The sequence below is a fragment of the Mesorhizobium sp. WSM2561 genome, assembly GCF_000513915.1.
GTDB classification, from domain to species: domain Bacteria; phylum Pseudomonadota; class Alphaproteobacteria; order Rhizobiales; family Rhizobiaceae; genus Mesorhizobium; species Mesorhizobium muleiense.
On record NZ_AZUX01000006.1, the window covers coordinates 56,784 to 112,276 of the forward strand.

Genomic DNA, 55,493 nt, shown 5'->3' on the forward strand with positions numbered 1-55,493 from the left:
CCCGGCAAAGACGCCATGTGGCGTGTCGATCGTGGCGCGGCTGTCGGGGGCAAGCGGCTTCAGGTGGATGTGCAGCAAGCCGTCGCTGGTCTGGCGTTCCACCGGCGTCTCCGGCCCGGCTTGCTCGGCCAGTGTCTCCCCGAGCAGGCCCAGGAACAGACCGAAGGCGTGCATGTCGAGTTCCCCAAGATCCGAAAGCCGCGCCGGGCGGCTAGTGGCGAGACGCTTGCGCGCCGCTTCGACCTGCTGTGATTCCTCCGCGAGCCGAAGCGCCAGGAACGCGCGCTCTTCGGCGCGGTCGCGCACGCGCGGCAGCGGTCCGCGCGGGGCCGCTTCGCCATATTCGCGCAAACGCGGGTGAATCTTGAGCGGCGGGGCGTCGGCCCAGGAGGTGCTGGCCGGCAGTTCGGCGTCGGCGTTGCCGTTGAGCGAGAAATGCCGCGCCGGATTGAGAGCGAAGGCAGCCCGCGCAAGCCGGTGCGCCTCGCCGTCGTCTGCGCAAGCGGCAAACCAGCCGGCGAGCAGGCGGAAGTCGGCAGAGCGATCGCTGCGGCCGCTGCGCCGCTCATTCAGCGCGGCGATAGCGGCCAGAAGCTGCGGGATGGCCGACCGTGCCCGCGCCCGCAACAGTTCGGCTTGCGGCGGCTCATGGCCGGTGCTGAGGAACCAGCCGCGCAGACCCTTCCAGCGTTCCCGCCATGCTTGCAGGTAGCCTTTCCGCGCCTCGGCCTGATCGTGCGCGCCGCCTGGAGCCGTGTCCCGCGATTCGCGCTCGGCCACCTGTCCAAGCAGGGCCTCGACCTCAGGCTCCAGCGCCAGGATGAGGCGTGCGATGGTGTCGGAACGGCGTACCAGATCGCCCATGAAGCGTTCGAGATAGTCGATCAGCCGCTTCTTGTAGTTTGCGACCGCCCCTGCTTCGGCTTGCTGCAGCTCGATGCTGCGAGCGACGCCGGCCATGAACGCCTGCGCGTTCTCGGCTAAACCTTCGAAGACACGCACAAGATCCCGCAGTGTTTCGTGGATCTTGGCCACGTCGGGTTGGGTTGCTTGCGCCAGCGCCTGCAGTGCCTGCAGTCGGCTCGCTATGTCCTCAAGCGCCACGGTTTGCAGCTCGGCGCGGCGCTGCAAGGTTTGCGCGAATGTCGCCAACGCCGATTCCACGGCCTCGCCGCCCTGCGATAGCCGGTAGAGGAAGCGTGCACGGTAGAAGTCGCTAAGGCTTGAAACGCGGGCGGTGTCGGGGTGCGATTCGAGATTGCCCCATTCCGTGAGTTGGGTGAGCGCCGTATTCACGTCCTCAATGCGCGGCGGCTTGTGCAGCCATCGGGCTTCGGCAAGCACTTCGTCGGGCCGCAACTGCAAACGGTATTGCCGCTTCGCCGCCGCGAAGACGTCCATGATGCAGCGGTAGAACACGGCCTTCTCGGCACTCACGTGACGGAATAGGTCCGCCGGGTCATTCGCAATGTGCATGGGCAATCGCCGCCTCCCGGACTCACTTCGAGCGTTTTCGCTTTGTTCTCGCGCCCCGTCAAGACGGCGAGTTGACCATTAAGCACATGCGCCGGTGCGCTTCTGTGCACTCAGCCTGAAAACGAAGAGCCTATGAGAGTAGCCGCATAGGCTCGTTTGCCAGTGCGGCTGTCTGGGGATGCCAAGAAATCAGCCGCCTTTGGCTTTACGACCGCGCGTGCTCGGCTTGGCCGGGACGCTCTTTCCATACTCGTCCCACCAGGCGGTGAGCGCTTCCATCGTGGGGCCAAGCCCACGCGCCTTTGGCGTGATCTCATACTCGACGCGGGGTGGCACTTCCGCGAACACGGTGCGCGAGACCAGCCCATCCCCTTCGAGCTCGCGCAGTTGAGCCGTCAGCATGTGCTGGGTGATGCCGGGGATCGCTTTTCGCAGCTCTCCGAAGCGGTACACCCGCTGATTGAGCAGCCACATGATTTCCAGCTTCCACTTGCCCGAGAGCAGCGCGAATGCGCGCCGCATCTCCTCGTGCATGTTGATCTCTTTATCGGCCATAGTCTGCTCTTCCATACTAACAGAAAGTTATTCATCCTACTTGCGAATATCAATCTTAGACGACATTTTCAATCCGTGCTGCAGGCGCGCAGGTAAGAAGTTGCGACCCGGAAGCGCGAAAGTCGATGAAAGAGATGTCGCTGCTGGCGGCAAACAGGAAGATGACATGGCCGCAACGTATACATATTGGATCAGCACCGCACTTCTGAGCCTGCTGTATCTGACTTCCGCAATTGCCTACGTGAGTAAGGGCGCCTGGGTTCGTCAGGCGCTCGCCGACCTCGGCTATCCAGCCTACCTTGTGCCGGTCATGATCGCCGTGAAGGTTCTGGGCGCGGCGGCCATCTTGTCACGCTTCAGCGTTCACCTCAGCGATCTCGCCTACGCCGGGATGTTCTATCACCTGCTACTGTCCGGCTTGGCCCACGTCGGGGTCCGCAAGCCCGGCGGTGCCCTCCCGGCGGCCGCAGGCCTTGCGCTGTTGGCAGCCTCCTTCCTCACGCAAAACGCAGCTCGCGAAGTGCCGTCGCCTACGTGCTGACGGCGCTGCTTTGACGCGGCGAAACTTCCAACAACCCCTATTGAATGGAGATGAACATGGGTCGACTTGACGGAAAAGTGCCATCGTCACAGGCGCCGGTCGCGGCATCGGCCGCGCCACGGCGAAGCTGTTCGCGGCGGAAGGCGCGAAGGTGGCGGTTCTTTCGCTCACGCCCGCCAATGTGGACGCTGTCATCGCCGACATCGAGGCCGCCGGGGGCACCGCGCTCGGTGTCGTCTGCGACATCAGCAATGCCGATCAGATCAAGGCGGCGGTGGACAAGGCGGTCGCCGCCTATGGCGGGGTCGACATTCTTGTAAACAACGCATTTGATCCGTCCGCGCCTTTCTCGTTCATCATCGAACTGTCGGTGGATCAGGTGCAGCGCAATTTCGATGTCGGCCCGATCGCCTACCTGAGAACGATGCAGGCTTGCTATCCCCACCTCAAGGCCAGCGGAGAGGGTCGCGTCATCAACTTCGGCTCGATGGCCGGTGTCATGGGCTTGGTGGGTTATGGCCCCTACAACATGGCCAAGGAGGCAGTGCGCGCCCTGACGCGGACCGCCGCGCGCGAGTGGGGCGCCGACAACTTCACCGTGAACAATCTCCCGCCGCTGGCAGAGACATGGGGCCAAGAGGCTGACGTGCCCCCGCCGACCAACGCGCTCGCCCGCTTCGGAACGCCGGAGGAAGACATCGCGCCGGTCATCCTGTTCCTCGCGAGCAAGGATGCACAGTTCCTGACGGGCTATACCCTCACCCCGGATGGCGGCTCGATCATCGACAGTGCGCGCTGAGCAACGACGGAGCGCCTAGCTGCGTCCATGCGTTCAGCGACCTTCGCGAGCGATCGCCCTGGGGAAACGGCCCACTCGGCGAAAAGTCAAATCATTGCAGCCGGCTGTTGTGGCGCAGCACCAGGCCGACTGCGCCGAGCAATGCATCGTTCTGCGTGTGCTTGCCAACGATTATCCGCGTGCGCACGGCGGGTGCGATATCGCGGGACTTGATGAGCGTGTGGCGTTCATATGACGCGATCAGCGGTTCCAGGAGAATGTCGCCTGCCAAAGCCATGCGGCCACCGATGATGATGAGCGGCGGATTGATCACCGAGCCGATCAGACCAAGACCACGGCCGGCGAAGTCGGCGGTGTCCTCGATCATTCGCAGCGCGCCGACGTCGCCCTGTTCAGCCATCATGATCACCTCGTCCATCGTGACCGGCCGCCGCACGATGCGCGAAATCTGCTCGAGCGGCCGGGCAAAACTCGCATAAAGCTCCAGGCATCCGCGATTGCCGCACCGGCAAAGATCGCCGCCTGGATCGATGCTGATATGCCCGAATTCGCCGGCGCCGCCGGCGATGCCGGTCACCAGCCGGCCATGCTGGACAATGGCCCCGCCGACACCGAGATCGATCTTGAACAGCACGAAATCGTCTTGGCCGACGGCCGCGCCCCACATCAGCTCGGCAATGGCCGAGCAGTTGCTCTCGTTATCGGCGAAAATCGGCTGTTCGAGCACCGGCCCGAACACATCGCGGATGTTGACCCCAGCCCAGGTCGGAACAATACTCGCACGCTGCACCACGCCTTCGCGGCTGACAGGGCCCGAGACGGAAACCCCAACCCCCAGGAGCCCCGCCATCGGCAGACCGTTCTCTTCGTAGCATTGGGCAATTGCTGACTTGGCGAGCTCGGCCGCCTGTTGTGGCTGGTAGTCCAGGCCCATGGAGATAGTTTGTTCGGCGATGACAGAATGCGACACGTCGGCGACGAGGCACCGCATCTCATCGAGGCCTAGGTGGATTCCGACACAGGTGCCCGCAGCGGGATTGAGCGTCAAGGTCGCGGCAGGCCTGCCAATGCCCCGGGCGCCGTCATGGTGGGCCGAGGATTCGATCACCATTCCGGACGTTCTCAAGCCATTGAGCGCGGTTGAAACTGTCGACCGCGCCAAACCGGTGATGTGCGCGATTTGCGAGGCAGAAAGCACGCCGCGCTCCCGCAGGCATCGCACGATCAGGCTCTCCGGTGATGCGGAGGGCTTGTCGATCAGCCAATTTCTAAGCGAAGGTTTGTTCATGATGAGCACAAAGGACGTTGACTGATAGCTCAAATATGTCATCTTGGAAAGAACGGAGATATTGCATCTCCCTCTGCGACGATCTCCACTTGCGTCCACAAGCGGTCGATACGAACCGTACATCACATATGGGAGTGAAACGATGGAATACCTGAGGACGGCCGTTGCGGCCGCTACGGCGTACAGCCTTGTTGCGGGAGCTGCGCTCGCAGAGCCCAAGACCAACCTGTTGCATCAATGGGCGACCGGATCGGACGCCCAGGCCATTGCCAAGCTCGGCGAGATGTTCACCGCCAAGGGTGGCACCTGGCAGCAGACCTCCATCGCAGGCCACACGGCCAACACGCTGGCGAAACTGCGCGCCGACGTGATCGCCGGCAACGCACCGCCAGCGGTGCAGCTCAAGGGACCCGAGATCGCCGAATGGAACGAGACCGGCATGACAGCCAATCTCGACGAACTGGCGACAGCGGAAAGTTGGGAGAAGGTCGTCGCACCCGAATTGCTGCCGGTGATGAAGCCGACCGGCAGCTGGGTGGCGGCGCCGATGAATATCCATCGCATCAACTGGTTGTGGGCATCGCCGAAGGTCATGCAGGAAGCAGGCGTCGTCGAGGTGCCGAAGACCTGGGCGGACTTCAACGCCACCTGCGACAAGGTCGTGGCATCAGGCAAAATCTGCATCTCGCACTCGACCGCCGACTGGACCGATTCGACGGTGTTCGAGGTGGTGGTCTACGGCATGGATCTCGATCTCTTCAAGAAGGCCTTCGTCGAGGGTGACGTCGAGGCGATGCGCAGCGACGGCATGGTCAAGGCCTTCGAACAGTTCCGCACCATGACGACGAAATATATGGACCCCGGCATGAACGGGCGCGACTGGGATAGCATGTCGCATCTGGTCGGCCGCGGCGAGGCCGCCTTCCACATCATGGGCGACTGGACGCTCGGCCTGCTCACGGCCGGCGGCTTCAAGCAGGGCACCGACTTTGTGTGCGCCCAGGCGCCGACTGACTGGGGCAATCCGGGCTTCATCCTGAATTCCGACTCGGTCGTGTTCTTCCAGCAGAAGGATCCGGACTACGTCGAGGGCCAGAAACTGCTCGCCAGCACCATCCTGTCGCCCGAGTTCCAGACGATTTTCAATCAGACCAAGGGCTCGATCCCGGCCCGTCTCGACGTCGATCTTTCGAACGGCTTCAATCCCTGCCAGCAGCTTTCCCAGAAGGACCTGCAGGCGTCGATCGATGGCGGCACGCTTGTCCGTTCGATGGCGCACAACATGACGATCCCGCAGAAGGTGCGCGGCGCGATCATGGATACCGTCACCGAATTTGTGGCGACGCCGGACATGACCGCGCAGGACGCAGCCAGCGCGATGGCCGATGCGGCCGAAGCGCAGATGTGAAGACGCTGCCGATGATGGCTTGTCGCGCGTCGCGCGGCCCCGACTTCGCCGGAGCAGAAGATGTCAACGCGTGACCTGACCGTACCGGTTGCGGCTACCGCAACCCCGTGGCGGCAGCGCCTGGGCACGATGGTGCCCATTCTGGTGCTGGTGCCGTCGCTTGCGGCGAGTTTCATCTACGTCTTCGTCTTCACGCTCTGGACGCTCTATCTCTCGCTCTCCAGTTCGTCGCTGATGCCGACCTATGGCTTCGTCGGTCTGGACAATTACGCTTCGCTCTGGGCGAACCGGCGCTGGAACATCGCCTACACCAACCTCTTTCTGTTCAGCGGCTTCTATATCGTCGGCTCGATGGCCATCGGACTGCTTCTGGCGATCCTGATCGACCAGCGCGTTCGCGGCGAGGCGGCCTGGCGCACGATCTTCCTCTATCCGCTGGCAGTCTCCTTCATCGTCACCGGCACAGTGTGGAGTTGGCTCTATAATCCCGTCGACGGCATCCAGGCTTTCGTGCGGGGGCTCGGCTGGACCGACTTCAGCTTCGCGCTGACGGCCAACCGCAACACCGCAATCTATGCGGTGATCATAACCGGTATCTGGCAGTCGTCCGGCTTCGCCATGGCGCTTTTCCTGGCTGGCCTGCGGTCGGTTGATCCGGATCTCATCAAAGCAGCGCAGATCGACGGTGCGTCGGTTTCCCGCACCTATCGGAAGGTCATCCTGCCGACGATCGCCCCGATTTTTCTGGCGGTGGCGGTCATTCAGATCCAGTTCGCCATCAAGACGTTCGACCTGGTGGCGGCGTTGACGCGGGGTGGGCCAGGTGTGTCGACCACCTTCCCGGCGATCTATGTCTATGACCTGATGTTCCAGCGCGGGCAGATCGGCGAGGGTGCCGCCGCGGCGATGATGATGCTCGCGGCCCTCGCGGTCGTGCTGGTGCCCTATTCCTTGTGGATCGTTTGGCGCAGGCGGGCGGAGGGCCGCAATGGCTGAAATTGCCGCCAACGCCCGGCATGATCCCGAAGCGGCCGCGGCTACGCGGCGATATTTCTGGGGTCGCTTCCTTGTCTATGCGGTGCTGATGCTTTTCGCCGTCATCTACCTTGCACCGCTGCTGGTCGTCGTCTTCAACTCGTTGCGGGAGCAGTCCGACATTGCCCGCAACGGCCTCATCTCGCTGCCGCGCAGCTTCCGCCTCGACGCGTGGGCACAGGCTTGGGGCACTTATTGCGTCAGCGGCACCTGCGAAGGCATGAAGCGCAATTTCTTCAATTCGCTCTGGATGACGATCCCCGCAACGCTCATTTCCACGCTCCTCGGCGCCATGAACGGCTATGTGCTGTCGAAATGGCGTTTCAAGGGCTCGGAAATTCTGTTCAATCTGATGCTGCTCGGCGTCTTCATGCCCGGCCAGATCTCGCTGATGCCGTGGGCGTTCCTGCTCGGCAAACTCGGCCTGACCAATTCGACCTACGGGCTGGTGTTGATTCATGTCGTCCAGGGCATCTCGTTCACCACCCTGTTCTGCCGCAACTTCTACGTCAGCATACCCGACGATCTTATCAAGGCGGCACGCATCGACGGCGCCGGCTTCTGGCGGATTTTTCGCAAGATCATCCTGCCGCTGTCGCCGCCGATTTTGATCGTCACCGTCATCTGGCAATTCACCGGTATCTGGAACGAGTATCTGTTCGGCGTCGTCTTCACTTCCGGCCAGCAGCAGCCGATTACGGCGGCATTGGTCGCGCTCACTGCCGGCGGCACGACCGCCCGTGCTTACGATGTGATGAGCGCAGCCGTGCTGATCGGCGCGCTGCCGCCGCTGCTGATCTACCTGTTCGGTGGAAAATACTTCGTCCGCGGCCTGACACAGGGCGCCATCAAATGAGGCATCGTCCATGTCCGCGCTGATGATCCGCGACCTTCACAAGAGCTATGGCGGGCTCGAGATTCTGGCCGGCATCAATCTCGAGGCGCGAACCGGTGAGTTCGTCGCCCTTGTCGGCCCCTCCGGATGCGGCAAATCAACCTTGCTCGCCATGATCGCCGGCCTGGAGACCGTCACCTCGGGCGAGATCTGGATCGGCGACCGGCTGGTCAACTCCGTGCAGCCCAAGGACCGCGACATAGCGATGGTGTTCCAGTCATACGCCCTTTATCCGACCATGACGGTGCGCCAGAACATCACCTTCGGCATGGAAAGCCGGGGCGTGCCGAAAGCGGAGCAGGCGGAAGCCGTAAAGCGGGTTGCCGCACTCCTGCAGATCGAGCGGCTGCTCAACCGCAAGCCTGGGCAATTGTCGGGTGGGCAGCGGCAGCGCGTTGCGATGGGACGCGCCCTGGTACGCGATCCAAAACTGTTTTTGTTCGACGAGCCGCTGTCCAATCTCGACGCCAAGCTGCGCGTCGACATGCGCACCGAAATCAAGAAGCTTCACCATCGCGTCGGCAAGACGACGGTGTACGTCACTCACGATCAGGTCGAGGCGATGACGCTCGCGTCCCGCATTGCGGTGATGAACCAGGGCTCGGTGCAGCAGTTCGACACGCCGAAGCGGATCTATGACGGGCCGACCAACATGTTCGTGGCCGGTTTCATGGGATCGCCGGCGATGAATTTCATCCCCGCCCGGCTTGCGGGATCGACTAGCATCTCGGTACGCGCCGCTGACGGCAGCGACGCCACTCTTGCCCTTGCCATGCCGCTGTCCGCCGGTGCGCCAAAGGACGTGGTGCTCGGTGTTCGGCCCGAACACATCTACCGCTTCACGACGGACCTGAAGTCGCGCAAACCTGCTGTGCAGCCCTTGCAGGCGCCGGTAGAACTGGTCGAACCGACCGGCGCCGAGACGCTTGCCGTCCTCAGGCTAGGCGACCTGGAGATCACCGGCCGTTTCGAGCCGGATGACGCTCCCGTCATGGGCGAGACGATAACGCTCGGCATCGACATGTCGCGCGCCTGTCTGTTCGATCCAGCAACCAAGGCGCTTCTGTGATCTGATGTCCGTGCAATTCGCGACTTACCCGAGCTTGACCGATCGCGTCGTGCTGATCTCCGGCGGCGCCTCCGGGATCGGCGCCGATATGGTCCGCGCCTTTGCTTCGAATGGCGCCCGCGTATGCTTTCTTGATGTGCAGGATGGGTCCGCGGAAGCGCTGGTGCGCGAGCTTGGTGGCGTCGCCAGGCAGGCCCCGGTGTACCTCCATTGCGATGTGACCGACGTTGATGCGCTGCAGGCATCGGTAGAAGACGTGCGCGCTAAGCTCGGTCCGGTCGCCGTACTGGTAAACAACGCTGCCGATGATCAGCGCCATCCCGTTGACGCGGTGACGGTCGAATATTGGGACCGCAGCTTCGACGTCAATCTCCGGCATCACTTCTTCGCTGCGCAGGCGGTGCATCCGCATATGAAGGAACTCGGCTTCGGCTCGATCATAAACTTCTCTTCCATCGCCTGGCGTTTCGGCGCGGACCAGATGGTGGCCTATGCCACCGCCAAGGGTGCCGTTGTGGCGCTGACGCGCGCACTGGCGCGGTCGTTTGGATCCGACAACATCCGCGTCAATGCAGTCGAACCCGGCGCCGTCATCACCGAGCGGCAGCGCCAGCTGTGGTTCAAGACCCAGGACGCAATCGACCAGACGGTGCAGCGGCAACTCATCCGCCGCGTCCTGCTGGGCGAGGAGATCGCGCGGACCGTGCTCTTCCTTGCCGCCGATGACAGCCGCATGATCACCAAGCAGTCCATCGCCGTCGATGCCGGTCTGCGCTGATGCGATCGCTTCCAAATCCTTCAACGGAACTGCCAAGCTGATGTTTCGTCTCGGCCTCAACCCATACGGACTGACCTACACTCTCGGCCTGCAGGGACGCGGTACGCCGCGGCACAATCCGGACGGGACCGGGCTGGAAGGCTTCATGGCGCTTGCGCAGGAACTGGGCGCACGCACGCTCGAGATCTACGAACCGTGGTTGACCGACTTGCCGGACCCCGAAATCGTCGACCTACGCAAGCGTCTGATCGCGCTCGACATCGTCCCGGTGGTCAGTGGCGGCCTTCTGGTGGCCGGTCCGTTGGACAGTGCATTTCGGGCGGCGCGCCTGCTCGAGGCGACAACGATCCGTATCGCACTGACCCCCGTCCTGTGCGGCGACCGCAACCTGTGGGGCCCGAAATGGAGCGAGTTCGACGCGACGATCCGCGCTGCCTTGACGGAATGGGGGCCGCGTGCGGCGGCTGAGGGCCGGGTGCTCGGCATCGAGAACCATCAGGACTTCGGCAGCGACGAACTGGTCGCGTTCTGCGAACTCGGTGGGCCGGGCGTCGGCATCACCTACGACACCGGCAACACCTTCCCTGTCGGCGAGGCGCCGCTTGCCTTCACGCGGCGCATCGCACCGCACGTCCGCCATGTCCACCTCAAGGACTATCGCGTGCAGTTCACCGATGAGGGCTATCGTCTGGTCCGCTGCGCGATCGGCGACGGCGCCGTGCCTTTCGCCGAACTGGCAGCCATCCTCGCCAAGCACCACGACACGCTGACGGCCGTGCTTGAGCCAGGCGCGCTGGAAGCCCGTCACGTTCGCTGTCTCACCGAGGACTGGTGGAACGGATATGCGCCGAAGACCGGGCGCGAGTTCGCCGCCTGCCTGAGTGCTGCGCGCGTAAACCGCCTTGCTGACGACGCCGACTACCGGACGCCGTGGGAGCGCGACGATGACGGCGCGCTGGTTTCGTATGAGCTCGACATGATCCGGCGCAGCGCCGCCAACATGAAGAAGTTCGATTTCATTGCAATGGAGAAATCAGCATGACTGCCCGAGAACTCAGCGGCCTGACCGCCTTCGTGACCGGCTCGGGACGCGGCCTTGGTCGCGTCATGGCCGAACGCCTGGCCGAACTTGGCGCAAACGTCGCGATCCACGATCTCGATTGGACCCGGCCATCGCAGTATGGCGAATTCGCGGACCTCGGCGAATCCACCAGGGGTTTGGAAAAGCATGGGACACGGGTAACCGCGGTTACGGGCAACATCGGTGACAGGCAAGCCGTTGCCGAAATGAAGAGGAAGATCGAAGCGGAGCTCGGCGATGTGCACGTTCTGGTCAACTGCGCCGGCGGCGATATCGGCGCCAAGGGGGTAAAGCCCAGTCCCAACAACGCGCTCGACATCGACTATGAAGACATCAAGGTGCTGACCGAGAACAATCTCATCGGCACGATGCTGGTCTGCCAGGCGTTCATCCCGCCCATGGTCAAACGCGGCTCAGGCTCGGTGATCAACATTGCCTCAGCGGCAGCGCATATCGGATGCTCGCCGGAGGTGGTCTACTCCACGCTCAAGGCGGCCGTCGTGCATTATACGCGTTGCCTCGCCAAGGAACTGATCGACGATGGCGTGCGCATCAATGCGGTGAGCCCCGGCGCCACCAAGACGGCACGGTTCCAGGCGAGCCGCGTCGTCGATCCGGAGCGCATGGATTCGAGCAAGAAATCGCTGAACCGCTATGCCGAGCCTGAAGAGATCGCCGAAGCGGTGGCCTTCCTCGCCGGTCCGCGCGCGCGTTTCATCAACGGGCAGGTCATTCGCGTCGATGGCGGCTTCACCATCTTCCCAGGTTGAATCGCGGCCGGCACGCGAACTGTCGGGCTGAGCGCACCCCAATGAGCAGGGCCGCGACGGCCCATTTGCCGACCTTACTTCGTTGATGAGTTGCGATGTGCTCGCAGAGCTCGGGAATCGACGGTGAAGTTTCGGCAACACGTCAATTCTCTTGGCGACACGCTGACGTTACAGCCCGCCTGTATGCACCCACGCAATGGCTCAGATTTGTCTGGGTCGGTCTACTCGGCGCCCTGAGAAGGCGAAGATTCCGGATCGAGGCGCTTGGGCCACCGTGCGCCTAGGCAGAGCGAAACGGTCCGGTCTATAAGCTCAGAGGCGCAACATTAGAGGTTGGGGGAACAGATGAGGGAAGAGAACGACATTGAGAAGTTGGTGCGCACGCTGCGTGCTCGAGCCCCTGACGACGCGGCTGAATTGCTAGCCCGAGAGTCTCCCGAGTTCATCCGCGACGCACTAAAGTTGTTACCGGATAGGCACGCCCGGAAGGTGGCGGAGCATTTTCCCTCGCAAAGGAGGCCCATCAAATCTCATACCGACGGCAAGGATTTCGCGATCCCCGAGGCCATCGTTGAGCTGATGGATCCGATCCCCGCCAGCGTTGCTGTCGGGACGACGGTAGCCGCCGCTGTCGAGGCCGTCAGGCGCGCGCAGGTGCCGACCGAGTTGACTTATCTCTACATCACGGACGAGGGCGATAGACTGGTTGGCCTAGTGGTCTTGCGCGATCTGATGCTGAGCGAGGCCGGCGCGACGGTGGATCAGATTATGCTGGCAAGTCCGTTTGCCCTTCACGTCGATATGCCTTTGAGCGAAGCCTGCAAGGCGGCGGTACGCCGTCACTACCCTGTCTATCCCGTGGTGGACGCGGAGAACCGGCTGCTCGGGCAGGTTCGCGGCTGGCGGCTGTTCGAGCAGCAAATCATCGAGATTTCTGCCCAGCCTGGCCAGATGGTGGGTGTCCAGAAGGAGGAGCGTTCTTTCACTCCGCTGTTTTCAGCCTTCTTGAAACGTCATCCGTGGCTGCAGCTCAACCTGCTGACGGCCTTCATAGCCGCTTTCGTGGTCGGCTCGTTCACAGGCACGATCGAGAAGATCGTCGCGTTGGCGGCGTTCCTCCCGGTGTTGGCCGGACAGAGCGGAAACACCGGCTGTCAGGCGCTGGCTATTACGCTGCGTGGCCTCGCCCTAGGGGATGTGGACAAACGACCGAAGCTGCACTTGGTTCTGAGGGAGGGAGCGCTCGGGATCGCCAACGGCCTGCTCGTCGGTCTGGTGGCGGCTGCGGCCATGTGGTTCTACGCTTCACGGCAGCCGGAGTCGGCATCCCAGGCGCCCATGCTGGCGCTTGTGATCCTGCTCGCCATGTCCGGATCGTGCCTCATGTCCGGGATCTCCGGCGTGCTGATCCCGTTGGGCCTGCGGCGGGTCGGCGCCGATCCGGCCGTGGCTTCCGCGATCTTCCTCACGACGGTGACCGATATTGTAGGCATGGGCCTGATGCTGGGACTGGCCACCATGCTCGTGCTGTAGGCACGCTCGACGGACGTGATCGCGGACGAGGACGTTGTTGCCTATGAAGTGACCTCGTCGGCGTTCAACAAGATAACAAAGGCTAAGCCGCACATCGCGCAGGCCGTCCTGAGAAGCATCGCCCGCCAGCTCTCCGAGCGCTTGCGCAACGCGGCGGAAGACCTTCGGATGAGCTCCATGTGACCCTGATGCGTCGTGCGGCGGCCAGATACGTGGAGAATCGCGCAAACAATATTGATCTTGTCGGCTGCGCAATCCACCGCTGATTATGATTTGGCTTAGTTGCCGTTTGTAGCGAATACTTGCTGGAAGCCAAGCAACGCTGAGAAGATGTTTGACCAACCAGCGTAGGCGAAATGCGAATGAACGCGATAGTTTGTTGCGCAGCTGCAACAGCTGCTGAAGACTCGGAGGTTTCCTGACAGTTCTGTCGCTTTTTTTCGTGCAGGCGTGCTAGATCCGCTGCACTAGTCGGGTTGGGGTGGGTTCTCGGCATGCATTCCTCGTTTTCAATGATCCTCGGCTTCGCCGCGGCGCTGCTTTGTACCGGCATATTGCCGGCCGGCGCACAAGGTCTCTATCCGGCCTATGACGATGCGTTTTCGGCCCGCATTGCCAATCCGACCGACAACGGAGCGCTAGCTCAATTCGTCACAGTTGCCGTCAACGCAGGGCAGTACGATCAGGCGATCTCGTCGATCGAGCAGTATCTCATCAAACATCCTCGCGATGCGCGCGCCCGGCTCTCGGCCAGCCGGTTGTATTATCATGTCGGCTCCTATGAATTGGCCCGGCGGCAGGCGCAGTACGGCCTCGAGGTCGGGGACCTGTCCGCGGATGAGCAGCAGGAAGCCGTTCGCCTGCTCGCCCGCATCGAGCGCGCGTTACGTGGCGTCACCTGGGAAATCGCTCTGACTGGCGGCATGTTCAGCGCATCCACCGATTTTGAGCCGGGCGGGGCCGAAGACGACCGCACCTTGGTCTCGCCCTATGGGCGGGCGGAAGGCTTTATCCGATGGGATCTCGGGACGCCAAGTGCTGATGCACTTGTCCTCTCGGGCTCGCTGGCAGCGACAGAGCGCTTTTTCACCAAAGACCTGTCGGTTCCCGGTGCCGAGGAGACTTTTATCCACGGGAACGCCGCGATTACCTTGGACAAGGGACTGCCCAACAGCGGGATCGATTCGCTACGGCTGCTATTTTCCGCGTTCGCCGTCACAGATCGCTTCGACAGCGACGTTCACGAGACCGGCGTCGGTCTAAGTGGGCGCTTCCTCGTGCGCCCCACCGTCGAGACGACGCTTTTTGCAGGTGCCGGCTACATCGATCTAAGCAGCTCGAAAGGCATCTTCGCCGATAGCAGGGTCTTCTATGAGGCAGGCGGCAGCTACCGCTTCCGCAATGGCCAGGCGCTCGGACTGCGCCTAGTCGGCTCGACTGACTTCGCCTCCGGAGCTGGCGAAATCGGCCGCAGCTACATGGGAGAGGTCCGCTACGGCGGCGTGGTGATGGAAGTACCGGACCTTTTCGCATGGTCTCACCAGGTCGCCGTCTCGGCCGGCCACAGCGACACTCCCGACTTGTCCGTCGGCATCGGCACGAACATCCAGAGCGACTTCTGGCGCATTGCCTCGGAAAGCGATTTTCAGCTCACTGAATGGCAGAAGGTCAGTGTCGATCTCGCCTATCGCGAAACCGACTTCGAGATCGCCAGCGGCGACCGAGATTCATTCGAATTGCTCGTGAGCTACACGTTGACACTCAACTGAAAGAGGCCGCGATGAGGACCCTGTATCGTCAGATAGCCACTTGTATCGCCTGCCTTGCCTTTGCGGCACCATCTGGCGCTGAAACGGTTGGGTCCATGACGGCCTACCAGACCAACATCATCCGCAATCACGGCGAGGCGATGAACGTCGGCGCTGGCGTCGAACTCGGCGACCAGCTGCGCAGCAATATCACCGGTCTCGGAATGCTCGTGTTCCGGGACGAGTCGAGCGCCAAGATTGGTCCGAACACCAGCCTGACGATCGATGAATTCGTCTACAATCCGGGGTCCCGATCAGGAAAGATCGACATCAGGATGAACAGCGGCCTGGCCCGTTTCTACGGCGGCCAGGTTTCGAAAGGCGGCGACATGCAAGTTGCGACGCCACACATGGTGCTCGGAGCCAGAGGTGGCATCATTGAGGTGCTTGTGATTGCTGGTCAGACCGTCGGCATACTGCGCGCCGGCCGCATGACCTGCATGATGAATGGTCGCAAGCTCGTGATCACAAACCCGGGCCACGCCTGCACGTCGGACAATGACAAACTGCTGACCGGCTACGGCGGTATCGACGCGTTCCCGATTTTGGACAGCATCGATCGAATAGCCGGCACCGGCCTGCCAGGCGAACCGGGTCCGGGGCTGAACGTAAGCGCGATTTGTGCGTCAGCACTCGGCAATTCGCTCAAAGCCTGCAAGTCCACCGACGGCGCATTGCCCGGCGTGGCCATGGAGTTCCCTGACAGCCCAACGCCCCCTGTAGGCAGCGGGGTGGATGATGAGGATGATGACTGCTTTCCCGACTGCCGGTAAGGCTGGCCGAGCGGCATGAGCCCCTCGCTTGATTGGCGGCGGGCTGCCAGGCGGAAAATACCTGGTCTTGCGGTCGTACTCTTGCTGCTCGCGTGCCATTTTGCTTTCGACGGGCCACTGTCGCGCCTGCGCGAGCGCACGTACGACCTCTACCAGTCCCTCGCCCCGCGCCAGGCGACGAGCAATCCTGTTGTCATTGTCTCGATAGACGACGCGAGCCTTAAGGCATATGGGCGATGGCCTTGGAACCGTGGCCTTTTGGCCGATCTGGTCGATGGTGTCGCCGAGTCCGGTGCCGCGGTGATCGGGCTTGCGCTGGTGCTGCCCGAGGCTGATATCTCTCCTGATGGCATCGCCGGAGACAAGCGCCTCGCCAGCGCACTGGCGAAAAATCGAACGGCGCTCGCCGTCAGCCTGGGCAACGAGGTGACGGTTTCAGACGCAGAGCCCAAAGCCGGCTGGTCGATCGTCGGGCAGGTACCCGAGACGCTTCCTGGCTTCACCGGTCTGACAGGCTCCCTTCCTGATTTCTCGAGCGCCGCTGCAGGCCTCGGCGTAATTCGCACTTTGCCCGATCCCGACGGCGTACTACGCCATGTGCCGCTGCTCTGGCTCCGAAATACGGCTCAAGGCGTGCAGCTCTGGCCGTCGTTCGCGCTCGAACTCCTGCGCCTCTACGCCGGAGAGAACGGCTACGTAGCCCGGATGAATGTCGCCGGGTTTGACGCGCTCAGGATGGCCGGGACCATTGTGCCACTTGAGCCGCAGGGCAGCATCCGCCTCTGGGAAACCGACACCAATACGCCGCGCATATCTGCCAGTAATATCCTTTCGGGTCGCGGCGATCCGCTGCTGCGGAACGCGATCGCCATTGTTGATCTGTCAGCCGTGGGATTGACGCAGTATCTGCCCACCCCGGCGCGTCCGGCGCGACCAGGCGTGGACATCCACGCTGATGCAATCGGCCAGATGCTTGCCGGGCGCTATCTTGTAGAGCCAACGCAAGCGCGTAGGCTGGAACGGCTGTGGTTGGTCCTCAGTGGCATCGTTTTCATCGGGCTTTCGGGAGTTCTCGCCCAGCGTGTCATGCTTGGCGACCTCGCTCTGGCGCTCCTGGCTGCCACGCCCTTCGCGTTCGGCGCTCTCGAATACAGCCTGCAGGGTAAGCTCTATGACCCACTGCAGCCGGCGCTTGCGACGATCCTCGTAGCTGGCTTCGAAGGCTATGCCCTCTACAGGCGCAGCGAGCAGCGCCGGTCCACTCTGGCCCGGCAGTTTTCGCAATTTCTGTCGCCCTCCGTGGTGCAACGCCTCGCAAATTCGGATACCGAAGCGATCCTGTCCGGAGAGAAGCGCGAGATCACAATCCTGCTGAGTGACATACGCGGCTTCACGGCGATGAGCGAGCAACTCGATGCCCAAGAAATCGGAAAGGTCGTCAATCACTTCCTCGGCCTTGCGACCGATGAGATCCTCAAGCGTGACGGGACCATCGATAAGTTCATGGGCGATGCCGTGCTAGCCTTCTGGAACGCGCCGCTTGATCAGCCAGATCATCGTGAGCGCGCGCTCGAAGCCGGGCTCGCCCTGATCGAACGGGTGAAGCGCGAAAACGCCGCGTTCACCGCGCGCGGGCACCCCCCTATCGAAATCGGCGTCGCCATCGAGACTGGCATCTGCTCCGTAGGGAATTTCGGCTCCGAACGGCGCTTCGATTACACCGCGATCGGCTCGCCGGTGAACCGCACGGCACGGCTCGAGTCAACGACCAAAAAGCTGAGCATCCCCCTGGTGCTTGGTCCCGGATTTGCGCAAGGAGCATCGATGCCGGTTGTCCAGGCGGGTGCCTTCGAACTCCAAGGCTTCAAGGGCGAGGTGCCGGTTTTCACCGTTCCGGAGATACATCCCTCGTCGCAATCTGCCGAGACAGTCGTGTGATGGCGCTAGTCGCGACGCCGAACCCGGATGTCGGTATTGGGCAACGCAAAATTCGGGCCGCTATTCAAATCCCGATCTCGATGCCAAACTGGCTGTGGCTAAGCGGACGCTGGACGATGCCAAGCGCGAGCTCTCGGAACTCAGCGAGATCGTCTTCAACGACGTCGCCCTGATCCCGATGCGCGCCGACCAGTATACGCTGGCCATGAAGGCCAAGACCTGACTGAGGAGTTTTAGACTTGACGAGCATCGCCACAGAGTCCGTTGCGGATCGCGGCCGCGCTACATACGATCTTGGCGCGACCGCCATCTTTGCTTCGAAATCAGACCCACGCTTCCACTATTGTCTGTATGTGCCGCCTGCGGTGGGGGAAGGCGCCAAAGTCGATCTGCTGGTCGCCGTCCATGGCACCGGCCGCACCTCGTTCCTGGGTTTTCGCGACGCGTTCGCCGAGTTCGGACGCTGGAACGACTGCGCTATCTTGTGCCCGCTGTTCCCAATCGGCGTTCTCGGCGATGACGCCCGCAGCGGGTACAAATACATGATCGAGGGCGATATCCGCTACGATCAGGTGTTGCTCGCCATAGTCGAGGAAGTCGTTGCAAAATATCGTCAGGACTGGACCCGCTTCGCCATGTTCGGATTTTCCGGCGGCGGACATTTCACCCATCGCTTCGCCATCCTCCATCCCGACAGGCTATGGGCGGCTTCGATCGGTGCGCCGGGCTCGGTGACCTTGCTCGATGCCGGGCGGGACTGGTGGGTGGGCATTCGTGACCTGCCGGAGAAGTTCGGCATCAGCTTCGACGCCGCGGCGCTGGCAAAAGTGCCTGTCCAGATGATCGTCGGCGATGCCGATCTGGAGACCTGGGAAATCACGCATGTCCAAGGCAGCAGCCATTGCATGCCAGGTGCGAACGATACCGGGCGAACGCGGCCGGAACGCCTCAGGACGTTGTGTCGATCGTTCGAGGAAGCGGGTGTGCGCGTGCGCTTCGATTTGCTGCCAGGCATATCCCACGAACGCGACGCGGTTCTCGATGCGGTCAAGGATTTCCTGGCCCACGCGCTCAAGGAGCGACGGAACGCATCAACAATGGCCAGGCCCCGCACCGACAAGCTTGCACAAGGATAGCCTGTTGCGGGCAGGCCTCAATCGTATTTGGCCACAAAGTTTCCGACGGCGGCGAGGCAATCGTGCTTCTCCTCGACATGCGGCATGTGGCTGGAATTCGGGAAGACAATGTCTTCGACGTTGGGAATATGATCGAGAAAGGGCTGGACGCAGGCCTCGGTCGCTTCGTCGTAAAATCCGCGGAACGCCAGGGTCGGCGCCTCGATCAGATGCAGGCGCTCGACGATGGTCCAGTTCCGCATGGTGCCGATTACGTGGAATTCATTGGGTCCGTTCATGGTGTGATAAACCGTCGGATCCGCGTCGATTGCCGCAAATGTTCGGGCGACCTCCCGCGGCGTCGGAAGGACACGGCAGACGTGGCGGTCATAGAAGGCTTTGGTTGCTGCAATATAATCCGGGTGATCGGTGGTCCCGGCCGCCTCGTGCCGGTCAAGCGCGTTCTGCACATCGGCCGGCAGCCCGGCGCGCAATTGCAGCGCGCCTTCCACCCATAGCGCCATCGAGGCCAGCGAATTGGCCAGGATCAATGCCTTGAGCCCGGCAGGGCGTCGCACAGCATGTTCGGCCGAGAGAATGCCGCCCCAGGACTGGCCGAGCAGGGCGTAACGCTCGGCAATGCCAATGTGAGCGAGCAGCGCATCGAGTTCGCCCAAAAAGAAATCGACGGTCCAGAAGTCGCCGCCCTTGTCGGGCAGATGGGTCGATTTGCCGTTGCCGATCTGATCATAGTGGATGACCGCCCGCCCGGTATCGGCAAGCTCCTTGAATGAATCGACATAGTCGTGGGTGCAGCCCGGCCCGCCGTGGGCGATGACCAATGGCAGCTTGCCCGAGTTGAGATCTCCGATCACGCGATACCAGGTGCGGTAGCCCCGGTAGTCGCTGAATCCTTCGGTGGTCGCATGTGCCGTCACAGTTCCAAGCTCCGCGTCATGGCGCGGCAGGAACCAAAGTGACGGATCCTCCCAAGCCTTGTTTGCGGCCGACGGTACTAAGCGGCCCGGCGCATTTACAGCTAGCACTATTTATAGGTTTGCCCTGGCGGGAGGAGCCCTCAGGCGGAGAGCCTCAATGCTCCGGCTCGAAACGGTCGCCTGGTTGCTTGCCATCATCCAGGCGGCGGATAAGGCGCGGTATTCTCGTTGGGGGTGGTTGCATGTGACGCTTCAACGCCACCCGATAGCCGATAGGTGCCGTCCGCTCAAGCGGGCGCGGCTGTGCCGAGCGCTGCGGTCAGGACATCAGCGAGGCCATGGCCGGCGCTGCCGTCCTCGTCGAGGCGCGGATTGTAGATGGTGACCTCGATCCCGACCGCCTTGCCGCTCGCCAGGATGATGCGGAGCGCCGCCGACAGCTCGTCCCACGACAGCCCGCCCGGTACGCGGAAATCGACCGCCGGCATGATCGCATCGTCGAGACAATCGGCGTCGAGATGGATGAAGAAGCCGTCGAGTTCCGCCCGCGTCAGGTGGCGAACGGCGGCCTGGGCGGCGGCTTCGACCCCAAGGCGGCGGATGGCGTGCAGATCGTAGGCCATGAGCTCGGCTGGCAAAGGCTGGCTGCCGTATTCGGCCTGGTCCTCGTGGTCTCGAAACGCGAAGGCGACAGCGTCCTCGGAGCGAACCAACGGGCGGCGGCCCTCCAGGTCGGTTAGCAGCGCCGGCCCGTAGCCGGTGACGAGGGCCAGTTCCATCGACGCGCCTTCGCCGTTGGGCTCGGCCTCGGGCTGGAAGAAGTCGGCGTGACCGTCGATGAAGAACAGGCCGTAGCGGCCGCGCCGGCGCAGCGCCAGCGTCGGACCCAGCAAGATCGTACAGTCGCCGCCCAGCACCACCGGGAATTCGCGGGCGTGCAGCACCTCCTCCACGGCGTCGGCGAGCTTGGGTGACCACGCCGCGATCGCCTTGGCGTTCAGCGTCAGGGTGGCAGGGTCGGGCTTCGGGTCCTTCGGCGGGACGGCCAGCCGCCCGGCGCGGCGCGCATGGATGCGTTCGGCGAGGCCCAGTTCCAGCAGCCGACCGGGCAAGGCTTCAACGCCGTCGGTCGCCAGACCCAGCGAGGACGGCGCTTCAAGGATGGCATAGCGGCTAGTCGGCATCGGATGCTCCAGCTATTGCGAGTGAGAACCGGGGTAACCCGGCGGTCTCCGCTGCTGAGCGCTGCGCGGCTGCCGGTTTGATGGCCCTATAAGCGACGCTTTTGCAGCCAAAAAAGCACCTCGCAGCCGGCGTAACTCACTACGTGGGCGAAACCGAGGAAATTTCAAGCCGCCGCCCAAATCCCCTGTTGAAGGCAAGATCGCAAGTGTTCCGACCGGTGGGAGACCGTTTTTGAGCGCATTCAGAGAGAAAATTGCGCGGCCGGATCAATGGATTGCCGTAGCTCAAAACGATCCAAAACGGGGTGCTCTTCTCAAATGCCCTCATCCCAATACGGTGCGCGCCCTATGCATCGAGCAAGGTGATCGACGAAGGCACGGACCTTCATCGACATGAGCCTGTTGCTGGGATAGACGGCATAAATCGTGCTGGCTGGAGGCTCCCAGGCATCCAGCACGCGGCGCAGTGCGCCGGTACGCAGAGGCTCCGCCACCGCCCATGTGGGCAATAGGGCGATGCCGATGCCGTCGAGCGCCGCAACGCGCAGCATCTCCGCATTATTGCTGCGAAAGCTGCCGCCCACGGCCACCCGCACCTCGCCAATTTTGCCGGCAAGGGGCCATTCATCGCCCCAAGGCAAAAGGCTGGTGCAGAGGCAGTTGTGCCTGGCAAGGTCGCCCGGCTCGCGCGGCGCTTCATGCTTTTCGAGATAGGCGGGCGCAGCACAGGCGACGAGTCGGGATGGCGCGAGCTTGCGCACAACAAGCGGCGAATCCTCGAGCGCGCCGATACGGATCGCCAGATCCAGCCCCTCATCGACCAGGCTCACATGCGCCGGGCTCAAGGCAATGTCGACGGAAAGCTCCGGATAGCGCCTCAGGAACTCCGGGACGGCCGGCGCCACATGCATCCAGCCGAAGCTGTCGGGCGCCGAAATGCGAAGCGTGCCGCGCGGTTCGCGCTGCAGCGCGCTCGCCTCTTGTTCCGCCGCTTCAGCCTCGGCGAGAATCCGCGCGCAGTGGCGGTAGTAGGCTGCACCCGCTTCGGTCATCGAGAGCCGTCGCGTGGTGCGGTTGAGGAGGCGAATGCCCAGGCGCTGTTCGAGCCGCTGGACATGGGCGCTGACCGCCGATTTGGAGATTCCAAGCCGGTGAGCCGCAGCCGAGAAACTGCCGCTGTCTACGACGCGAGCGAACGCCGCGATGCCATCGAGCGGGTCCATCACCGGATTGTCCTGAAATCCGGACGGCATGTCCATACAATTCCGGCTAATTGACGGGCGAGAACGGCCTATCTCTTTGGTGAGAGACCCGAACCATGAAGGAGATCGACGATGGATGCCAAAGCTGCAGCGGCCGAAGCGTTCGTTCGCGAGCCGGCGGCCGGCTCGACGCTCAACGTTCTGGGCATCACCCATATCAACAAAGCCACCGGCGCCGAGACCGCCGGGTCCTTCTCGCTTTGGGAGTCGGTGGTTCCGCCGGGCGCGGGAACGCCACCGCACACCCATGCCCGTGAGGATGAAGCCTTCTATGTGCTTAGCGGCGAACTCGTCATCGAATTCGAGGGCGACTCCGCGCCCCATCGCGTTGCGCCCGGCGGCTTCTTCTTCGGCGCACGCGGCCGGCGCCATGCCGTCCGCAATGTCGCCGACAAGCCGGCTCGCGTGCTCGTCTTCTGCGCGCCGAGTTGCGGCCTTGATCAGATATTCGCGGAGTTGGACGCCGCGACCGCCGCCGGCATGCCGGAGATGGCAAAGGTCGTGGCCATCGCCGCCAAATACGGCGTCACCATCGAGGCGCCGGCTGCCTGAGATTCGTTCCAGACCGCCAGCGCGTCTGTCAGGCTGGAAACAGAAATGCGGCGGCGGGATCGAAAAAAATCTGCTGTCCGCGCGAGGCGACGCCTTCATGTGCTTGCGCCATGTCGGATGTCGGCCTGACGTCGATCTCCTGGCCGGCGGCGGTGCGCGCGATGACGCGCCGCCGCTCGCCAAAGAAAGCGGTGTCGATGAACTCGACCGCAAGCCCGGCAGTGGCCGGGCCGGGTCGCAGCCGGAACGCTTCCGGCCGCACCATCAGCCTGGTCTTCTGGCCATGGCTGAAGTCCTGATCGATCCTGACGCCCGAGACGACCGAGCCATCGGCCAGGCGGATCGTGGCGGAGCCGTTGACGGTTTCAAGATGCTCGGCCGGCAGGAAATTGGAATTTCCGATGAAGCTGGCCACGAATTCGCTCTGAGGTCTCAGATAGAGGTCCTCACCGGTGCCGATCTGCTCGATGCGCCCGTCCCGAAACAGCGCGATGCGATCCGAAAGATGCAGCGCCTCGTCCTGATCGTGGGTGACGTAAAGAATCGTTACGCCGGTTTCGCGGTGGATGCGCCGTATCTCGGCCTGGATTTCCTCGCGCAGCTTCTTGTCGAGCGCCGAAAGCGGCTCGTCCATCAGAAGGATCGGCGGATCGTAGGCCAGCGCCCGGGCAAGCGCCACGCGCTGCTGCTGTCCGCCGGAAAGCGCGCCAGGATATCGGCCGCCGAAACTCTCGAGCCGCACCAGCGACAGCATCTCGGCGACTTTTCGTTTCAGCTCGGCGTCCGGCCGACGGCGCACGCGCAACGGAAAGGCAACGTTCTCGGCGACGGTGAGATGCTGGAACAGCGTGTAGCGCTGGAACACCATGCCGATATTGCGCTTGTGCGACGGCACCGACAGCAGCGACCTGCCTTCGAGAAGAACCTCGCCGGATGTCGGATGCTGAAAGCCGGCGATCGCGTAGAGCGTTGTCGATTTGCCAGAACCGGAAGGGCCGAGAAAGGTCAGGAACTCGCCCTTGGGTATATCGATCGTGACATCGTGAACGGCGACGAAGCTGCCGAACGCCTTGCGCAGGGCGCGAATGGAGAGGAACGGTTCGGTCATTTCGACAATTTCCGCCGAATGAGTGCGGTTACGATCATCAGGCTCAGCGTCAGAAGAACGAGAAGGCTGGAGGCCGCAGCGATGACCGGGCTAAGATCCTGGCGCAGGCTGCCCCAGATCTTGACCGGCAAGGTCTGCAAGGTGGGGCTTGCCATGAAGATCGCGACCACCACCTCGTCCCATGAGGCGAGAAAGGCGAAGATCGCCGCCGAGAAGATCCCGATCTTGATCGCCGGCAAGGTGACCCGGAGTTTTGCTTCGAATGGGCTTGCGCCGCAGACGATCGCCGCATCCTCGATGGATTTGTCGAACCCTTCGAGTGCCGCGGTGATGGGAATGATGGCGAAGGGCAGTGCCAGGACTGTGTGTGCGATGACGAAGCCTGCCGTGGTGCCGCCGAACCCGATCCGCAGGAAGAATGCATAGATGGCGATGGCGAAGACGACGACCGGCAGCACCATTGGCGTCAGCAGCAGGCCGCGAAGCGTGTTGCGCCCGCGAAACTGTCCCCTGACCAGGGCGAAAGAAGCCAGCAGCCCGATGACGACGGCAAGAATCGCGACCATGGTGGCAATGCGCGCGCTGGTCAGCGCCGCTTCGAGCCAGGCCGGATCGGCGAAAAGCTCCTCATACCATTTCAGCGTCCAGCCGGGCGGCGGAAAAGCCAGCCACCGCGACGATCCGAACGACAAAAGCACGATGAAGACCACCGGCAGCAGCAGAAATGCGGCAACCAGGCCGGTGAAACCCAGAAGTGCTGCGCGCAGCCAGCCCAACCGGTCGTAGTCGAGCAGCATCTCAGATGCCTCCTGTCATGCGCTTGGCGCCGACGAGGCGCAGTTGCAGCGCATAGAGCGCCATGGTCACCAAAAGCAGGATGAAAGCCGCCGCGCTTCCGAGCCCCCAGTTGAGCAAAGACTGGATCATCTGGGCGATCATTGCGGCGAGCATCATGTTGGAGGTGCCGCCGAGCAGCGTCGGCGTCACGAAATAACCGAGCGACATGACGAAAACCATCAGGCCGCCTGCAGCGATTCCGGGGAGCGATAATGGCAGCAGGATGCGGCGGAAAGCCTCGAAGGGGCTTGCACCGCACAGGGCGGCGGCGCGCAGCGTCATCGGATCGATGGCGCGCAGGGTTCCGACCAGTGGCAGTATCATGAAGGGCAGCATGATGTAGACCATGCCGATGGTGACGCCGGTCAGGTTGTTGATCAGCGGCAGCGGCTCGCTGATCAGGCCGATATCCATCAGCGTCCGATTGATGACGCCGGTGCGTTGAAGCAGCACCATCCAGGCATAGGTGCGGGTGAGCAGATTGGTCCACATCGACAGGATGATGATGCCGAAGATGATCGAGCCGAGGGCAGGCGGCATGATCGCCAGCATCCAGGCGACCGGAAACGCCACGATGACGGTGACGGCGGTGACGACGGTGGCGACCAGAAAGGTGTTGAAGAAGACCCGTGCATAGGTGCCGTCGCCAAACAGGATGGCGTAGTTCTGCAGGCCCGGCACGGGTTCGGTTACACTGCGCAACAGCAACGCAACAACCGGCACCACGAAGAACAGGGTGATGAGGGTCAGCGCCGGCAAGGCGCCGCCGACGCCATCTGGCCTTCGGAGGATTGGCTGTCGATGAAGCAAATTGCCCGACATGGCGATGATCCCGGCAGCTCAGGCGGGACGCCTAGCGACGCCCCGCCGGTTCATGGGTGAGGTCGGCGGCTATTTGGCCTGCCAGGCGTACCAGCGCTCCGCGATCTTATCGCGGTTTTCAGCCCAGTAGTTCATGTCGAGGTTGATCTGCCCGTCGACATAGGCGTCCGGCAGCGACTTGACGACATCGGCCGGCATTTCGGCCTTGGCTGCCGTGTTGATGGGGGCGTAGCCGCTTGCTTCAGCAAACATGGCCTGGCTTTTCGGGCTTGTCGCAGCGGCCAGGAATTTCATGGCGCTCGCCTTGTTCTTCGAACCCTTGGGGATGACGAGTACGTCAGCGGCAGTCATGTTCTGTTTCCAGGATGCGCCGACATCGGCGCCGTCCTGCTGGAGGGCGAAGACACGCCCGTTCCAGAGCTGCCCGAAGGCCGCCTCACCGGAGGCGATCAGCTGCTGCGACTGCGCGCCGCTGTCCCACCAGACGATTTCCGACTTGATCGTGTCGAGTTTCTTGAACGCCCGGTCGAGGTCGAGCGGATAGAGCTTGTCTGCCGGCACGCCGTCGGCCAGCAGCGCAATCTCGATGACGCCCGGCGCCGACCATTTGTAAAAAGTGCGTTTGCCGGGAAATTTCGTCAGGTCGAACATGTCGGCCCAACCCGCCGGTTCGCCCGACACCGCCCCTTTGTTCCAGGCAAGAACGAAGGAGTAGTAGAAGCTGCCGACCGCATGCTCGGTGGTGAAGCGAGGATCGAGATCGGCTTTCGGCACGACGTTGAAATCGATCGGCTCGAGCAGGCCGTCCTTGGCCGCTTTGATGGCGAAATCCATTTCGACATCGACGACATCCCAGGCGACGCTGCCGCCTTCCACCATGGCCTTCAGCTTGCCGTAGTCGGTCGGGCCGTCCTGCAGGACCTTGATGCCGGAACTGGCTTCGAACGGAGCAGCCCAGGATTTGGTCTGCGCCTCCTGGGTGGTCCCGCCCCAGCTGGTGAACACCATCTCATCGGCGTGTGCGGCAGTGGCTGCCAGGAGTCCGGCCAAAATGCCGGTCAAAATCAGTTTCATGTCATTCTCCTCTGTTGGTTGTCTGGTTTCTTGTTTTTATGAAATTGCGCGATTGGCACTGCCCTCATCGCATGACGAACGGGTCCGGGATCGGCTCGTCGGATATCCGTATCCAGACGGATTTCGAACGCGTGTAATCGCGGATGGCGTCGAGCCCGCCCTCACGGCCGAGCCCCGACTGACCGTAGCCGCCGAACGGCACGAGCGGCGAAACCGCGCGGTATGTGTTGACCCAGACGACGCCGGCATGGATGTCGCGCGCCATGCGGTGCGCCTTGGCGAGATTGGTGGTGAACACGCCCGAGGCGAGGCCGAACGGCGTGTCGTTGGCAAGCGCCAGGGCTTCGGCTTCCGTGTCGAAGGTGAGAACGCTGAGCACCGGACCGAACAATTCCTCGCGCACGCAGGGCAGCGCTGGATCCTCGGCATCGATGATGGTCGGTGCGTAGTAGAAGCCATGCGGATGCTCGTCGGGCCTTTTTCCGCCGGTGACCAGCGTCCCGCCATTGGCAAGGCTTTCGGCAACGATCGTCTCGATCCATTCCCGTTGGCGTGGCGTTGCCAATGGCCCCATTTCTGTGGCCGGATCCTGCGGATCGCCGATTCTGATGGCCTCGGCTTTGTGCTTCAGCATGTCCAGGAACTCGGCCTTTATCGAACGCTCGACAAGCAGCCGCGAGCCGGCGACGCAGCTTTGTCCAGACGCTGCGAAAATCCCGGCCACCACCGCGTTGGCCGCACTGTCCAGGTCTGCGTCGGCGAAAACCACAACCGGGCTTTTCCCGCCCAGCTCCAGCGTCGTGTAGGCGAGATTTTCCGCCGTGTTGCGGACGATCGCGCGAGCGGTCGAAGGTCCGCCGGTGAAGGCGACGCGTGAAACCAGCGGATGACTGGTCAGGCGTCGGCCGCAATCGTGCCCGAACCCGGTCAGTATGTTGACGCTTCCGGCGGGAAATCCGGCCTCATGAACGAGTTCGGCGAAGGCCAGCAGCGGCGCTGGACCGTCCTCCGAGGCTTTCAGGACGACCGTGCAGCCGGCGGCCAGTGCCGGGCCGAGCTTGACGGCCGAAAGGAAAAGCTGCGAGTTCCACGGCACGACGGCAGCGACGACGCCGATCGGCTCGCGCCGGATGGTGACGTCCATATCGGCCTTGTCGATGGGCACATGCGAGCCTTCATGTTTGTCGGCAAGCCCGCCATAGTAGCGATAGTAGTCGCCGACATAGGCGATCTGGGCGCGGGTCTCGCGGATGATCTTGCCGGTGTCGCGCGTTTCCAGTTCGGCCAGGCGGCCGGCATTGGCGACGATCAGGTCGCCGAGGCGCACCAGCAGCTTGCCGCGCGCCGTCGCCGTCAGCGAGGCCCACGCGGCCGAGTGCAGCGTCCGGTGCGCCGCCTCGACGGCGCGGTCGACATCGGCCTCGGTTGCGGCGGGCATCGTCGCCCAGGGCGCTCCCGTGGACGGATCGATGCTTTCGAAGGTGGCGGTCGGCGTATCGAACGCCCCATCTATGAAATTGCTGAAAGCCACAAGGGTCATTGCCGGCCCCCATGCCCGAAGGCCGGCATCACCTTGTCGACGAACAGCTGCAGCGACTTCTTCTTGCGCTCGTGCGGCAGGCCGCTGTCGATCCAGATCGAATACTGGTCATAGCCGAGCGCCTCATATGTCTTCAGCCGGGCGATCACCTCTTCGGCTTCGCCGATGACCAGGTTCTGCCGGATTTTATTCGGCGCATATTGCGGCATGGCTGCGATCTCGTCGTCCGCGAGCGCTTCCAATATGCCTTGGCGAACCGGCTTCTTGTTCTGGAACCAGGCGCCGAACTGGCAGTAGAACAGCGACAGGTCCTTGGTCAGCTGCTCCGCATCGGCGGCGTCTTCGGCAACGAATGTGTGCATCAGCAGCATGATTTCGGGGCGGGCCATGGCCGGATGCGCCGTGCACGCCGCGTTGAAGCGCTCCATCAGGCTGGTTACCTCGTCGTCGCCGGAGGCGAGCGGCGTCACCTGGACGTTGCAGCCGTTGGACACGGCGAAGTCGTGCGAGTTCGGATCGCGCGCCGCCACCCAGATCGGCGGGTGCGGCTTTTGCACCGGCTTGGGCGACGATGTGGTCGAGGGAAACGACCAGAATTCGCCGGACATCTCGAAATCGCCTTCCCAGAGGCCCTTGATGGCCGGGATGATCTCACGCATGCGCTGGCCCGCGCCCCAGGCGTCGAGCCCAGGGAACAGGCGTTGGTACTCGTAGCTATAGGCGCCGCGGGCGATGCCGATGTCGAGCCGGCCGCCGGTGACGACATCGGTCATGGCTGCCTCGCCGGCGAGCTTGATCGGATGCCAGAACGGCGCGATTACGGTTCCTGTGCCGAGCCGGATGCGCTTCGTCCTGGCGCCGAGATAGGCGATGTTGATGAACGGGTTTGGCGAGATGGTGAACTCCATGCCGTGGTGTTCGCCGATCCAGGCCGTCTCGAAGCCTGCCGCCTCGGCCATCACGACCAGTTCCTCAAGCTCATCGATGAGGTCGGCATGCGGCTTTGCCGGGTCCGAGCGTTCCATATGGACGAAGAGCGAGAACTTCATATCTGTTGACCCGGACTGGAAGTGTTCATGGCTGCCGGCTTGGCGAGCGGACGGACTTCACCTTCGACCGCGTTGCCGACATAGACGCCAAACGCATCCTCCCGACATTCGCGAACATAGCGGGCGAGCATCGAGCGCACAGCAGCGTCGGCGATGTTCAGCCCGGCAATCCTGTCGATGTCGACGAGCCGGACCTGGTGATCGCTGGAGTGGGGCGCGTCTACCGTGCCGCGGTAGTAGACATGCGTTCGCGACGGGCTTGCTGCGTCGTCCCAGACCGCAAACAGGAATCCGAGATGAGCCTCGATGGCTTTCGCGGCGAGGCGTCCCCTGAGGCTTCGCGTGTCGCCGGGTGGCCCGAGCCCTCGGCCCGCCGGCAGTTCGAAAAAGCCGTCGGCGGTTTCGAAAAACAGCACGCGGCCTTCATCTTCGAGGATGGCGCCGACCTCCATGTCGGGCGGCGCGGCCGCCAGTGCTTCCTGGCTGAGGCCGGGCGAGACATAGGCGCCACGGCAATAGCCGAGGGGCTGCGATGAATTGTGGGAGAATTCGCGAACGCGGCCGATGAGGATCGAATGGTCGCCGGCGTCGACCAATTGCTCCATGTCACAGTCAAACGTAGCCACCGATCCAGCGAGCAGCGGGCTGCCGGTCGGGCCGAAGCGCCACTCGACAGCCGAGAACTTGTCCTGCGATTTCGAAGCGAAGACGCCGGATGCGGCTCGCTGCTCCTCCGAGAGCACGTTGACGGCAAAGCACTTCGAGGTCGAAAACACCGGATGACCCAGCGCCTTCTTGGCGATGCAGACCAGCACAAGCGGCGGATCGAGCGAAACGGATGTAAACGAATTGGCGGTGAAGCCTCGAGGTTCTCCTTCCGGCCCGATCGCGGTGACGATGGTAACGCCGGTCAGGAAGGAACCGAGCGCCCGCCTGAATTCGCCCGCGTCGAAGGCTGTGTCCATTGCCGGTCGCGCCGATGTGCTTGCGCCGTCGTTGCTCTCGAGAAAATCGGCAATGCGCCGCGTGACCACGTCAGGCGAGGCTATGGCCATCATGTGTCGCTCGCCCTCCAGAACGACACAGCGACCGCGTGACGCGAGGCGGGCCATCGCTGCCGACATCGCAGGTGACGAATTCCTGTCCTGCGAGCCGGTCATGAACAGGGCCGGCACCGCAAGACCGGAAAGACGATCGCCATGTGCCGCATCGGCATGGGCGAAAAGTCGATAGGTGCGCGCATAGCCGTCGGAGTTGACGCTTTGCAGTGCCGCGCGCGTCGTCCTTGCCGCCTCGGCCAGGCTGTCGGGGACGGGGTTGCCGAACCAGCGCGCGATGGTTGCGTCCGTCCCCGACGGGTTTTCCGCGCCATTCAATTCGGCGGCGCGCTCGCGCACTGCCTGCGCAAGCTCCGCCGGGCGGCGAAAGACCGCATTGAGCGAGACGAGGCTGCGGACCCGTTCGGATGCATTGAGAGCGATTTCCTGCCCGACCAAAGCCCCCATTGAATGGCCAACGATCGAGGCGGCATCCAGGCCAAGGTGATCGAGAAGCCGGATTGCCTGTCCGGCATAATCGGCAAGGCTGGCATCCTCGGGCGGCAGCGGCGACCGGCCGTGTCCCAGGATGTCGATTGCGATCACATCCCATCTGTTTTTCATCAGCTCGATCTGGGGTGCCCAGATCGCCGCGTTCATGCCGACGCCGTGGATGAGGAGGACCGGCGCGCCGGATCCGGCACGGATGAAGCCGGTGCCGTCAGGCGCCGTTCCGCGATGCCAGCCACGGTCCGTCAGATCAGCCATGCAGGTCGCCGACCTCCTTGAGATCCTGGTAGCGGTCGCCGATGCGATGATGCGGTCGTCCGCCGATCGAGGCGCCAAGCGCCACCACCAATTCGTCTGGCGCCGGCGCGTCGCCGATCTGGAAATGCACCGTCAGGTAGTGCGAACGCCGGCCTTCATCGTTCTTGTCCATGAGCGGGATCATGATCGGCGTGTTCGGACCGCCGCGCAGGTTGGTGAAGGCAAGATAGGTCTTGGCGCCGACGGCACGCCGATAATGGTTGCCGAAATGCAGCGTGTGGATGAGCGCCGAGGCATGCTCGATCTCGCCTGATGTGCCGCAGATTGCGGCCTTGCCGTAGCCTTCGATCGCTTCGCCGGATCCCGCAACTGCGAGGATTTCACGGGTCAGCATCTCCCCCAGAACCGGCGCATAGGCGCGGATCTCGGGAGAAAGGTCCTCGGTGAAACCGCGCCCGGCCCAAGGATTGTCGAGCACCGCCGCCACGCCGATCAGGCGCAGCGGCCGGGGGGCCGCCTTGCCGCCTTCAATCAGCGTGTTCTCCACATAGGTGACGATCTTTCGGATGGCCGGCTTCATCGAATCCTCGGTGTCGGGTCGGCTGAGGCATTCGGAAAAGTTCCGCTTCTGCCTGGCCGTCTTATGGTATACCATACTATTGAAGACCAAATCCCTTGTCAACGGATTGCCGAATCTGTTTCTTGCGGATGCTGGGAGTAGATGAACTGGCCGACGACACACTGAGGATCGAACGATCCGCCAAGACGCTGAGAACGCTGGCGCTGGAGCGCATGCGCGACGCGATCATGGGGTTTCACTTCCAGCCTGGCGAACGGCTGGTCGAGCGCCCGCTTTGTGATCAGCTCGGCGTCAGTCGTTCGGTGGTGCGCGAAGTTCTGCGGCAGTTGGAGACTGAGGGCCTTGTCCAGATGATACCTGGCCACGGACCCGCCGTGGCCCGGCCGGATCTCAGTCGCACCGACGAGATTTATGAGCTGCGTGCTCTGATGGAGGGCATCGCGGCGCGCGCCTGCGCGCTGACGGCGACGGAGGACCAGATCACTGCGCTTGAGCGCGCATTGGATGTGCTGCTCAAGGCGTGGGCCTCAGCCAATCCGATCGAGGTGATGCGGGCGACGACAAAATTCTACGAAGTGCTTTTCGATGCCGCCGACAAGCGCATCGCCTGGGAGATCGTCCAGGGTCTGAACGTCCGCATCAACCAGCTGCGTTCCATGACCATCGCTTCGGTGGATCGCCGCGACGCCGCAATTGCCGAAATGACCGACATTATGAACGCGATCAAGTCGCGCAACGGCGATGCCGCCGAAGCCGCGGCCCGGCGGCATGTGGAGCAGGCCTGGCGAATTGCGCAACAGACCCTTCGCAACAGCTGAAGCAGAATGGACGGAGCCCTTTTCCGCGTCGGCATGATAAACCAGCAGCCGCGGCAGAAACCGCCAGAGCTGATCGCGTATGCCGAATCGCTCGAGGTCGAGAACGCCAGCGTGATGCGCAAGCAGGAGCTGAACATTACGGAATCGTCCGTCGCCCTCGCAGAGGGCAGTGCTTTCGTCACAATTTCAGGGGCAATATTGTACGGCTTGGTCGTTCTGGGCGCTGTCATGGCGCTGCGCGAACGGCGGCTGCAATGAGAAGGGATACACGATGAGCAAAGGGGCGCCGACATCGGCGGATGATTTTCTGACCGGGCTGAAGGGGCAGCGCGTGCTGGTGACGGCAGGCGCCGGCGGCATCGGCCTGGCCATTGCAGAAACGCTGTCGCGGCTCGGCGCGCGCATCGTCGTTTGCGACGTCTCCGACGAGGCGCTGGCCGCCGCTCCGGACAGGATCGCCCTGGTCGCCGCGGTCAAGGCCGATGTCTCGCGCGACGACGACGTCGACCGGCTGTTCGAGACGGTGAAGGAAAAGCTCGGCGGCCTCGACGCGCTGATCAACAATGCCGGCATCGCCGGGCCGACCGGCGGCGTCGACGAAATCGATCCGGCGGAGTGGCGGCGCTGCATCGACATCTGCCTGACCGGCCAGTTCCTCTGCGCCAGGCGTGCCGTGCCGCTGATCAAGGCGGCGGGCGGCGGCTCGATCGTCTCGATGTCGTCCGCCGCCGGCCGCCATGGCTACGCTTTCCGCACCCCCTATTCGGCGGCCAAGTTCGGCGTCATCGGTTTCACGCAAAGCCTTGCCAAGGAACTCGGGCCGCACGGCATAAGGGTCAACGCCATCCTGCCCGGCATCATCGAGGGACCACGCATCGACAAGGTTATCGCCGACCGGGCCAGACAGCTCGGTGTGTCGAACGAGGAGATGACGGAGCGCTATCTCCACAACGTCTCGCTGCGCCGCATGACCAGCCCCTATGACGTCGCCGCGATGGTCGCTTTCCTGTTGTCCGATGCGGCGATCAACATCTCCGGCCAGTCGCTCGGCGTCGACGGTAATGTCGAAACCCTTTGAGGAGCCCGACCATGGTGAAAGTAGCGATTGTCGGCAGCGGGTTCATCGGGCGGGCCTGGGCGATCAGTTTTGCCCGCGCCGGCCACGATGTGCGGATGTGGGACCAGTCGCCGGCCGCGACCGAAGGTGCGCACGATTACATCGCCGGCGTGCTCGGCGACCTCGCTGCGAATGATCTGCTGCGGGGGCAGGCAATCGACGTCGTGCTTGGTTGCATTGCCGTCGTTGCGGAGCTCGAAGAAGCGCTGGCCGATGCGGTCCATATCCAGGAGAACACGCCCGAAAACCTCGACGTGAAGCGCGAGGTGTTCTCGCAGATCGATGCAATGGCCGGTCCGCAAGCGGTGATCGCCAGTTCCACCTCAGCGTTGCTGCCGTCGAAATTCACCGACCATCTGCAAGGGCGGCACCGCTGCCTGGTCGTGCATCCGATCAATCCGCCCTACCTCATCCCGGCCGCGGAAGTCGTGCCGGCGCCATGGACGTCTTCCGAAACGGTCGAAAGGACCCGCGCCTTCCTCGTCGATGCGGGCCACGCGCCGCTGGTGATGAAGCACGAGCTCGACGGCTTCATCATGAACCGCCTGCAGGGCGCGCTGCTGGAGGAGGCTTTTCGACTTGTCGCCGACGGCTATGCCAGCGTCGAGGATGTCGATATCGGCATTCGCGACGGGCTGGCGCTGCGCTGGTCGTTCATGGGTCCGTTCGAAACGATCGACCTTAATGCGCCGGGCGGTGTACGCGACTATGTCGAGCGCTATCAATCGATCTATGCCAACATTTTTCCGCAGATGCTGCGCCGCGTCGACTGGGCCGGCGAAGTCATCGAGACGGTGGAGGCCGACCGCCGCAAGCGGCTGCCGCGGGAAGAACTCGGCGAACGGCAGGTTTGGCGCGACCGCCGGCTGATGGCGCTGGCCGCGCACAAGAAAAAATCGGATCAGGAGTTTGGAAGATGACGGAAACAAGCCGCAAGCCCGGTGCTACGCAGACCAGGGGCAAAATTATCATCACCTGTGCGGTGACAGGGGCGATCCATACACCGACCATGTCGCCCTATCTGCCGATCACGCCGGACCAGATCGCGTCCGAGGCGATCGCGGCGGCGGAGGCAGGTGCGGCGATCCTGCACCTGCATGCCCGCGACCCCGAGACCGGCAAGCCCGACCAGACGCCGGCGGCCTTCGCCCGCTTCCTGCCGCGCATCAAGCAGGCCACCAATGCCGCCATCAACATCACCACCGGCGGCAGTCCCTACATGAAGGTCGAGGAACGCGTGCGCCCGGCCGCCGAGTTCAAGCCAGAGGTCGCCTCGCTCAACATGGGCTCGATCAATTTCGGGCTCTATCACCTCGTCGACAAATACGAGACTTTCAAGTTCGACTGGGAAAAGCCGCATCTGGAAGCGACGCGTGACCTGGTCTTCCGCAACTCGTTCAAGGACATCGAATACATCCTTGCGACCTGCTACGACAACGGCACGTGCTTCGAGTTCGAGTGCTACGACATCGCCCATCTCTACAATCTCTCCCACTTCGCCGATCGCGGGCTGGTCAAGCCGCCGTTCTTCGTGCAGTCGGTGTTCGGTCTGCTTGGCGGCATCGGCACCCATCCCGAAGATGTCGCCCATATGAAGCGCACCGCCGACCGGCTGTTCGGCGACCAGTTCCGCTGGTCGGTGCTCGGTGCCGGCGCCAGCCAGTTGCGCATCGCCGCGCAGTCGGCAGCCCTTGGCGGCAACATCCGCGTCGGGCTCGAAGACAGTCTGTGGGCCGGCAAGGGTAAGCTAGCCAAATCGAACGCCGAGCAGGTGGTGCTTGCCCGCAAGATCATCGAGGGGCTTGGCATGGAAGTGGCGACGCCCGACGAGGCGCGCGAGATCCTGTCACTGAAGGGCGGCGACAAGGTCGCGTTCTGAGGCGGCTCGCCTATCGCCGCACGGTGCCAACAGAGGAGGACGGCATGAAGATCGAAGTCGTGGTGGTCGTTACCGCGCCTCCCCGGCGATGGCGTCCTGCGCGGCAGGCTGTTCGCGATAACCGGCCTTGGCATCAAGGGCGTGGCGGAACCACGCTTCGCCGGATGACGGCAGCTGCAAAAGAGGATAGAGGCGAATAAGGAAAATGAGCGCGCGCTCGATTTCAGATATGGACCCGATGCTTTTCGGCGATCTCGTCCATCGATGGTGGCCACCTCGTTTCATCGCTGGGAGTTTGTCCATGAATTTCGACATTCCCGCCCGCACCGAAGATTACCGCGTCCGCATTGCCGACTTCGTCGAGCGTGAGATCCTGCCGCTCGAGGCCGACAAGACGTCCTATGACGCACATGGAAATATCGCCTTGCCGCTGCTGGAGACGCTTCGCGCCAAGGCGCGTATGGCGGGCCTGTGGTGCCTGCAGCTCAAGCCCGAAACCGGCGGCGCCGGTCTCGGCAAGATGGATATTGCGGTTTGCTATGAGGAGATGAACCGGTCGATCTTCGGGCCCGTGGTGTTCAATTCGGCAGCGCCCGACGATGGCAACATGATGGTGCTGGAGGCGCTCGGCACGCTGGCGCAGAAGGAAAAATGGCTGAAGCCGATCGTCGAGGGCCAGGTACGCTCGGCCTTTGCCATGACCGAACCGCATCCCGGCGGCGGCTCGGACCCTTCGATGATCATGACGCGTGCTGAGCGGCGCGGCGACAAATTTGTGGTGACCGGCCGCAAATGGTTCATCACCGGCGCGGAGGAGGCCAGCCATTTCATTCTGATCGCGCGAACCTCGGACGACCCGCGCCATGGTCTGTCGGCCCTGATGTTCCACAAGGACCAGCCGGGCTGGCGCATCATGCGCCGTATCGAGATCATGGGCCCGGAGGAGCATGGCGGGCATTGCGAGCTGGAATTTGACGGGCTGGAAATCCCTGTCGAAGACATGCTGGCCGGCGAGGGTAGGGGCATGAAGGTGACGCAGGTGCGGCTCGGCCCGGCGCGGCTAACCCACTGCATGCGCTGGCTCGGATTGTCCAAACGCTGCGTCGAGATCGCGCGCGCCTACGCTGCCGAGCGCCATGGTTTTGGCCAGCGCCTCGCCGACCGCGAAAGCGTCCAGCTGAAGCTCGGCGACCTTGCCATGCGCATCGAGATCGGCCGCATCCTGGTGATGAAGGCTGCGTGGGAGCTGGACCGCGGCGGCTTTGCCCGCAAGGACGTGTCGATGGCCAAGGTCCAGGTCGCCAATGTGCTGCATGACGCGGCCGATGTGGCGATCCAGATCAACGGCGCGCGGGGCTATTCCAAGGACACGGTGCTCGAATGGATCTACCGCTATGCGCGCCAGGCGCGGTTGGTCGACGGCGCCGATGAGGTCCACAAGATGGTGCTGAACCGTTTCCTCAACGACGAGGAGAGGGGCTTCTGGCGCTGGACCGTCGAAGGCGAGGCATAGCGGACGCGGGGTGGCATCTCAGGAGGAAAAGATGCCGTTGAATGCGGATTTCGATCCTGCTGCATTGAAGGGCTTTCTCGCGAACCGCTTCGGCGATGCCGCAATGACGCTCGAGCGGATCGGCGGCGGGCAGTCCAACCCGACCTACTTCGTCGACTATGGTGCGCATCGCATGGTGCTGCGCAAGAAACCGGCCGGGCCGATCCTGCGCGGGGCGCATGCCGTCGACCGCGAGTTCCGCGTGCTTGAAGCGCTCGCAGCGACCAACGTGCCGGTGCCGCGGCCGGTGCTCTTTCACGCCGGCGCCGAGCCGCTCGGCACGTCGTTCTACCTGATGGAGCGGCTGGATGGTCGCGTCTTCCACGACTGTTCGCTGCCTGGCCTTGTCCCCGCGGAGCGACGCGCCATCTATTTCGGCATGGCCGAAGCGATGGCGAAATTGCATGCTGTCCGTCCCGACGCGGTCGGCCTCGGCGACTACGGCCGGCCCGGCAACTATTTCGAGCGCCAGATTGGCCGCTGGACCCGGCAGCTCAGGGAATCGCCGAGTGACAGAATTCCGCCACTCGAAGCAGTCGCCGACTGGTTGCCGCAGCATCTGCCCGCGGATGATGGACGCGTGTCGATCGCCCATGGCGACTTCCGCCTCGGAAATCTGCTGTTCCATCCCGGCAAGCCGGAGGTGATCGGCATTCTCGATTGGGAGCTGTCGACGATCGGCCATCCGCTCGCCGATCTCGGCTTTTGTTTGATGACCTGGCATTCGACCCCGGACGAATATGGCGGCATCCTCGGCCTCGATCATGCCGCCCTCGGTATCCCCAGCCAGCGCGAATTCCTCGATCATTATTTCGCGCATGCCGTGCCCACTGCGCCCTTGCAACGCTTCCATCTGGTTTTTTCGCTGTTCCGTTTCGCGGTGATTTTCGTCGGCATCGCCGACCGGGCGCGGGCAGGCAGCGCGGCGTCGGCCGATGCTGCCAGCAAGTCGCCGCTCGCCGGTCGCTTTGCCGCACGTGCTCAAGAGATCATCCAAGGGGCAAGACCGTGGAGCGGCTCCTGACGGGAGCATTCGCGCCTGGTCCTTTCCCCGCGGCGTCAGCAATCCAGTCTGAGAGGCTTTGCGAAAAACTTCGCGGCACGATGAGTTCGCACGCGGTATCGCCGGTGCGCAGGAACAGCACGGGCACATGGTGCAAGGATGTCAGCACGGCGCGGCCCGAAGCGGCCGCCGGCGCGCACCAGTCGACGGCGATGCATTTGGGGAGGACCCGCGCGACGCCGGCCCCGGCCATGCTGAAACGCACGCGACCTTCGCCGAGAGAGACCGAACAGCCGAGATCCGGTTCGACGGCAAGCGAAGGTGCTTGCGCGCCGTCGTCGAAAGCCAGCCACAAGCGGCGAGGCGCGACGCGGATGACGAGGAAACCTTTGTGACGGACCGTCTCTCCGACCGAGGCGGGAAGTTTCATGCCGAGCGATGCTGAAAGGTTCGATTCGAATTGCCCCAGCGTGCCGTCCCAGCCCTCGATCTGGATGAGTGGGCAATCGACCACGGACAGGCTGAAATCCGGGCTAGCCATGCAGTCGTTCCCCCTGCGGATCGAGGAATACCGGCGAGACGATTCGGGCACGGACCGTTTCGGCCTTCATCGGATAGACGGCCACGACCTCGCTTCCTTCGCTGGCGACATCGCCGGAAAGCAGGGCCAGCCCGATATAGTGGCCGCGTTCGGGGCTGAAGGTGACGGAAGTCACGCGGCCGCGCCCGTGGCCGTAAGGTTTCTCGCCCGGCAGAAACAGGATGGCGCCACCGCGAAGGCGTTTTCCCTCCTCGATGCATTCCAGTCCGACCAGGCGCTGGCGGTCGGGCGCCTGGAAGGCGGGGCGCCGTCGCAGCACGTCGCCGACGAAGCCGGTACGCTTGCCCGCCATGCGGCCGAGGCCAAGATCGTCGAGCGTCGTGCGCCCATCGATTTCAGGTCCGGCAACATGGCCCTTTTCGACGCGCAGCGCGCCGAGCGCCTCGACGCCGTAAGGTTTCAGGTCGAGCGGCCTGCCTGCTTCGAGCAGCCGGCTCCAAAACTGTTCACCGGCAGTTGCGCCGACATAGATTTCGTAGGCGCGCTCGCCGGAATAACTGAGGCGCAGGATGCGGAGCGCACGACCCTGCCATTCGCTTTCGAGCAATCCCATATGCGCTAGTGCCGCGTCGGAAACATCGAGAGCGGGAAATGCCGCAGCAAGAATTGCACGGCTGTTCGGTCCGGCAACCGACATCGCCGCCCATTCATCGCTCACCGAGGTCACGGCTACGCGCAAATCCGGCCAGGCCATATCGAGCAGGAATTCAAGACGCGACAGCACGTCGGCGGCCTTGGCGGTCGAGGTGGTCATGAAGAACCGGTTCTCGGCCAGTCGCGTCGTGGTGCCGTCGTCGAAGACGATGCCGTCGTCGCGCAGCATGACGCCGTAGCGCGCACGGCCAACCGGCAGTTTGGCAAAGCCGTTGGCGTAGATGCGATCGAGGAAAATCGCGGCATCCGGGCCCTGGACGTCGATCTTGCCGAGGGTGGAGATGTCCATCATGCCTGCGGCCTGGCGCACACTCCGCATTTCGGCGACATAGGCTTCGTTCACGGCGAGCCCGGATTGCCTGTAGAAATAGGGCCGCATCCAGAGCCCGACCTCCAGCATCTCGGCGCCGTTCGCCATGTGCCAGTCGTGCATCGGCGTGCGGCGGATCGGCTTGAAATGATGGCCGATGGCGCGTCCGGCAAGCGCACCGATGGCGACCGGCGTATAGGGCGGTCGAAAGGTCGTGGCGCCGGTCTCGGGGATGGTTGCATTGCGTAAGGCCGCCATCGCGGCAAGCGCTGCAAAGTTGCTGGTCTTGCCCTGGTCGGTGCCCATGCCGAGCGTGGTGTAGCGCTTCAGGTGCTCGACCGATTGATAGCCCTCGCGATAGGCGAGTTCGATATCCCTGGTCGTCACGTCCATCTGGAAATCAACGAAGGCCTTTCCACGTCCGACGGCCAGGGCCTCGCGAAGCGGGGCCGCGGCGGTCTCGCCGAGATCGAGTTTCGATGGAGCAGGCACCGGCGCCGACTTGCCGCAGAATGATGCTGCCGCGGTGCCGGTGCGATGACCGTCCTCGACGGCATCGGCGGTCGAATAAATTCCCATCATCGAGCCGGCGCCGAACCGGTCCGCCGCAAACGCGCCCGGCACAAAGCCGCCGATGTCGTCGCGATATTGAGGTTTGACGCCAAGATGCGAGGTGAGATGCACGGTCGGCGACCAGCCGCCGGACACGCAGACCAGGTCGCAGGCGGCCTCGGACTGGCCGTCCGGTCCGCTGAGCGTTGCACGCCTGACGGCATGGCCGCCGTTAAGGTCGACGATGCGCGTTGCGGCCCGCACCAGCACGCCGAGCCGTCCGGCTTCTGCGGCAAGCGCTGTGGGCGGCGCTGCGCGAACATCGGCAACCGTCACCTCTGCGCCGGCATCGGCAAGGTCGAAGGCGGTGCGCCAAGCGCCGTCATTGCTGGTGGCGACGACTATTTTCTTGCCGGGCAGGACGGCGAAACGGTTGAGGTAGGTCCGGGCGGCCGACGCAAGCATCACGCCGGGTCGGTCGTTGTTCGAGAATACCATTGGTCGCTCGATGGCGCCGGTGGCGAAAACGATCGAGCGGGCGCGAAGCATGGTCAATGTCTGCAGCACTTCGCCGGCCGGCCGCGGATTGGCTGGGTCGCGTTGCCCGACCAGTCCGATGACATTGCCGTCATAGATGCCGAAGGCGGTCGTCCGCTTCATCAGGGCGACGGTTTTGAAGCCGTCCAGCTCGGCCTCGGCCTGTCTCAGCCATGCGGCCGCAGCGCTGTCGGAAGCTTCCGCCAGAAGCTGGCCGCCGAGCAGGAAATCCTGTTCGATCAGCGCCACCTGCGCGCCGGCCGCTGCGGCAGCACGCGCCGCCGACAATCCCGCTGGGCCGCCGCCGATGATTGCGACATCGGCAAAGGCTTGACTGATGTCGTAGCGATCGGGATCAGGGTCGGTGCCGGCTCTGCCAAGCCCGGCCGCCTTGCGGATAAAATGCTCGTAGCACATCCAGGCGCGGTGCGTCGGACCCATGAAGGTCTTGTAGTAGAAGCCGGCCGAAAGGAACGGCGCCAGCAGGCCGTTGACGCTTTGCACGTCAAAGGCAAGCGATGGCCAGCGGTTCTGGCTTTCCGCGATTAGGCCGTCTTCGAGCTCCAGTGTCGTCGCCGGCAGGTTCGGCTGGCGCCTGCCTGCGGTTGCGAGCGTGACCAGCGCATTCGGTTCCTCGGGTCCGGCGGAAAAAATGCCGCGCGGACGATGATACTTGAAGCTGCGCCCGACCAGGGTGACGCCGTTGGCGAGCAGCGCGGAGGCAAGCGTGTCGCCGCGATATCCAGCCAGTTCGCGGCCGTCGAAGGTAAACTCGACCGGCTGCTCGCGGTCGATACGGCCCCCCATCGACAACCGCTTGTGGTTCGAACTCATGCCGGCGATTTCCTGGCGGGTGATTTCCTGGCCGACAATTTCCTGGCCAGCTCGACCGATGCAATGGCGTGGTTGCGCGTGTCGCGTTCGACCACCAGCCATTGGCGGCAGCCGGTCACGTGCTGCCAGAACTCGCGGTGCAGGCCCGCCGGATTTGTCCTGACATAGACGTAACGGTACCAGGCCTCGGGATCGGGATCGTCGTGCGCCGGACGCGTGACGGAAGCGTCGCCGCTGTAGCGGAACTCGTCATGGTCGCGCGGACCGCAGCAGGGGCATTCGATGCGCAGCATTGTCTTGCGCCTCCTATTGCAGCCAGGCTGAGGGGCCGGCGCCGGCCTCGTCGAGCGTGTAGCCGGTGCGGAAACGATCGGGCCCGTAGGCTGCGATCAACGGATGCGGCTTGCCGGTGGCGATCGTGTGGGCGAAGCACCAGCCGGAAGCCGGCGTCGCCTTGAAGCCGCCATAGCACCAGCCGCCGTTGAGATAGAGGCCCTCGATCGGTGTCGGGCAGATGATCGGGCTGGCATCGGGCGTCATGTCCATGACGCCGCCCCAATGGCGCAGCAGTCGAATGCGCGAAATGCACGGCATCAGAGCGATCGCCGCCTCCGCCACTTCGCGCACGACGCCCAGATTGCCGCGCTGGGCGTAGGAATTGTAGCCGTCGAGATTGCCGCCGAAGACCAGCCCGCCCTTGTCCGACTGGCTGACGTAGAAATGATCGGCGCCATAGGCGACGACATGGTCTACCAACGGCTTCAGCGGCTCGGTGACGAAGGCCTGCAGGACGTGGCTTTCGATCGGCAGTTCCAGGCCGGCCTTGCCGCCGAGCACGGATGTATGACCGGCAACAGCGAGGCCGACCTTGCCGGCGCCGATCCCGCCTTTCGTCGTTTCGACGCCGACGATCCTGTCGCCGTCGCGGAGGAAGCCTGTCACCTCGCAGTTCTGGATAATGTCGACGCCATGGCCGTCGGCGGCGCGCGCATAGCCCCAGGCGACGGCGTCGTGGCGGGCCGTGCCCGCCCGGCCCTGGAAGATAGCGCCATGGATCGGAAAGCGGGCCGTATCGGAAAAATCGAGATAGGGCACGAGACGGCGCACCTCGTCGCGGTCGAGGATGTCGGCATCGATGCCGTTCAGCCGCATGATGTTGGCGCGGTGGCTGAAGCCGTCGAGCTGGTCGGCGGAATGCGCGGTGACGAGCTGGCCGCGCTGCGAGAACATGACATTGAAGTTCAGCGCCCGCGACATGTTCTCCCAGAGTTTCATCGAGAATTCGTAGAACTGGGTGTTGCCGTCGAGCAGGTAGTTGGAGCGGATGACGGTGGTGTTGCGGCCGACATTGCCGCCGCCGACATAGCCCTTTTCGAGCACCGCGACGTTGCGGATGCCGTGGTTCTCGGCGAGGTAGAAGGCGGTAGCGAGGCCGTGTCCACCGCCGCCGATGACGATCACGTCGTAGGACGGTTTTGGCTCCGCTGCCCGCCAGGCGCGCTGCCAATTCTTCTGGCCAGACAGCGCGTTGCGGAAAATCGAAAATGCCGAGTAGCGCGCCATGCCTGCGGCCTATCGAACGATCGGGCCGGCCGGCGTGCGGGTAAGCACTTCGGCGCCCGCATCGGTCAGAAGCACGGTGTTGGAGACGAAGTCATCGCCGCGACCGGTGCCCATCAGCCACGACAGGATGTGGAAGCTCATCCCGGTCTCGATTTCGAGATCGGAATCGCGCCTCAAGCCGGTCACCGAATTGCCGCCGGTCCATGATGGCGGCTGGCCGGCGCCGACCAGATAGCCGCAGTGATGGCGGCGATAGTGGGAAAGACCGGCCTCGTCGGCGACGGTCTGCCAGGCGGCGTAGACGTCGCGCGCCCTGGCGCCGGGCCTGAGTGCCTCGACGACGGCATCGAACGCCCTGGCGGTCACCTCCGCCATCGCGGCGTCTTCGTCGCTGATATGGCCGATGCGAACGAGCCGGCCGAGCGGCGCGTGATAGCGCGAGATGCAGCCGGACAGTTCGACGAACACCGGCTCGCCCTTGCGGTAGATCCCGTCGCCCCAGGTCGTGTGCTCCTCGCCCAGGCGGGCGGCTGGGCGGATGAACGGGCCGAAGCCCGGAGCATGACCGCCGGCGCGGATCATTGCTGACACGCATTGGGCCGCGACCTCCTGTTCGGAGGCGCCGTCCGAGATCGCTGCGATCGCGGCGCCGGCGGCGGCGTCGGTCACTTGTGCCGCCTGACGCATCAGCGCCTGTTCCTCGGCGCTCTTCACCCGCCGCATCTTGTCGACCAGCCCGGAAACATCGCTCCATCTGGCACCGGCCTGCGTCTGCAGGGCGACGGCAAGCCCATGGCTGAGGCCGGCCGTCCAGTATTCGACGCCGATCCGCTTGCCGGACAGGCTGAGCTCCGCAAGCACCCGCGCGGCAAGGTCGGCCGCCGTTTCGCTGTCGGAATGGCCGCGGAATTCCGCTGCCGTCACCTGTTTCTCGATCGTCACCTTTTCCATCGAGCGGGTGACCAGGACAGGTTTCCCTTCGAGCGGCACGATCAGCAGGTGTGGGGCGAAATATCCCCAGTGATCGAGCCCGGTGAGGTAGAAGACGTTCTCCGGCGAAGCAAAGACCGCCGCGTCGAGCTCGCGCTCGGCCAGCGCCGTGCGGACCCTGACAAGGCGGTCGGCGATTTCGGCCTCGGAAAACGGATTACGGTCCATCAGGCGTCCTCGTGCTTGTTACCGGTTTCGTTGCCGGCATGATCTTTCGTCAGTGACCGGCTTCCAGTCCCCATGCTCAGTCGATGACGATGAGTTCGCGCGCCAGGTCGCAGAGGCGTTCGCCCCCGCGATCCGTGACGACGAAGGATTCCGAGATGGCGATGCCGAAATCGTCGAGCCAAACGCCGGCCATGAAATGGAAGCACATCCCGGACTGCATCTCGGTGGTGTCGCCGGGACGAAGACTTGCGGTGCGTTCGCCCCAATCGGGCGGGTAGGCGAGCCCGACCGGATAGCCGACGCGGCTCTCCTTCTTCAGCCCGTTCTTCCTCAACACTGCCTGCCAGGCGGCTTCCACCTCTTCGGCGGTGTAGCCGGGGCGCGCCTTCTCAAGGCCGGCGTCGACGCCCTCGACAATCGCCTCGGCCATGTCGACGAGGGCTTGCAGCGGCTTGCCGAAATGCACGGTCCGCGTCAGCGCCGCATGATAGCGCCGCCGCACCCCGGCGATCTCCAGAATGGCGAGGCCGCTGTCCGGCAGCGGCGCGTCGGACCAGGTCAGATGCGGCGTGCTGGTGCCCTCGCCGACGGGCATCAGCGGACAGATCGCGGCATAGTCGCCGCCCGCTCCGGGCACGCCCATGATCTGTGCCTGATAGATTTCCGCAATGACATGGTTCTGCGGCACGCCGGGCCGCATTTTTTCGATGCCGCGTTTCATGGCGTGCGTGCAGATCGCACCGGCCTCGCGGATCAGCGCCAGCTCGGCTTCGGATTTGACCAGCCGCGCCCAGTTGACGAGATCGTGGTTGTTGGCGAAGTGCGCGTCAGGCAGCCCGCTGACGAGATGGGCATGGCAGCGCGCGGTGTAATAATGCGCGTCCATCTCAACGCCGATGCGGGCGTTTCCCCAGCCACGCGACCGGATCAGCTGGGCGAGTTCGTCATAGGGGTGTTCGACGGGCTGCTGCACCAGCCGTTCCGAGAACGGCACGATGTTCTTCTCCGGCAGGCCGGTGGTCAGGCGTGCGCTCCTGGCGTCCTGCGCCCTGCCGAACCAGATCGGCCGGTTTTCCCTTAGATGGACGAGCACGCATTGCGGAACATAGAACGACCATCCGTCATAGCCGGTCAGCCAGCACATATTAGCTGGGTCCTGACAGATGATGAGGTCGAAGCCGGCCTTCTCCATGCGTGACTTCACGCCGGCCAGGCGCTGCGCATACTCCGCTTGCGTGAAAGTCCCGAAACCGCTCGCGCTCGCCACCGAAATCCCACCTGCCGGTACGCTGGTTTTTTCTTAAATTGTGCACAACTGGCAATAATGTGTGGTCTGACTACGAATTATTGCCAGATTTATGTGGTTTTTATATCTTAGCTTGCACAATGTCTAGGGCAGTTGTATACGTCTTGACAGACAGGTGTCGACCTCGAAGAAGGCCGCGCCCGGGAATATCAGTCAGTTGTTCAATGGGAGAAAAGCATGTTCAAATCATCGATATCGCGCCGGATGGTCGTGAAAGCCGCCGCCTGCCTCGCGCTTGCCGCGACATCATTCACGGCGCTGCCCGCTTATGCGGAAACCACCCTCGAACAGGCCAAGAAGGACGGCTATATCCGCGTCGGCTTTGCCAACGAGGCGCCGTTCGGTTACGCCACGCCTGACGGCAAGCTGACCGGCGAAGCGCCGGAAGTTGCCAAGGCGGTACTCGCCAAGATGGGTATCGCGCAGGTTGACGGCGTGCTGACCGAGTTCGGCTCGCTTATCCCAGGTCTCAAGGCCGGCCGCTTCGATATCATCGCCGCCGGCATGTTCATCAATCCGAAGCGCTGCGCCGAGATCAATTTCTCCGAGCCGTCCTACGGCATCGGTCAGGCCATGCTGGTGGCAAAAGGCAATCCGAAGGGCGTGAAGGACTTTTCCAGCATCAAGGAAAACCCGGATCTCAAGCTCGCCGTGATGGCCGGCGCCGTCGAGGGCGGCTATGCCAAGGACGCTGGTGTCGCCGCCGGGCAGATCGTTGCCTTGCCCGACCAGTCCAGTCTGGTCGCCGCCGTCCAGTCGGGCCGTGCCGACGCTGCCGCGCTAACCGCTCTTTCGATCGCCGACATGGCCAAGAAGGCCGACGGCGTCGAATCGACCAAGCCGTTCGGCGAGGTTGCCGGCAAGTCGGTGAAAGGCCATGGCGGCTTCGGCTTCCGCAAGGAAGATACCGACCTGCAGGAGGCGTTCAACGCCGAGCTGAAGACGTTCCTCGGTTCGCCGGAGCACATCGCGCTGGTCGAGCCGCTCGGCTTCGGCAAGGACTACCTGCCCAACAAGACCACCGCGGAGCTTTGCGCGGGCAAATAGGTTCCCAACTGCTGGCGGCGCGAAAGCGCCGCCCCTTTTTCCTGGGGGAATCCGCATGGGAATCCGTACGCTCGTTGCCATGCTGGTCGTCGCGCTTGTCGTGATCGGTGCCTTGGCAACGCAGGAATCTTACAAAGTGTTTATGCCGGGGCTGCTGCAAGGCGCGGTCCTGACGATCGAGATCGCTATCCTCGGCAGCCTGCTGGCAATCGTCATGGGCGTGCTGGCGGCGCTGGCAAGGATGTATGGCCCGGCGCCGCTCAAATTGCTGGCCACGGTCTATGTCGAGATCTTCCGCGGCACCTCGGCACTGGTGCAATTGTTTTGGCTGTTTTTCGTGCTGCCGCAATTCGGTGTCACGCTCAACGCATTTCTGGTTGCTGTCCTGGCGCTCGGCCTGAACGTTGGTGCTTACGGATCGGAAGTCGTGCGCGGCGCGATCCAGTCCGTCGCCCGCGGACAGTGGGAGGCGTCTACCGCATTGAACATGAGCCGCCCCCAGATGCTGCGCCGGATCATCCTGCCGCAGGCTTTCGTCGCCATGATCCCGCCTTGGGGCAATCTGTTCATCGAGCTTTTGAAATCGACAGCGCTGGTCTCGCTGATCACGCTCTCGGACCTCGCCTTCAAGGCGCAGCAAATGAACCAGAACACGTTCAAGACCATTCCGATCTTCACCCTCGTCCTGCTGATGTACCTGGCAATGTCGCTGGTCGTGACCATCGGCATGCGGCTTCTCGAAAGGCGGGCTTCGCTCGGATTGGCGCGGGGAAGGCAGCATGATCTGGGACTGGGCATTTGCTTTTGAAATCCTGCCGGTGCTCGCCAGCGCTGCCATCGTTTCCATCGAGGCGACGCTGATCGGGTTTGCGCTTGCCGCCTCGCTTGGCCTGGTGCTGGCGGTGGTCCGCATCGCCGTGCCGTGGACCAGCTGGACGATTTCGGTGCTGGTCGAACTGATCCGGTCGACCCCGTTGCTGATCCAGATATTCTTTCTCTATTTCGTCTTTCCGAAATTCGGTGTCGTGCTCGACGCCTTCACCGCCGGGGTGCTTGCCATCGGTATCCACTACGCTGCCTATTGTTCCGAGGTCTATCGCGCCGGTTTCGACAACATCCATCGCGGCCAGTGGGAAGCCTCGGTCGCACTCAATCTGTCAGCCTGGACGACGTTCCGCGACATCATCATTCCGCAGGCGATCCCGCCGATCGTTCCGGCGCTCGGCAACTATCTGGTTGCCTTGTTCAAGGAGACGCCATTGCTTTCCGCAATCGCCGTGCTGGAGCTGATGCAGACCGCCAAGATCATCGGCTCCGAAACCTTCCGCTACACTGAGCCGATGACGCTGGTCGGCCTGTTCTTCCTTGCCATGAGCCTGGTTTCTGCCGCGCTCATTCGCTCCCTCGAAGGCTTGCTCAACCGGAGGACCATGCGATGACGGAACAACCGATGGTCCGCTTCGACAATGTTTCGAAACGCTACGGCGCGCTGACCGTTCTCGACGGGCTCAATCTGGACATAGCACGCGGCGAGAAGGTTTCTATCATCGGGCCGTCCGGCTCCGGCAAGACCACGGTGCTGCGCATGCTGATGACGCTGGAGACGATCAATGACGGCGTCATCTGGGTCGAAGGCGAGCCGCTCACCCACATGGAGAGGAACGGCAAGCTTGTTCCCGCCGATCTCGCGCACATCCGCAAGATCCGCGCCAAGATCGGCATGGTGTTCCAGTCGTTCAACCTGTTCCCGCACATGACGGCGATGCAGAACTGCATCGAGGCGCCCATAACCGTGCTCGGCATGAAGCGGGCCGATGCCGAGGCGCGGGCGGCCGAGCTGCTCGACATGGTCGGCCTGTCGGAGAAGAAGGACCACTATCCCTCGCAGCTTTCCGGCGGCCAGCAGCAGCGTGTCGCCATCGCCCGCGCTTGCGCCATGCGGCCCAAGATCATGCTGTTCGACGAGGTGACCTCGGCACTCGACCCCGAACTCGTCGGCGAGGTGCTTGAAGTCATCCGAAAACTCGGCAGGGAACATGACCTCACCATGCTGATGGTCACCCACCAGATGGGATTTGCCAAGGAATTCTCCGATCGCGTCTGCTTTTTCCATGCCGGCAAGATCTGCGAGCAGGGGCCGCCAAACGAGTTGTTCGGCGCCCCCAAGAACGAGCGGACGCGGCAGTTCCTGCACGCTGTCCTGGAGGCTGGATGACGCTTGAGACGACTGCCACGCCCCTGGCCGTGCCCGCCGCACCGCCGCGCCCGCTCTCGGCGCGGGAGCGGTTCGAGCGTATCTACCGGATACTGCGCGACCGCATCTGCCTGCTCGACTATGCGCCCGGCAGCCATCTCTCCGAGGAAGAGCTTGCCCAGGAATTCCAGATCAGCCGCACGCCGGTTCGCCGTGTCCTGGCGCGCCTCGAATCCGAGGGTCTGGTTCAATCCGTCCATGGCGTCGGCACGATCGTCACCGACGTCGACATCGAGGAATTGCAGCAGGTCTATCACTTGCGCCTGGAGCTGGCGCTCCTCGTCGGCAAGCTTTCGCCGATCCCGCGCACGGCGGACGACCTCGACCGGATAAGGGCACTCATCGCGCGCTGCGATTCCGATGTGCTCAATCCCGACCAGCGCGCTTTCCTGCGCCTCAACATGGATTTTTTCTACGAGCTCACCGCGATGACCGGCAACCAGCCGCTGCGCGAGATCAGCGAGCGCCTGTATTTTCAGGTCGCGCGCGTCGTCCTGAAGATGATGCCGCAGTTGGGCCTGGTCGAGGAGTTCACTGCGTTCCGCCGCGAAATGGAAGAGGTGCTTGCCGCCGCCGAGATCGGCGACTGGGAGTCGATCGGGCACATCAGGCGAGCCCATATCTCGATGAGCTTTCGCCGCATGATGCGTCATGCAGGCGAGGTCAACCTATCCGGCGGAACTCTGTAATTCACGTTTGACCTGGCGCACGCCCGGGTCACGACCGGTGGGCACCGCTTCGTCGGCCGGCGACCAGCTTCAGCCAGGGCGCAAAATGGAAGGCGCTCATCAGCAAGTACATCATCGCCATTTCGTTCAGCGGCGACGCATCTTGCGCCGCGCAGATCATGTCGGCATCACCGGTAACGGCCGTCAGCAGCGCCATGATTGCGAAGGTGGGCGCGGCCGCCAGCGATAGCCAGTCGGCCGCGCCACGGGCGGCGACATTGTCGGTTGGGAAATCGGCAGATCCGCTGCCTTCGGGCGGCATCTTCTGGTCGGGGTGGAGTGTCATCGAGACGTCATCCCTTTTCGACACGGCGCGCTGGTTGTTGGTGCTGAGATAGATTAGGACCGGACATCGAAAGGTGAGAGTGACAAGTGTGACGGGATTCCGATGGACTCGCTGATCACCGCTGCGGCGCGCGCCCTTGCGACGGGTGATCCTCTTGGCGCTTTGAAGCGGGTCGCCCTGCGTGAGGATGCGCCCGCGCTTGCGCTGCGCGGCATCGCGATGGCGCAGCTCGGCGATCTCGTTCGAGCAAAGGCTCTTCTCAAAAGTGCTGCGCGCGCCTTCGGTCCGAGAGAGGCGGTGGCACGCGCGAGGTGCGTCGTCGCCGAAGCCGAGATCGCGCTCGTCTCGCGCGACCTCGGCTGGCCGGCGAAGGCACTCGACGCCGCGCGGTCGACGCTTGAAAAACACGGCGACCACGTCAATGCCGCGCATGCGCGCAATCTCGAAGCTCGGCGCCTGCTCCTGATCGGACGCCTCGATGAGGCGGAGGGCAGGCTGGCTGGCTTCGACCCGACAACGCTCCCACCCGCGTCGAGGGCCGCCCACGAGCTGGTGATTGCGGGGATCGCGATACGCCGCCTCCGCACCAAGGCGGCGCGCGCTGCGATCGGGCGGGCCGAGCACGCGGCGGGCCAGGCGGACATTCCAGCGCTGACGGCCGAGGTTGAAGGCGCATCCCTGGTGATGAACACGCCCGCGGCGCGCCTGATCGCGCGCGGGGTTGAGCGCCCGCTCCTGCTCGAGGAGGTCGAAGCGCTGCTGGCGTCGGGGGCACTCGTCGTCGACGCCTGCCGCAATATCGTGCGGGACGCCGGCATGATCGTCTCGCTGGCGACGCGCCCGGTCCTGTTCGCGCTTGCGCGTGCGCTGGGCGAAGCCTGGCCCGCAGACGTGCCGCGGAGCACGCTCGTCGCACGCGCCTTCGGCGGCAAGCACGCCGATGAATCGCATCGCGCCCGGTTGCGGGTCGAAGTCGGTCGGCTTCGGGTGGAGTTGCGGTCACTGGCGGATGTGAGCGCGACCAAGCGAGGCTTTGCGCTTAAGCCGCGCCGCCCACGCGATGTCGTGGTGCTGGCGCCGCCCGCCGACGAGCCGCATGCAGCGGTGCTCGCCTTCCTCGCCGACGGCGAGTCGTGGTCGAGCTCGGCGCTCGCAATTGCGCTCGGAGCCAGCTCGCGCACCGTGCAGCGCTCGCTCGAGCAGCTTGCGGCAGCAGGCAAGGTGCAGTCGTTCGGCCGCGGGCGAGCGCGCCGTTGGATGACCCCGCCCGTACCGGGATTCCCGACAATCTTGTTACTCCCCGGCTCACTGTCGGGTCACTAGTGTCGTGGACAAGCCAACAGATCTGAGGTGGAGGAGAAGCATGAAACGATCTGCAGCCGAAGTCCTCCGCGAATATGGACCCTTTCCGGGTGTCGACCAGGTGGCTGGGGTTACGTTCGACGGTCAGCACGTCTGGTTTGCGTCAGGAGACAGACTGAACGCCCTGGACCCTGCGAGCGGCAAGGTGGTGCGCGCGATCGATGTCGCCGCGCACGCAGGAACGGCCTTCGACGGCCAGCACCTGTTCCAGATCGCCGAAGATCGCATTCAGAAGATCGATCCCAACACTGGCCGCGTGCTCGCCACGATTCCGGCGCCAGGTGGCGGCGGCGACTCCGGGCTCGCCTGGGCCGAAGGCTCACTTTGGGTGGGGCAGAATCGCGGTCGCAAAATCCATCAGATCGACCCCCAGACAGGGGCAGTTCTTCGCACAATCGATTCCAACCGTATCGTCACAGGGGTCAGCTGGATCGACGGCGAACTCTGGCACGGCACCTGGGAAGGTGACGAGAGCGACGTCAGGCGGATAGATCCTGAAACCGGAAAGGTCCTGGAGAAGCTTGATATGCCGCCTGGAACAGGCGTGTCGGGGCTCGAGTCCGATGGTGGCGATCAGTTCTTTTGCGGCGGTGGAAACAGCGGCAAGGTGAGGGCCATCCGCCGACCCAGGCGAGGCTCCGAAACCCCGGTCGACCCGACGAGCAAGTAACCGAAGCGGCTGGCGGGCAAGTTTTCCGCTTTGACGAACCGTCCGCCGGGAGCGGCCATCAATGCGGCGGACCGGATCGCTGGAGCCCTTAAGCGCTGTTGGGCTTGTCGCGACGCGCGACGATGTAGATGTGGTCGGCAGCCAGGACCACATCGCCATGCTGGTTGATCACCTCGCAGCGCTCGATGACGCGACCCGACTCTGGCCGCTTTGGGTCGTCTTGCTTGGCCGAGATGGTGGTGCGGGTCTTGATCGTATCGCCGATGAACACCGGCTTTATGAAGCGCAACCTGTCATAGCCATAGGAGAACGCGACCGGGTTGATGACGCTTGCTGTCAGTCCGACGCCGACCGAGAAGACCAGCGTGCCATGCGCGATGCGCTGGCCGAACGGCGTCGTCTTCATGAACTCGGCGTCCATGTGGTGGGGAAAGAAATCGCCGGTATGGCCGGCATGCACGACGAAGTCGGTCTCGGTGATGGTGCGTCCGCTGGTCATGCGCGACGAGCCGATCTGGTAATCCTCGAAATAGATCGTCTGCTCCATGTCAGGGCCTCGCCGCGATCGGTGTTGCCGGCGCCGCGCTCGATTGGTAGGCGGCCTCGACCAGCGCCATGGTGCTCCAGGCGTCCTCGACGGAACTGACAAGTTCGGCGTCTTCCCCGCAAGCGTAGCGCTGGACATTGGCCATGCGACCGACGAAGGCGTCCGGAAACCATTCGCCGACGAGTGGCACCGTGACCCAGCCGGAGCCGCCCTTCGGATAGATTTCAAGAATGTCAGGCTCGCCGCGCGGATAGTCGAGATTGAGGCCGAGTTTGAGATAGGCGGCGCCCTCGGTGCCGCAGATGCGGAACTCGCAGGCCTGGTGTTTTCGGCCAAATTTATGATCATGATTGATCGACAGCGCACAGCGCACTGTGTCGCCATAGTCGAGGATCGCGCTGGTGCGGGTTTGCGCAACCTTGTGACCGGGATGACCGAGCGTCCTGGCGTGAACGCCCCTGGGGTCGCCGAGCAATTGCCGGATCAGGTCGAGATAATGGATCGAGTGCATGGCGATCTCGACGCGCGGCGCCTTCAGCAGGAACTCCCAGAGCTGCCAGGGTGTCGCCAGCGCCAGCCACGCGTCGAAGTCGACCACGTCGCCCAGCCAGCCCCTGGCGATCGCACCCTTCAGCGCCAGCATCATCGGCGCGAAGCAGAGCTGGAAATTCACCGCCGCCTTCAGCTTCTTGGCGCGGCAGATTTCGAGGATCTCGCTCGCCTCGGTGAGGTCGCTGCCCATCGGCTTCTGGATCAGCGCTACGGCGCCGTCGGGCAACGCCCTGAGCACGCCGGCATGATGAGCCGGCGGCGTCGTCAGGTCGAAGATGACGCCGTCGATTGACGTACCCTCCTCGATCGACCGGTAAGCGGTGACGCCCCAGTTGGCCGCGAGTTTTTCCGCCTTGGCGTGGTCGGGATCAAAAAGCCCGGCGACCGGAAAGCCGGCTTTCCGATAGGCCGGGAAATGCGCGTCGCCAACGATCGAGCCGGCGCCGAAAATCACGATCGGCCGCGGCTTCGATGGCTTCGCCCAGGACTGGGAGAGCCAGGCTGGGTCGAATACGCCATCAGTCATGCTGGAAGACTTCGTCCATCGATGCCCACCATTCGCCCTCCTTGCGGGTCGGCAGCGGCTCCTGGCAAGGCATGCACAGCGCCCACCATTCCTGCGTCTTGGGATCGGCGGCCATCTTCGCCATGTCGGCGGCATAGTCGGTGCCGTGGTACTCGAAAGTGCTGAACAAGAGGTGCTCCGGCTCCTTGAGATAGATCGAATAGTTCCTGATGTTGCAGGCGGAAATCATCGCCAGCACTTCAGGCCAGACGGCAGCGTGAAGCCGCACATATTCGGTGACCTTTTCCGGCTTGAGGCCGAGCACCATTGCCATCCGCTGCATGTCCGGCTCCTGTTTCACTATCGTCGTTATGAATGCCGCGATGCGTTGCGTTGCACCGGCGGTGATCTGCCCACTATTTACATACAAACAAATAATTTACACAATCACCAAGCCGATGGTCCTTTCGGATGCTGACCACGGGGAGTGACTATGGCGGAGGACGAGGACGATGACCGCTATCGCGCGCCTGCGCTCGACAAGGGTCTCGACATCCTGGAGCTTCTGGCCGGCGTCGATGGCGGCCTGACCCAGGCGGAAATCGCCAAAAAGCTCGACCGCAGCCCCAACGAGTTCTACCGCATGCTGGACCGGCTGGTGCGGCGCGGCTACGTCACGCGGCCGGATGGCGACCGTTACTCGCTGACGCTCAAGCTGTTTGGCCTGGCGCATCTGCACGCGCCGGTGCGGCGGCTGGTTTCCTATGCGACGCCACTGATGCGGGAACTTGCCGAAACCTCGCAGCAGGCAAACCAGCTTGTCGTCTTCGACCGTGGCTCTGCGGTGGTGATCGCCCAGCAGGAGGCGCCGGACTATTGGGGCATTTCGATTCGCGTTGGCGCCCATGTCAGCCTGTTCGACACCGGCTCCGGGCATGTGCTGCTGGCGTTCCGCTCGCCCGAAGAGCGGCAGATGATGATCTGCGAACATCTGCGCAGCACCGACAAGCCGCCTCAATCGCCGGAATTCTTCGCTCGTCTCGACCAGATTCGTGAACGCGGCTATGAGATGATGGCCTCAATGCAGACCGCCGGTGTGTTCAACCTGTCGGCACCCGTGCTTGGCTCGGACGGTAGGGCGATCGCCGCGCTGTCGATCCCCTACGTAACTCTGGTCAACGCACCCAGGGCGCCCGATATCACCGGGACGATAGAACTGTTGCTGGCCGCGACTGAAAAGCTATCGCAACTGGCGGGTGCCGTGGCCAGGCAGACGAAATAGAGTCTTGTTTGAACGAAGAATTTCCCCCTGAGATGATCTAGGGCGTGAGATGATCGGGAAGTGCAGAGGAGCGCCGTTATGATCTTCGATACCCATCTGCATCTGATCGACCAGTCGGCGCTGCGCTATCCCTGGCTCTCCGGCGTGCCGGCGCTAAACCGCGATTTCTCCTACGACGAATATGCAGTCCAGGCCCGCCGCGCCGGCATAGAGGGCGCATTGCACATGGAGGTCGATGTCGATCCGGCCGATATCGAGGCTGAGACCAGTCACGTAAAGGCGCTGTCACACCAGAACGACAGCTTGCTGCGCGGGGCAATAGCCTCCTGCCGTCCGGAAGAGCCGGGCTTTGCCGCCTATCTCGAGCGCCAGCGTGCCGATCCTTTCGTCAAGGGTTTTCGCCGTGTGCTCCACGTCGTGCCGGACGAGCTTTCGGAAGGCGTGCTGTTTCGCGAAAACATCAAGCGGCTTGCCGGCACCAAACTGACCTTTGACCTCGTCGTCCTGCCGCATCAGATCCCCAAGGCGATTGCGCTTGCCGACCTCGCGCCGGACGTGCAGTTCGTGCTCGACCATTGCGGCGTGCCCGACATCAAGGGCAGCAGTGAGCATCCCTGGCGCGAGCATATGGCGGAGATCGCGCGGCGGCCGAACGTCGTCGGCAAAATTTCCGGTGTGGTCGCCTATGCGGACGCTGGATCCTGGACTGTCGAAACGCTGCGTTCCTATGTCGAGCACACCATCCAATGCTTTGGCTGGGACC

56 protein-coding genes and 2 pseudogenes (2 of these 58 cut by a window edge) are annotated in these 55,493 nt (G+C 63.4%); 33 read left to right on the forward strand and 25 right to left on the reverse strand.

Annotated features, from left to right (window positions below):
• Positions 1-1,476: the 5' portion of a TIGR02677 family protein gene (locus M727_RS0109365; RefSeq protein WP_245268516.1), read on the reverse strand. It extends 45 nt beyond the left edge of the window; only the first 1,476 of its 1,521 coding nucleotides appear in the window; it begins with the start codon at positions 1,474-1,476; its stop codon lies off the left edge, out of view.
• A gap of 189 nt (positions 1,477-1,665) precedes the next feature.
• Positions 1,666-2,046: a helix-turn-helix domain-containing protein gene (locus tag M727_RS0109370; RefSeq protein ID WP_027152462.1), complete on the reverse strand. Its 381-nt coding sequence runs from the start codon at positions 2,044-2,046 to the stop codon at positions 1,666-1,668.
• A gap of 151 nt (positions 2,047-2,197) precedes the next feature.
• Here M727_RS0109370 and M727_RS0109375 point away from each other — a divergent pair, with 151 nt between their 5' ends.
• Both M727_RS0109375 and M727_RS36135 read left to right on the forward strand, forming a co-directional pair.
• A complete protein-coding gene (locus M727_RS0109375) occupies positions 2,198-2,572 on the forward strand; it encodes a DoxX family protein (RefSeq protein WP_027152463.1) in 375 nt (124 codons plus the stop codon).
• A gap of 56 nt (positions 2,573-2,628) precedes the next feature.
• Positions 2,629-3,371 (forward strand): annotated as a pseudogene (locus M727_RS36135) (SDR family oxidoreductase).
• Positions 3,372-3,462: 91 nt separating this feature from the next.
• Here the strand turns inward: M727_RS36135 and M727_RS0109385 are convergent.
• On the reverse strand, positions 3,463-4,878 hold the full coding sequence (locus tag M727_RS0109385; RefSeq protein WP_156941508.1) for an ROK family transcriptional regulator: 1,416 nt from the start codon (positions 4,876-4,878) through the stop codon (positions 3,463-3,465).
• A 10-nt stretch (positions 4,879-4,888) separates the two neighbouring features.
• Here M727_RS0109385 and M727_RS0109390 point away from each other — a divergent pair, with 10 nt between their 5' ends.
• The 14 genes from M727_RS0109390 (at position 4,889) to M727_RS36145 (ending at position 18,883) form a co-directional block, all read left to right on the forward strand.
• Positions 4,889-6,067 (forward strand): ABC transporter substrate-binding protein, encoded by a 1,179-nt coding sequence (locus M727_RS0109390; protein ID WP_245268517.1) that lies wholly within the window; start codon positions 4,889-4,891, stop codon positions 6,065-6,067.
• A 60-nt stretch (positions 6,068-6,127) separates the two neighbouring features.
• The gene (locus M727_RS0109395; RefSeq protein ID WP_027152466.1) at positions 6,128-7,063 is read left to right on the forward strand and encodes a sugar ABC transporter permease; all 936 of its coding nucleotides are present in this window, start codon (positions 6,128-6,130) and stop codon (positions 7,061-7,063) included.
• On the forward strand, positions 7,056-7,958 hold the full coding sequence (locus M727_RS0109400) for a carbohydrate ABC transporter permease (protein WP_027152467.1): 903 nt from the start codon (positions 7,056-7,058) through the stop codon (positions 7,956-7,958). The genes M727_RS0109395 and M727_RS0109400 overlap by 8 nt, the downstream gene beginning before the upstream one ends.
• Positions 7,959-7,968: 10 nt before the next feature.
• Entirely contained in the window at positions 7,969-9,066 is a 1,098-nt protein-coding gene (ugpC, locus tag M727_RS0109405) for a sn-glycerol-3-phosphate ABC transporter ATP-binding protein UgpC (protein ID WP_027152468.1), read from the forward strand.
• A 10-nt stretch (positions 9,067-9,076) separates the two neighbouring features.
• Entirely contained in the window at positions 9,077-9,844 is a 768-nt protein-coding gene (locus M727_RS0109410; protein WP_198032624.1) for an SDR family oxidoreductase, read from the forward strand.
• Positions 9,845-9,884: 40 nt separating this feature from the next.
• Positions 9,885-10,886, forward strand: coding sequence for a sugar phosphate isomerase/epimerase family protein (locus M727_RS36140; protein WP_051505582.1), 1,002 nt, complete (start codon positions 9,885-9,887; stop codon positions 10,884-10,886).
• Positions 10,883-11,695: an SDR family oxidoreductase gene (locus tag M727_RS0109420; RefSeq protein ID WP_027152470.1), complete on the forward strand. Its 813-nt coding sequence runs from the start codon at positions 10,883-10,885 to the stop codon at positions 11,693-11,695. Before M727_RS36140 ends, M727_RS0109420 begins: the two co-directional genes overlap by 4 nt.
• 345 nt (positions 11,696-12,040) lie before the next feature.
• Positions 12,041-13,228 carry a magnesium transporter gene (locus tag M727_RS0109425; RefSeq protein WP_051505572.1) on the forward strand — a complete coding sequence of 396 codons (1,188 nt, stop codon included), beginning with the start codon at positions 12,041-12,043 and terminating at the stop codon, positions 13,226-13,228.
• A gap of 15 nt (positions 13,229-13,243) precedes the next feature.
• On the forward strand, positions 13,244-13,411 hold the full coding sequence (locus tag M727_RS41425; RefSeq protein WP_023800410.1) for a hypothetical protein: 168 nt from the start codon (positions 13,244-13,246) through the stop codon (positions 13,409-13,411).
• Positions 13,412-13,740: 329 nt separating this feature from the next.
• On the forward strand, positions 13,741-14,997 hold the full coding sequence (locus M727_RS41430) for a tetratricopeptide repeat protein (protein ID WP_027152472.1): 1,257 nt from the start codon (positions 13,741-13,743) through the stop codon (positions 14,995-14,997).
• A 95-nt stretch (positions 14,998-15,092) separates the two neighbouring features.
• Complete coding sequence (locus M727_RS0109440; RefSeq protein ID WP_027152473.1) at positions 15,093-15,809, forward strand: FecR domain-containing protein; 717 nt, start codon at positions 15,093-15,095, stop codon at positions 15,807-15,809.
• A gap of 15 nt (positions 15,810-15,824) precedes the next feature.
• Positions 15,825-17,747 carry an adenylate/guanylate cyclase domain-containing protein gene (locus M727_RS0109445; RefSeq protein ID WP_084646685.1) on the forward strand — a complete coding sequence of 641 codons (1,923 nt, stop codon included), beginning with the start codon at positions 15,825-15,827 and terminating at the stop codon, positions 17,745-17,747.
• A gap of 94 nt (positions 17,748-17,841) precedes the next feature.
• Positions 17,842-17,970, forward strand: coding sequence for a hypothetical protein (locus M727_RS43765; RefSeq protein WP_280944148.1), 129 nt, complete (start codon positions 17,842-17,844; stop codon positions 17,968-17,970).
• Positions 17,971-17,986: 16 nt separating this feature from the next.
• Positions 17,987-18,883 carry a hydrolase gene (locus M727_RS36145; RefSeq protein WP_051505573.1) on the forward strand — a complete coding sequence of 299 codons (897 nt, stop codon included), beginning with the start codon at positions 17,987-17,989 and terminating at the stop codon, positions 18,881-18,883.
• 17 nt (positions 18,884-18,900) lie between these two features.
• Here the strand turns inward: M727_RS36145 and M727_RS0109460 are convergent, their stop codons facing one another.
• From M727_RS0109460 to M727_RS0109470, 3 genes are all read right to left on the reverse strand, one after another.
• The gene (locus M727_RS0109460) at positions 18,901-19,800 is read right to left on the reverse strand and encodes a proline iminopeptidase-family hydrolase (protein ID WP_027152475.1); all 900 of its coding nucleotides are present in this window, start codon (positions 19,798-19,800) and stop codon (positions 18,901-18,903) included.
• Between the two features lie 287 nt (positions 19,801-20,087).
• Positions 20,088-20,984, reverse strand: coding sequence for an arginase family protein (locus M727_RS0109465; RefSeq protein WP_027152476.1), 897 nt, complete (start codon positions 20,982-20,984; stop codon positions 20,088-20,090).
• Positions 20,985-21,298: 314 nt separating this feature from the next.
• Positions 21,299-22,237 (reverse strand): LysR family transcriptional regulator, encoded by a 939-nt coding sequence (locus M727_RS0109470; RefSeq protein ID WP_198032620.1) that lies wholly within the window; start codon positions 22,235-22,237, stop codon positions 21,299-21,301.
• Between the two features lie 81 nt (positions 22,238-22,318).
• On the opposite strand from M727_RS0109470, the gene M727_RS36150 reads away from it, so the two are divergent.
• Entirely contained in the window at positions 22,319-22,798 is a 480-nt protein-coding gene (locus M727_RS36150; RefSeq protein ID WP_051505574.1) for a cupin domain-containing protein, read from the forward strand.
• A gap of 28 nt (positions 22,799-22,826) precedes the next feature.
• On the opposite strand, the gene M727_RS0109480 is transcribed toward M727_RS36150, so the two are convergent.
• The 8 genes from M727_RS0109480 to M727_RS0109515 form a co-directional block, all read right to left on the reverse strand.
• Positions 22,827-23,906: an ABC transporter ATP-binding protein gene (locus M727_RS0109480; RefSeq protein WP_027152478.1), complete on the reverse strand. Its 1,080-nt coding sequence runs from the start codon at positions 23,904-23,906 to the stop codon at positions 22,827-22,829.
• Positions 23,903-24,703: an ABC transporter permease gene (locus tag M727_RS0109485; RefSeq protein WP_027152479.1), complete on the reverse strand. Its 801-nt coding sequence runs from the start codon at positions 24,701-24,703 to the stop codon at positions 23,903-23,905. The genes M727_RS0109480 and M727_RS0109485 overlap by 4 nt, the downstream gene beginning before the upstream one ends.
• Before the next feature lies 1 nt (position 24,704).
• Positions 24,705-25,565 carry an ABC transporter permease gene (locus tag M727_RS0109490; protein ID WP_027152480.1) on the reverse strand — a complete coding sequence of 287 codons (861 nt, stop codon included), beginning with the start codon at positions 25,563-25,565 and terminating at the stop codon, positions 24,705-24,707.
• A gap of 69 nt (positions 25,566-25,634) precedes the next feature.
• The gene (locus tag M727_RS0109495; RefSeq protein WP_027152481.1) at positions 25,635-26,639 is read right to left on the reverse strand and encodes an ABC transporter substrate-binding protein; all 1,005 of its coding nucleotides are present in this window, start codon (positions 26,637-26,639) and stop codon (positions 25,635-25,637) included.
• Between the two features lie 64 nt (positions 26,640-26,703).
• The gene (locus tag M727_RS0109500) at positions 26,704-28,179 is read right to left on the reverse strand and encodes an aldehyde dehydrogenase (protein WP_027152482.1); all 1,476 of its coding nucleotides are present in this window, start codon (positions 28,177-28,179) and stop codon (positions 26,704-26,706) included.
• Positions 28,176-29,228: an LLM class flavin-dependent oxidoreductase gene (locus M727_RS0109505; RefSeq protein WP_027152483.1), complete on the reverse strand. Its 1,053-nt coding sequence runs from the start codon at positions 29,226-29,228 to the stop codon at positions 28,176-28,178. Before M727_RS0109505 ends, M727_RS0109500 begins: the two co-directional genes overlap by 4 nt.
• Complete coding sequence (locus M727_RS0109510) at positions 29,225-31,033, reverse strand: alpha/beta fold hydrolase (RefSeq protein ID WP_027152484.1); 1,809 nt, start codon at positions 31,031-31,033, stop codon at positions 29,225-29,227. Before M727_RS0109510 ends, M727_RS0109505 begins: the two co-directional genes overlap by 4 nt.
• Positions 31,026-31,613: an amino acid synthesis family protein gene (locus tag M727_RS0109515; protein WP_027152485.1), complete on the reverse strand. Its 588-nt coding sequence runs from the start codon at positions 31,611-31,613 to the stop codon at positions 31,026-31,028. The genes M727_RS0109510 and M727_RS0109515 overlap by 8 nt, the downstream gene beginning before the upstream one ends.
• A gap of 146 nt (positions 31,614-31,759) precedes the next feature.
• On the opposite strand from M727_RS0109515, the gene M727_RS0109520 reads away from it, so the two are divergent.
• The 5 genes and pseudogenes from M727_RS0109520 (at position 31,760) to M727_RS0109540 (ending at position 35,427) form a co-directional block, all read left to right on the forward strand.
• Positions 31,760-32,431: a GntR family transcriptional regulator gene (locus M727_RS0109520; protein WP_027152486.1), complete on the forward strand. Its 672-nt coding sequence runs from the start codon at positions 31,760-31,762 to the stop codon at positions 32,429-32,431.
• Positions 32,432-32,464: 33 nt separating this feature from the next.
• Positions 32,465-32,563, forward strand: a pseudogene (locus tag M727_RS43975) (Rho termination factor N-terminal domain-containing protein); the annotation flags it as partial.
• Positions 32,564-32,702: 139 nt separating this feature from the next.
• The gene (locus tag M727_RS0109530; protein WP_027152488.1) at positions 32,703-33,509 is read left to right on the forward strand and encodes an SDR family oxidoreductase; all 807 of its coding nucleotides are present in this window, start codon (positions 32,703-32,705) and stop codon (positions 33,507-33,509) included.
• Between the two features lie 11 nt (positions 33,510-33,520).
• Positions 33,521-34,468: a 3-hydroxyacyl-CoA dehydrogenase gene (locus tag M727_RS0109535; protein ID WP_027152489.1), complete on the forward strand. Its 948-nt coding sequence runs from the start codon at positions 33,521-33,523 to the stop codon at positions 34,466-34,468.
• Positions 34,465-35,427, forward strand: coding sequence for a 3-keto-5-aminohexanoate cleavage protein (locus M727_RS0109540; protein ID WP_027152490.1), 963 nt, complete (start codon positions 34,465-34,467; stop codon positions 35,425-35,427). Before M727_RS0109535 ends, M727_RS0109540 begins: the two co-directional genes overlap by 4 nt.
• A 69-nt stretch (positions 35,428-35,496) precedes the next feature.
• Here the strand turns inward: M727_RS0109540 and M727_RS42330 are convergent, their stop codons facing one another.
• Positions 35,497-35,742, reverse strand: a complete 246-nt coding sequence (locus M727_RS42330) for a hypothetical protein (protein ID WP_198032621.1) — start codon at positions 35,740-35,742, stop codon at positions 35,497-35,499.
• Between M727_RS42330 and M727_RS0109550 the strand changes: the two genes are divergently transcribed.
• Positions 35,729-36,940: an acyl-CoA dehydrogenase family protein gene (locus tag M727_RS0109550; protein WP_027152492.1), complete on the forward strand. Its 1,212-nt coding sequence runs from the start codon at positions 35,729-35,731 to the stop codon at positions 36,938-36,940. The genes M727_RS42330 and M727_RS0109550 overlap by 14 nt on opposite strands.
• A gap of 31 nt (positions 36,941-36,971) precedes the next feature.
• Positions 36,972-38,003 carry a phosphotransferase family protein gene (locus M727_RS0109555; RefSeq protein ID WP_036261951.1) on the forward strand — a complete coding sequence of 344 codons (1,032 nt, stop codon included), beginning with the start codon at positions 36,972-36,974 and terminating at the stop codon, positions 38,001-38,003.
• Here M727_RS0109555 and M727_RS0109560 read toward each other — a convergent pair.
• The 6 genes from M727_RS0109560 to M727_RS0109585 all read right to left on the reverse strand — a co-directional run bounded on the left by M727_RS0109560 (position 37,969) and on the right by M727_RS0109585 (position 45,458).
• Complete coding sequence (locus tag M727_RS0109560) at positions 37,969-38,523, reverse strand: sarcosine oxidase subunit gamma family protein (protein ID WP_027152494.1); 555 nt, start codon at positions 38,521-38,523, stop codon at positions 37,969-37,971. The two genes, M727_RS0109555 and M727_RS0109560, sit on opposite strands and share 35 nt — an antisense overlap.
• Entirely contained in the window at positions 38,516-41,470 is a 2,955-nt protein-coding gene (locus M727_RS0109565) for a sarcosine oxidase subunit alpha family protein (protein WP_027152495.1), read from the reverse strand. The genes M727_RS0109560 and M727_RS0109565 overlap by 8 nt, the downstream gene beginning before the upstream one ends.
• Positions 41,467-41,760 carry a sarcosine oxidase subunit delta gene (locus M727_RS0109570; protein WP_198032626.1) on the reverse strand — a complete coding sequence of 98 codons (294 nt, stop codon included), beginning with the start codon at positions 41,758-41,760 and terminating at the stop codon, positions 41,467-41,469. Before M727_RS0109570 ends, M727_RS0109565 begins: the two co-directional genes overlap by 4 nt.
• A gap of 16 nt (positions 41,761-41,776) precedes the next feature.
• Entirely contained in the window at positions 41,777-43,033 is a 1,257-nt protein-coding gene (locus M727_RS0109575) for a sarcosine oxidase subunit beta family protein (RefSeq protein ID WP_027152497.1), read from the reverse strand.
• Between the two features lie 9 nt (positions 43,034-43,042).
• Entirely contained in the window at positions 43,043-44,191 is a 1,149-nt protein-coding gene (locus M727_RS0109580) for a Xaa-Pro peptidase family protein (RefSeq protein WP_027152498.1), read from the reverse strand.
• A 76-nt stretch (positions 44,192-44,267) separates the two neighbouring features.
• Positions 44,268-45,458: a M24 family metallopeptidase gene (locus M727_RS0109585; RefSeq protein ID WP_036261954.1), complete on the reverse strand. Its 1,191-nt coding sequence runs from the start codon at positions 45,456-45,458 to the stop codon at positions 44,268-44,270.
• A 216-nt stretch (positions 45,459-45,674) separates the two neighbouring features.
• Between M727_RS0109585 and ehuB the strand changes: the two genes are divergently transcribed.
• From ehuB to M727_RS0109610, 5 genes are read left to right on the forward strand one after another with little or no spacing between them, the layout of a single operon-like run.
• Positions 45,675-46,544 carry an ectoine/hydroxyectoine ABC transporter substrate-binding protein EhuB gene (ehuB, locus tag M727_RS0109590; RefSeq protein WP_023800462.1) on the forward strand — a complete coding sequence of 290 codons (870 nt, stop codon included), beginning with the start codon at positions 45,675-45,677 and terminating at the stop codon, positions 46,542-46,544.
• Between the two features lie 55 nt (positions 46,545-46,599).
• The gene (gene ehuC / locus M727_RS0109595; RefSeq protein ID WP_036261958.1) at positions 46,600-47,352 is read left to right on the forward strand and encodes an ectoine/hydroxyectoine ABC transporter permease subunit EhuC; all 753 of its coding nucleotides are present in this window, start codon (positions 46,600-46,602) and stop codon (positions 47,350-47,352) included.
• Entirely contained in the window at positions 47,324-47,983 is a 660-nt protein-coding gene (gene ehuD, locus M727_RS0109600) for an ectoine/hydroxyectoine ABC transporter permease subunit EhuD (protein WP_027152501.1), read from the forward strand. The genes ehuC and ehuD overlap by 29 nt, the downstream gene beginning before the upstream one ends.
• On the forward strand, positions 47,980-48,759 hold the full coding sequence (gene ehuA / locus M727_RS0109605) for an ectoine/hydroxyectoine ABC transporter ATP-binding protein EhuA (protein WP_027152502.1): 780 nt from the start codon (positions 47,980-47,982) through the stop codon (positions 48,757-48,759). The genes ehuD and ehuA overlap by 4 nt, the downstream gene beginning before the upstream one ends.
• A complete protein-coding gene (locus tag M727_RS0109610) occupies positions 48,756-49,487 on the forward strand; it encodes a GntR family transcriptional regulator (protein WP_027152503.1) in 732 nt (243 codons plus the stop codon). Before ehuA ends, M727_RS0109610 begins: the two co-directional genes overlap by 4 nt.
• A gap of 28 nt (positions 49,488-49,515) precedes the next feature.
• Here M727_RS0109610 and M727_RS36155 read toward each other — a convergent pair whose 3' ends face one another.
• Positions 49,516-49,788: a hypothetical protein gene (locus tag M727_RS36155; protein ID WP_236388818.1), complete on the reverse strand. Its 273-nt coding sequence runs from the start codon at positions 49,786-49,788 to the stop codon at positions 49,516-49,518.
• A 126-nt stretch (positions 49,789-49,914) separates the two neighbouring features.
• Here M727_RS36155 and M727_RS0109620 point away from each other — a divergent pair, with 126 nt between their 5' ends.
• Positions 49,915-51,135: a hypothetical protein gene (locus M727_RS0109620; RefSeq protein WP_027152504.1), complete on the forward strand. Its 1,221-nt coding sequence runs from the start codon at positions 49,915-49,917 to the stop codon at positions 51,133-51,135.
• A 4-nt stretch (positions 51,136-51,139) separates the two neighbouring features.
• Positions 51,140-51,844 (forward strand): PQQ-binding-like beta-propeller repeat protein, encoded by a 705-nt coding sequence (locus tag M727_RS0109625; protein ID WP_329608231.1) that lies wholly within the window; start codon positions 51,140-51,142, stop codon positions 51,842-51,844.
• An 88-nt stretch (positions 51,845-51,932) separates the two neighbouring features.
• Here M727_RS0109625 and M727_RS0109630 read toward each other — a convergent pair whose 3' ends face one another.
• Genes M727_RS0109630 through M727_RS0109640 form a run of 3 tightly spaced genes read right to left on the reverse strand, consistent with a single transcriptional unit; the run spans position 51,933 to position 53,791 of the window.
• Positions 51,933-52,391 (reverse strand): MaoC/PaaZ C-terminal domain-containing protein, encoded by a 459-nt coding sequence (locus tag M727_RS0109630; protein WP_027152506.1) that lies wholly within the window; start codon positions 52,389-52,391, stop codon positions 51,933-51,935.
• 1 nt (position 52,392) lies between these two features.
• Positions 52,393-53,469: a Gfo/Idh/MocA family oxidoreductase gene (locus M727_RS0109635; RefSeq protein ID WP_027152507.1), complete on the reverse strand. Its 1,077-nt coding sequence runs from the start codon at positions 53,467-53,469 to the stop codon at positions 52,393-52,395.
• A complete protein-coding gene (locus M727_RS0109640) occupies positions 53,462-53,791 on the reverse strand; it encodes an L-rhamnose mutarotase (protein ID WP_027152508.1) in 330 nt (109 codons plus the stop codon). The genes M727_RS0109635 and M727_RS0109640 overlap by 8 nt, the downstream gene beginning before the upstream one ends.
• A 150-nt stretch (positions 53,792-53,941) precedes the next feature.
• Between M727_RS0109640 and M727_RS0109650 the strand changes: the two genes are divergently transcribed.
• Complete coding sequence (locus M727_RS0109650; RefSeq protein WP_036261960.1) at positions 53,942-54,730, forward strand: IclR family transcriptional regulator; 789 nt, start codon at positions 53,942-53,944, stop codon at positions 54,728-54,730.
• A 78-nt stretch (positions 54,731-54,808) separates the two neighbouring features.
• Positions 54,809-55,493, forward strand: the 5' portion of a protein-coding gene (locus tag M727_RS0109655) for an amidohydrolase (RefSeq protein WP_027152510.1). 152 nt of this gene lie beyond the right edge of the window; the window shows 685 of its 837 coding nt (coding positions 1-685); it begins with the start codon at positions 54,809-54,811; its stop codon lies off the right edge, out of view.

Excerpts from the sequence above, each read along its gene's own strand:
- M727_RS41430 (WP_027152472.1), top strand. The coding sequence starts at position 13,741 with ATGATCCTCGGCTTCGCCGCGGCGCTGCTTTGTACCGGCATATTGCCG.
- M727_RS0109630 (WP_027152506.1), bottom strand. The coding sequence starts at position 52,391 with ATGGAGCAGACGATCTATTTCGAGGATTACCAGATCGGCTCGTCGCGC.
- M727_RS0109640 (WP_027152508.1), bottom strand. The coding sequence starts at position 53,791 with ATGCAGCGGATGGCAATGGTGCTCGGCCTCAAGCCGGAAAAGGTCACC.
- ehuC (WP_036261958.1), top strand. The coding sequence starts at position 46,600 with ATGGGAATCCGTACGCTCGTTGCCATGCTGGTCGTCGCGCTTGTCGTG.
- M727_RS0109370 (WP_027152462.1), bottom strand. The coding sequence starts at position 2,046 with ATGGAAGAGCAGACTATGGCCGATAAAGAGATCAACATGCACGAGGAG.
- M727_RS36140 (WP_051505582.1), top strand. The coding sequence starts at position 9,885 with ATGTTTCGTCTCGGCCTCAACCCATACGGACTGACCTACACTCTCGGC.
- M727_RS0109465 (WP_027152476.1), bottom strand. The coding sequence starts at position 20,984 with ATGCCGACTAGCCGCTATGCCATCCTTGAAGCGCCGTCCTCGCTGGGT.
- M727_RS0109540 (WP_027152490.1), top strand. The coding sequence starts at position 34,465 with ATGACGGAAACAAGCCGCAAGCCCGGTGCTACGCAGACCAGGGGCAAA.
- M727_RS0109440 (WP_027152473.1), top strand. The coding sequence starts at position 15,093 with ATGACGGCCTACCAGACCAACATCATCCGCAATCACGGCGAGGCGATG.
- M727_RS0109580 (WP_027152498.1), bottom strand. The coding sequence starts at position 44,191 with ATGGACCGTAATCCGTTTTCCGAGGCCGAAATCGCCGACCGCCTTGTC.
- M727_RS0109620 (WP_027152504.1), top strand. The coding sequence starts at position 49,915 with ATGGACTCGCTGATCACCGCTGCGGCGCGCGCCCTTGCGACGGGTGAT.
- M727_RS0109445 (WP_084646685.1), top strand. The coding sequence starts at position 15,825 with ATGAGCCCCTCGCTTGATTGGCGGCGGGCTGCCAGGCGGAAAATACCT.
- M727_RS36150 (WP_051505574.1), top strand. The coding sequence starts at position 22,319 with ATGGATGCCAAAGCTGCAGCGGCCGAAGCGTTCGTTCGCGAGCCGGCG.
- M727_RS36155 (WP_236388818.1), bottom strand. The coding sequence starts at position 49,788 with ATGCCGCCCGAAGGCAGCGGATCTGCCGATTTCCCAACCGACAATGTC.
- M727_RS0109565 (WP_027152495.1), bottom strand. The coding sequence starts at position 41,470 with ATGAGTTCGAACCACAAGCGGTTGTCGATGGGGGGCCGTATCGACCGC.
- M727_RS0109555 (WP_036261951.1), top strand. The coding sequence starts at position 36,972 with ATGCCGTTGAATGCGGATTTCGATCCTGCTGCATTGAAGGGCTTTCTC.
- M727_RS0109530 (WP_027152488.1), top strand. The coding sequence starts at position 32,703 with ATGAGCAAAGGGGCGCCGACATCGGCGGATGATTTTCTGACCGGGCTG.
- M727_RS0109515 (WP_027152485.1), bottom strand. The coding sequence starts at position 31,613 with ATGAAGCCGGCCATCCGAAAGATCGTCACCTATGTGGAGAACACGCTG.
- M727_RS0109510 (WP_027152484.1), bottom strand. The coding sequence starts at position 31,033 with ATGGCTGATCTGACGGACCGTGGCTGGCATCGCGGAACGGCGCCTGAC.
- M727_RS0109495 (WP_027152481.1), bottom strand. The coding sequence starts at position 26,639 with ATGAAACTGATTTTGACCGGCATTTTGGCCGGACTCCTGGCAGCCACT.
- M727_RS0109575 (WP_027152497.1), bottom strand. The coding sequence starts at position 43,033 with ATGGCGCGCTACTCGGCATTTTCGATTTTCCGCAACGCGCTGTCTGGC.
- M727_RS0109550 (WP_027152492.1), top strand. The coding sequence starts at position 35,729 with ATGAATTTCGACATTCCCGCCCGCACCGAAGATTACCGCGTCCGCATT.
- M727_RS42330 (WP_198032621.1), bottom strand. The coding sequence starts at position 35,742 with ATGTCGAAATTCATGGACAAACTCCCAGCGATGAAACGAGGTGGCCAC.
- M727_RS0109375 (WP_027152463.1), top strand. The coding sequence starts at position 2,198 with ATGGCCGCAACGTATACATATTGGATCAGCACCGCACTTCTGAGCCTG.
- M727_RS0109560 (WP_027152494.1), bottom strand. The coding sequence starts at position 38,523 with ATGGCTAGCCCGGATTTCAGCCTGTCCGTGGTCGATTGCCCACTCATC.
- M727_RS0109535 (WP_027152489.1), top strand. The coding sequence starts at position 33,521 with ATGGTGAAAGTAGCGATTGTCGGCAGCGGGTTCATCGGGCGGGCCTGG.
- M727_RS0109635 (WP_027152507.1), bottom strand. The coding sequence starts at position 53,469 with ATGACTGATGGCGTATTCGACCCAGCCTGGCTCTCCCAGTCCTGGGCG.
- M727_RS0109400 (WP_027152467.1), top strand. The coding sequence starts at position 7,056 with ATGGCTGAAATTGCCGCCAACGCCCGGCATGATCCCGAAGCGGCCGCG.
- M727_RS0109470 (WP_198032620.1), bottom strand. The coding sequence starts at position 22,237 with ATGCCGTCCGGATTTCAGGACAATCCGGTGATGGACCCGCTCGATGGC.
- M727_RS0109490 (WP_027152480.1), bottom strand. The coding sequence starts at position 25,565 with ATGTCGGGCAATTTGCTTCATCGACAGCCAATCCTCCGAAGGCCAGAT.
- M727_RS0109505 (WP_027152483.1), bottom strand. The coding sequence starts at position 29,228 with ATGAAGTTCTCGCTCTTCGTCCATATGGAACGCTCGGACCCGGCAAAG.
- ugpC (WP_027152468.1), top strand. The coding sequence starts at position 7,969 with ATGTCCGCGCTGATGATCCGCGACCTTCACAAGAGCTATGGCGGGCTC.
- ehuB (WP_023800462.1), top strand. The coding sequence starts at position 45,675 with ATGTTCAAATCATCGATATCGCGCCGGATGGTCGTGAAAGCCGCCGCC.
- M727_RS0109480 (WP_027152478.1), bottom strand. The coding sequence starts at position 23,906 with ATGACCGAACCGTTCCTCTCCATTCGCGCCCTGCGCAAGGCGTTCGGC.
- M727_RS0109500 (WP_027152482.1), bottom strand. The coding sequence starts at position 28,179 with ATGACCCTTGTGGCTTTCAGCAATTTCATAGATGGGGCGTTCGATACG.
- M727_RS0109485 (WP_027152479.1), bottom strand. The coding sequence starts at position 24,703 with ATGCTGCTCGACTACGACCGGTTGGGCTGGCTGCGCGCAGCACTTCTG.
- M727_RS0109425 (WP_051505572.1), top strand. The coding sequence starts at position 12,041 with ATGAGGGAAGAGAACGACATTGAGAAGTTGGTGCGCACGCTGCGTGCT.
- ehuD (WP_027152501.1), top strand. The coding sequence starts at position 47,324 with ATGATCTGGGACTGGGCATTTGCTTTTGAAATCCTGCCGGTGCTCGCC.
- ehuA (WP_027152502.1), top strand. The coding sequence starts at position 47,980 with ATGACGGAACAACCGATGGTCCGCTTCGACAATGTTTCGAAACGCTAC.
- M727_RS0109610 (WP_027152503.1), top strand. The coding sequence starts at position 48,756 with ATGACGCTTGAGACGACTGCCACGCCCCTGGCCGTGCCCGCCGCACCG.
- M727_RS0109420 (WP_027152470.1), top strand. The coding sequence starts at position 10,883 with ATGACTGCCCGAGAACTCAGCGGCCTGACCGCCTTCGTGACCGGCTCG.
- M727_RS0109395 (WP_027152466.1), top strand. The coding sequence starts at position 6,128 with ATGTCAACGCGTGACCTGACCGTACCGGTTGCGGCTACCGCAACCCCG.
- M727_RS0109650 (WP_036261960.1), top strand. The coding sequence starts at position 53,942 with ATGGCGGAGGACGAGGACGATGACCGCTATCGCGCGCCTGCGCTCGAC.